Genomic DNA, 42,551 nt, shown 5'->3' with positions numbered 1-42,551 from the left:
ATTAAACTTGAAAAAGTAGACATGATTCAACAACTAGAACTTGACTTGTATGCAGCTTAGAAAATAAAAATAAAAAATCATTCTGGAGTATTTCTAAAAAGTTTCTACCAGAAACGGGACGCCATCCAAATTGTGAAATTTCTTTTACTCAATAATCCTCCTTTATATTTGATTGAATAGTAAGGTGTTAAAATATCGTCTTAAGCAGGAATATAGAGCTGAGAAAGCTCGCGGATCATTCAGGCCCTTTAGCAAACCGTAGAAACCTTCGTGAGCCATGACCACAAAGTGGGCGACATGTCTTGTGTTGACGTCTGGCTTTAAATACCCCGACTTTTTAGCGCGCTTAAGTTGAGATTCCAATTCATCAATCCACAGTTTCAATGCAAGCTGTAGCCTTTCGTGAAATTCTCTATCAACGGGAGACATCTCTTGAACCAAATTGTTTAATGGACATCCAAGCCTCAAATGAACTGGATCGCAATCACCTATTAAGGTCTTCATTTGAGCCAAAATTCCATCCAAAGGATTTTCGTAATTTTCTAAAGGTGTAATCCATCGATCGATGATCATTGGTTTGATGACTTCGTCAACCAAAGCATAACCCATTTCGAGCTTTGTTGGAAACTGATGATAAAACGCACCTTTCGTTAAATTTGTTTTTGCAACGATATCGTCAATACTTACGCCTTGAAATCCCTTGGTAAAGACCTCGACAAACGCCGCATCTAGAATTTCCTTTCTAGAACGTTCAAGGTTACGAGAATTCTTTGCTGAGCGACGTTTTGCCTTCATATATTCAAGCATATCAAAAATGAGATCTGTTGACAACATACTAAATAGTATGTATACTAATATCCACACGAGGAGATGTTTATATGCAAAATCCAGTTTGATGGTTTGAAATTTACGTGTCTGATATGAACCGAGCTAAGGCGTTTTATGAGTCACTTTTTAAAGTTAAACTCTCTCATATGCCATTTCACGAAGGTGAAATGTGGGGCTTTCCATCGAACCCAGATAAGTGGGGCTGCTCAGGCTCTCTTGTAAGAATGAATGGACTCACTCCAAACGGAATCAGCACGATCATTTACTTTGGTAGCGAAGACTGCGCCACAGAGGAAAAAATGATTCCTAAACTAGGCGGCAAAATTCACAAGCCAAAAATGTCTATCGGCCAGTATGGATTTATCACACTTGCTATAGATACTGAAGGTAACATGATCGGTATTCATTCAATGAAATAAAAGTTTCAATTCGTTTATAACCATAGGAGGGAAAATGTTAATTAAAATATTAGTTGTTGCAGTCGTGGCTCTCTGTGGATTTCTAATCTACGTCGCCTTGAAACCTTCTGCATGCACAATTTCACGTGAGATCGTCATCCAAGCAAGCCCTGAGGCTTTGTTCTCATATATCAACAACTCAAAGAAAATGAATGACTGGATGCCTTGGCAAGATTCTGACCCTGGAGTGAAAATGCAATACTCCGGGCCGGAAGAAGGAGTTGGTTCAAAATCAAGCTGGGATAGCAATGGAAAAATGGGTGTTGGCAATGCCGTTGTCATTGAAAGTATTCCTAATAAATCAGTAAAAACGCAACTGACCTATACGAAGCCAATGGAGATGTCACAGCTTGCAGAAGTCACGTTAACTCCCGTTGATGGCGCTACAAAAGTTAAACGGAGCGTCGATGGGCACAATGGATTCTTGTTTCGTCTGATGGGTATCATTATGAACGTTGAAAAAATGGTCGGTGGTGAATTTGAAAAGGGTCTAGCTAAGCTAAAGACTGTCGCTGAAGCTGCGAAGTAGATAGAACAAAATGAGCCAATTTAATCAATCAGTTTTTTTGGAATTTAAGTGGAAGAATATGCAGGCTATGCAATAGTAACTTTAAAAAATGAGGAAGATTAAAATGAGTCAATATGTTGATGGTTATTTAATACCAATCAAAAAGAAGAACGTAAAAGCATATATGAAAATGGCCAACCTTGGATGCAAATTATGGATGGAACACGGAGCCCTTGATTACTACGAATGTATAGGGGACGATTTAAAAGTAAACTGGGGACAGACTTTTCCAAAGTTGTGTAAGCTCAAAAAAGATGAGACTGTTGTTCTTGCCTTCGTCGTCTTTAAGTCTAAAAAGCACAGAGCTTCTGTGAATGCAAAAGTTCATAGTGACACTCGCATGAAAATGGATGGAATTAAAATGCCATTTGATGTGAAACGATTTTCAATGGGCGGATTTAAGGCTCTTGTTTATTCCAAATAATTCTTATTATAACTGAAGTTGCTTCGTTGTAATTCCTGCTTGGGTTCCTCATATTTTTGAGAAACGATCTAAAAAGAGGGCTGGAATTCTTAGCTTTAACGATGTAGCCGGTTTTGAAAAAGAGATGCCCGGAATTGCATGTCGTCGAACTTTTAGAAAGTGCGTGTGATCAAGAATCCAATTTGACAAACCATAATATATCTACTGCGATCATTTCACTAATGATCGCCAAAGGCCGTAGTTGGACATCGCCACACACTTTATTTATTGTATCAGCATCAGCACTTTTTCACGACATTGCCTTGATGCCTTTGAATGAACAGTTAAAAAAATCGACGCCAGAAGCTCTTTCAAAAGAAGATTTTGAAAAGTATCAGATGCATCCAGTTGAAAGTGCTGAACTCCTCGCTCGTTATGGAAAATTTCCCGAAGCTATTCTCAGCATTACTGCTCAGCGCCATGAAAAATCAGAGGGAACTGGCTTTCCTAAACAACTTAGAAAATCTGAAATCCATCCCATTGCAGAGATCATAAATTTAGCTAGTCAATTCTCTCACTTCTATTTAGGAGGCCTGGTTATGGTACTGGAATGTATCCTCGATTTGCGGCCAGTAAAATCCGTGAACGTTTTCATGGAATTTTCTACGAGCCCAACATTAAAATCTTAGAACAAATTTTTGTCTCTGAAACCTAACCGGGTGTGAGCAAAAGGGGTTCTAAGTTAACGTGTCCCTGCCGACACCGGAAGATCCTTCTTTACTGGCTCTTTTCCACTAACTATTTTCTTGCATTCTTCCTCTAGGTAATATTTTATCGCAGGCAAGTGGTTTGCCCCAATAAAATTAATCACTGAGCCTTTGTCAGATTGGCGAACAAGATTTTTTGCGATTAGAGCATCACGTGCTGAACACCCCTCAAAGCGGCTAGCATTCTGAAGCCTTATTTCAAAATAAGTCATAAGATGTTTTCTTTCGGTTTCTGTGATCTCAATAGGAAATGATTTAAGTAGTTCAGCTGCTAGCTCTGCTGGTTTGAATCGAGCTGCTCGTAACATAGGGTTTACGGATAGCAACTTATCCTCGACGGGGTCGCCATTAGCGAAAAATGATATCACTTCACCCTCTCTATCCGGTAACCGAGCGCGTATACTCGAGGTAAAAGCAGCGAAACTTGCGAATTCACTAGGTGTGTTGGCTTTTGGAATTTTTGAACAGAACTGTTTGTTATAGTCATTAATTTCTGGTTGAGTCGGCTCTGCTGTAAAAATCTGGCGCCCTTTAAATAACGAAGGTCGTTGTTGCTTTAGAAGAAATTGTGGAGACAGGGCAAGTAGTTTATAGCGTTGTCTTAAATTGGTTTCAACTTTTAGCATGTCAAAAGCAAATTTTGAATTTTCGATTATTTTAGTGGAGTTTTCGGCATTCCAAATCAGCCTTTCTATTGGAACCTCGATGCCAACTCCGACATAACGGTTTTGCTCAAGATTCGTTTCAAGGTTCTTGTAATCGTCACTGTATTGTTTAATCGCGGCCGCCTCGCTTTTGATCGCCTCCTTGATTTTTTGAGGCCACGATGGATCCTTTGTAAGATTTTTTGCAAGATCCTGTTTCGAAAGAGCCAGGATTGCAGGGAATGCAGATTCGGTATCGAATGCGCCTGATTGACGTTTAGCATGGCGATGGCCAACTACCGAAATCTGGTTGCCACTGGGAAGTACCATGTCAATTTGTCGGTCATTCGTTTTATTGACCTCTACGCTGCAATCGACCGATTTACCTAAAGCGGTACCAGGTAAAATGAAGATCAATCCTAACCATCGAATCACGACACGAGCTCCTGTCCTAAGTCATTTAGGCTACTGACTCATGGTAGCGCAGCCGCTTTGGGAAACAAAGTGATTTAAGATGTGAATAAAAATCTCGACTTAAATTCGTTTCTTTTTACGATCAATCGCGGCTTGTCAGTGGGCCGTTTAGGATCGATTTTATACGATCTGAACACTTTTTTAGAAGTAAAGAGTAGTTACGAATGATTGATTAACTGGCCCTCATTTGAAAAGCAAAAATCTAAGGGCCATATTTATGAAAGTACTATCTAATTGCAATAAATCTGTAACTCGCCCTTTCCATTACGTCCGTAAACGTATTGCAGTCCCGTAAAACCATGAGTAGAAATTGCGCGCGCACTTACGTCCTTTGGCAATCTTTGATACAATGCCGCAACGATTGGTGTGTAATAGGGTATGCCCATGTTCATCGGGGGATTGTTTTGATCTTGGCATGCGGCTTTATTAACCAGACCTGCAGAATTAGATACGTCAGCTATAACAATGCGGATACCATGATTAGTTGGATCTAGAACCACACGAAATTTTCCTGCGATTGCGCAAGTTTCGTCGCCAATGATACCAACCTCATAGTTACTATTGATAGTGTAAGATCTCAATTTTATACTCACAGGTCTAGGATCTTGATCGTTTAGTTTGGAGTAAACAGCACAGTTCACAATGGATTCTGGTTCCGCAGCTCCGAAAAGAAGATTTGCTGATAACATGATAGCGCTAACAATAATTAATTTCATAAGAACTCCTTTTTTTTAGGACACTATACGGGGAATAACAAAGTATCAAGAAGGTAAAAATTACGCGGTAATTTCTTCTAGCAAATCGTTCTAAATGATTAATGATTTCGTGGTCTTTCGCATTTAGGAGGTTTTCAATTAGAACCGTAGAACCGCAAATGGTCATCTCGAATTAAAATGTATTTTTGATATAGCGTCATAAGTACGGGTTCGGTCGAACCGGGTGTTCGTCCCGTATTCAATGCCCATGTAGCTTCGCCCCACCATCAAGAATGTAAGTGGTCTTAGCTTCATATATTTATTTTCAATTGAAATTTTTTCAAATCTTAATCATGTATTCATTTTTTTATTTTTTTTATCTGAACTTCTTTTAAAAAGGAATCGTTTTTTAAAGGATAACAAGGTCGGTGTTTGTTTGGCTGGAGTTATTATTTTTTGCGAAGTAATGACTGAGGTCGGAGTTCAATGTGGCCGGGTGAGCGCTTTTAAGAACCGTCGTATGGGGCAATGATATTATTATTTTTAAAACTATGGCTTCGCTAGGCAAATTTTATAGGTGCCGCTCATGCTCTTCCTTTAAAAGACCCTATCTTAAACAAAGGAGAGTTCCATGAAAGCATTAAAAACCCACGTTGCTGGCATTGATGTCCATAAAGATATTCTGGCTATTACTGTTTTAATTGGTGATGGTAATGAAGATCCAAAGTCAGAACATTTTGAGTGTTCCACAATGACAGATGACTTAAAAGCTATGGGATTAATTCTTCTTCAACGAGGAGTTAAAGATGTGGCAATGGAGTCTACAGGGCAATATTGGAAGCCAATCTATAATGTTTTGGAACCAATGGGATTGAAGGTGATAGTTGGAAATGCAAGCCACATTAAAAATGTACCTGGCAGGAAAACTGACATCAAAGATTCCCAGTGGATAGCCGAACTTCATAGATTTGGTTTAATCAGAGCCTCCTTCGTTCCAGATGGTATTTACCAACGGCTAAGACTATTGAGCCGTCATCGCACTAATTTGGTTGATGATCTTTCACGAGTGAAAAACCGAGTTGAGAAAGTTCTTCAAGATGGCAATATTAAATGGAGCTCGATAGTATCAGACACCTTCGGAGTAGCAGGCAAGAAGATCTTAGATCTGATTGCAGATGGTGTTACTAATGCGCAAACATTAGCAGCAAGTGTGACTACTAAAATAAAAAGAAAGGAGGACGCGGTTAGAGCCTTAACCAATTGTTTTACTAAAGAACATATTTTTGTTTTAAATGAATTACTGAAACAGTATCGAAATATCCAGACCCAAATTCTTGATGTGGAAAATGAGTTAACGGAAAAAACACTTCCCTATGCTCATCTCGTAGAGGAATTAGATAAAATTCCAGGTATTGATAAAATCCTTGCGATGTCTATCATTGCAGAGGCAACTGCAGATATGAGCAGCTTTGCAGATGAAAGAAAGTTTGCGGCGTGGGCGGGTGTAGCTAGTGGAAATAATGAGTCAGCTGGTAAAAAAAAAGAGCAAAATGTAGACATGGAAACCCCCACTTCAAAAAAATCCTAGTACAAGCTGCCAATGGAGCTAAACAGAAAAAAGGGTCTTTTTATAGATCTAAATACCGAAAGCTTCAATCTAGAATTGGCACCAGCAAAGCCAAAGTGGCCATTGCCAATAGACTTGCTAGAGTGATTTATAAAGTTCTTGGCGGAAATACTCAATACAAAGACTTAGGATATATACGTGGTGATCCCGTCGAGAAACAGATAGAAAACTATGTCAGAAAACTAAAAAAATTGGGTGTGGATATTCATCACGAAAATCATCAGATGATTGTAAAAAGAAAACTAACAGTTGATACTACTGGAGTTATTCAGGAGCAAACTGTTAGTTCTGCAAAGTAAAACAACAAAGGTTAAATTAAAATTTAATTATTTTCCCCTTGTTCAGCCTACCGGCTGAAAATGGATTCTTACGTCCTTCGTTCGGAGTAACTTACTAGGCAATGATCTTTGAAATTCCCGCCTACTGCCTTAAACAAGACCGGGGTCCGCTTGAGCTATTCGCTATCTCCTCAAGAGTTCGGACTATTGCCTTCCACTACACCACCAGATTGGGCCACCGATATCTTCCGCTAACTCGTCTTCGTCGACAGTTTAATTTTTGTTTAGGCTGAAATTTCTGGCGTTAACCCACAGTTCCTCGGGGTCTCCTGCTTTTACGCAGTCACAGCTACTTAGCTCCCCCAAATCGCTCTGGCGAAAACCGCTGTGAGCTTTACCGGTGGAGCGAATCCCTTGCCGGACCCATATCCATTGCTGAATGCGACCGCAGGCAGAGACTTCGTCCTGCCTTGCTAGTTACATCTATTCGGTATGGGTAAAGATTCATCGTCCTCGTCTCCGGACGAAAATGGTGCGCGAGAGACCGAAGTAGAAGAACCGCTTTGGGCGGCGAAGCCAGTTTTATTTGAGTTTGACTTCGAGGAAGTCCCCGAACCAAAGGCTTTGGTCCCTCAAGACCTACTAAAATTGATTTTAAAGTATAGATCATCCAAAAAAGTTGCCCTTGCTATTGGAGCCTCTGAGGCATTTGTTCGGCAAAATATTAAAACTTGCAAAATATAGCCAATTGGCTATAATAGAAACTGATGAAAATTGAACTCTATCTCTCAAAAAGAGGCTCATCGCCCATCGAAGACTTTATCACGGATTTACCTAAAGGTGATCAAGCTCGTTTTGCTGATGTCTTTGAAGGTATTGGAAAGTACGGTCTAGATTGCCCGAGGGTTCAGTTTAAGCCACTCAGAGGAAAACTTTGGGAGATAAAGTTTAATGCTCCAAGAGGCGGTTTTAGAATCGCCTATGTAATTATTGAAGGACAAACGATGATTTGGCTTCATGTTTTTAAAAAGACAACACAGAAGACGCCACTTAATGATCTGGATTTAGCTGAAAAAAGAATGAAAGAGGTTTTAGGATTATGAAAAACACAAAATCAGGAAAAGACTTTTTCAAAAAATTACTGAAAGACCCAACTGTTCGTATGCACTACGAAGAAGAGAGCTCAAAAACAGCTATCGCTTTCGCTGTCAGGTCAGCGCGCCTAAAGGCAGACTTAACCCAAGCTCAGTTGGCGAAAAAGGTTGGGACATCACAAAGTGTTATCGCGCGCCTTGAAAGTGGATCAGATAAAAGAACACCGTCTATTCCGTTCCTATCCAAAATCGCGACAGCTTGCGGGGCTCAGTTCGAGTTCGGATTTACTTTTTTAAAGGCAAGCTAGCCCAGGTTGAATAAACAGCTCCTAATAAACAATCTGACCGCACCCGAGTAGATTTCCCTAAATGGTCACTTCGTCTAAATCAAAACAGTCGTAGCGGCTTAGTTTTTTTGCTATACATAGATACTTACTCGAAGACGGTGAAAAATGAAAAAAAGCATATTTGCAGTTATCGCAATTTATACTACTTCCATTTGTTTGGCCAGTGGTAATGAATCGTGCACACAGGACAAGTTTTGGGCTAACGAGGCTATTTCTGGAAACCTCATGGTTGAAGCAATGGGAAATTGGAGAACAAGTCACCCGCTTGCTGAAAAAACGCAAATCGCCATAGTGGATTCTGGAGTTAGAAAAACTTATTTACCTGAACTAAAATCTCAAATTAAATATTATTCACTGGGTGCCGGCTTGGTTTTACCTGACGAGGCAGAGACTACCCACGGCTATTCAGTGGCATCCATTTATGCCGCCTATTTTGGACTTTATCAAGGCGGGCAAATTGGTATCTACAGTGTATCTATACCTGGATCCAAAGGTGGTATAGATGCAAAGATTGCCCGCGACGCTTATATAGATGCCTGCGCTCGAGGCTACAAAATCATTAATGCAAGCCATGGATCAGATCCAAATTTTTACACACCCCAAGACGAGGTCGCATTTAAGGATACAATTAAGATTTTAGAGAGTAAGGGCTGTTTGATAATAAAGTCAGCTGGAAATGAGTCTGCCCGCGATCGCTTTCTAATTAAAAATGCCGATATTGACGATGGATATCTAAGGGTGGCTTCTACACGCTTTACGGGGGGCCTTGCCGAACATTCGAATATTGGAGAAATCTCTGCGCCAGGAGATCAAATATATACCTTATCGTACAATCCAAAAGGTCTTTGCAGTGATAAAAAAGGTCAGCTTTCCAGTGGAACTAGTTTCGCTGGTCCGCTAGTTGGCGCGGTCGCGGCAAACGTTCGAGAAATTCTTTCGGTGAATTCCACTTATGAGAAACTGTCTGGAGAAATACAACTTGCGATTTTAAATAGAGTACTTTCAGCGTCTTCTAAAGACGACGCAGGAATGCTCGATGGTCTCCGAGCTGTTAAGATAGCAATGTCGCTCGAACATTTCAACTACCAACCAATTCCAACGATTGAGGTTTTAAGGGAAATTAGTTTTCCTGAAGGGGTATGTGCTCAACAGGTGCACTCCGGAAAAATAATGGAGAAGCTATCTCTTTGTAACAATCTAAGCACGCAAGATTTAGACCTTGCAGTTACGAACATTATAAAAAGCAAAAAGTATTATTTGTTAGGTCTTTGGCAAAATGCTGTAACTGGATCGAAAGGAAATACATATACCCTTCCTCCAGTGTTTCAGAAAATCGAATTTTGGAGTCTTTTTTTCGGGTCCAAGATTAACTCGAATTTAGTTCCAGAAAAGAAAAATTTAACTGAGCTAGATATTACTGCAATAATAGATATTTATACTAAGCTAAGACCCTATCTTCGCTCGTTTCAAGAACAAATTGATATCTTATTTGTTGATTTAATTTTACGAGAACTTTCCCAGGTTCCACCATATATCGCCCAATTTCCGCTCGCTGAAACAGGGCTCAATGGTTTCTATTCGATGACCAAAGCCGCTAATGAAATCGGACCTTTGTTAATTAAGAAAATTGCTGATGAACGTTTAAACACAGGTCTTGTTACAATTTTTTTAGAAGGAAAAAATAGTGCGTTTTGGTCAATAATAATGTTTGCGCCCTATAAATCGGTGTCGCTGCAACAAAATCTCGAGAGGCTTCTGAAAATTAAAAACGCTGGAAACTTATCGCCAAACGACCTTTTAAGAATTGGGGCACGTGGTGCGGTTGGGAACTCATACAATTGGATGAAATCTGTCATTTTAAGTGATCGAATTTTCGAGGCTAAACATAAATCTGATATTGAGTCGACAATAGCGTTAGCTGAAAAGAATGGAAATGTCAGTATTGCGGAAAAAATGGAACTTTTAAATTTGGTCGGTTTAAGATTGAATTGATTTTATAATTTCAGTGAGTTTCCTATTTACTCTTCGCTTTTGGCGCCGTACAGGTCCAATGAAATTAGCCTTGCTGATTTTAATTCTAATCAAGTGCCTGGCGATTTTCTTATTCACCAGTGGCGGAAGATCGCCAGTCTCTAAAAAAGTGATAAATATTTAATTTCTATGACAGTCTCCATGCCCAGTGTTGGCGCACCTCCGCCACCACTGGGTTTTATACATCTGTTAAATTTAACGAGACGATAATGAGACTGCAATCTGAATATAATTTTTCAAATTTCACCATTTTGAAAAACGCTATTCCAAAACAAAGTTCAGCAGTTAAGCGCCGCCACGTCTCACCACCCCTAAAACGGGTTTTTTCCTGACCACCCCCACCCAACGAGTGGTTGGAGGTGGTCAGGAACCGGGGTGATGAGACGTGGCTCTGATCTTGAAATTATATGAGGTAACAAGGGAGGTGCAGTGATGAAAATAAAAAATTATGAATGCTGAAAAAATATGACTTAGATGATTATGAAGTCGAAGTTGTAAAAGTGAATTTAAAACAAACTGAGTACGAAATGATGATTGTGCGACTGGTAAAGGCGTTGCTTGAAATTGACGAGTTGGGAAATCAGGCCGACGATACAACAGTTACCAAGGAGGCCGCATGAAACGTGTTGGAATTTACATCAGGGTATCGACTGAGGAGCAGGCTCGTATTCAAGATGGATCATTGGTGTCACAGAAAAATCGTTTACTTGAATATATTGAATTTCAAAACAAACGTGAATCTAATTGGGGTACACTCGTTGATATTTATTGTGACGAAGGAAAGTCCGCTAAGAATATGAAAGGCCGTCCTGAGTTTTTACGAATGCTCACAGATGTTAAACTTGGGCGAATCAATTTGATAGTGGCAACGGAGCTTTCTCGTTTGAACAGAAATATTAAAGATTTCTGTGAAGTCTGGGATTTACTAAAAGATCACAAAGCAAGCTTTGTTACGCTTCGTGAGAATTTTGACACAACAACCGCATCCGGCGAGATGATGGTTTTTAATTTGATCAACTATGCTCAGTACGAACGTAAACAAACTTCTGAAAGAATTTCAGCAAACTGGCTATCTCGCAGTAAACGCGGCCTTTGGAATGGCGGCACGATTCCGCTGGGATACGACCGAAATCCAAAAAATAAAGCTGAACTGGCTGTAAATGAGGAGGAAGCTAAAACAGTTAGGGAAATATTTGAAATATTTCTTGAACAGGAAACAGTTCGTAAAACTCAAGCTTCCATTACTGAGCTTGGAATACACAATAAAAAATATACGAATAAACATGGAATTGATCGTGGCGGTAAGGTCTTTTCGGTGGATACGTTACAGTCTTTGCTAACGAACAAAGCTTACATCGGAATAAAAAAACTACGACACAAAGACGGATCTGTTGAGAAAATCAAGTCTGTTTGGCCGGCCATTGTTGACGAAGATGTATTTCGAAAAGTCCAAGAGCGTTTGGCAAAAAATAAAAATAGATACAAGCCTGAGTCTTGGAAAGTATACCCGTTTCCCCTTACTGAGCTTATTCAATGTGGCGAGTGTGGAAAATCCCTCGGAGGAAAGTCAGGAACTGGGCGAAAAGAAAAGCATCATTATTACGGCCACGCGCAGATCAAGAATCCTTTCACTAAGGAAACCGTTCATCAATGCCAAGTCAAAAATATCAGAGCCCCGCGACTTGAGGAGATCGTGACGAAATCACTGCGATTACTTTTGAACGATCCAAATCTCATAGAAAATTGGATCGAGATCTACCGATCAAAAACATCAAGCGAATTGCCTGAAGTTCAAACCCGAACAAAGCAACTGGATCAAGAGATTCAAAACATATCCAAAAAGATAAACAATTTGGTTCAACGGGTATCTGAACTGCCGTCAGATGTCCCGGCACAAGCTTTCTATGAGCAAATAAAACAACTGAACCAAAAACTCACCGAAGCTAAATTAGCGAAAGAAAAACTAAAAACAAAAGAAATGGATTTATACGGCCAAGACATTGACCACGACGGCTTAAAAGCCAAAATCGAGCGAACTCTCAATAATTTAGAAGCTGCGCCAAAAGAAAAACAACGACCTATCTTTACTAACCTAGTGAAGTTCATCGAGATTCACCCGATGAAAATCAAAATCGGCATGTACGCACCAACCAAAGAGCAATACAAAGCCACCGGAACTGATGGAACCTCATCACCCGGAAACGAAAATTTAAATTTTAAGGAAAAAGAAGGAAAACTGATCCCATTCGTACCGACCCGGCGTGTGGGTTCGAGTACTGTTGGAAATGGTGCCCCGGGCCGGACTTGAACCGGCACGCCCGTGTTAACGAAGCTCAGGATTTTAAGTCCTGTGCGTCTACCAATTTCGCCACCGGGGCAGAGTAAAAAAGAAGCACCAAAAAAACATTTTTTTACTGTATTGTCACCACATTTCTTCTTTTTTTTTGATGATTGAATATAAAAAGTTTATGATTGATTTTTTTTTGAGCAAACTGCAACATTGACAACTTAATGAAGATTTTAATCTCTACTTTCAATAAATTATTTCTACTTAAGTATTTGTTTTTCTTACTTCTCTTGTTATTTGTAACTAATTCTTTATGCGAACAGTTTTTAATGCAAAAACTAGAATTTTCTTTAAGGCAAAGCCAAAATACCAACCTAGATTTATTTTTTTATGGAAGCCTTAATCTCCTTAATTCTCTTGTTTTTCCCGCACTCATTTCTCTGTTCACAATTTTTTATTTAAAGAACCCTTCTCCGTGGTTCTTTTTATCGATAAAAAGTTCTGACATAGAATCTTTCATCATTGAAACTCTTCGAAGTTGGGGGAAAACTATTTGGTGGGGCTTCTTGTTTATCCTTCCTGGATTCTATAAATTTTTAAGTTATTCCTATGTTCCTTTTATTGTCCTTATGGAGAAGAAATACGATCAGGGATTGGTAGATGCTTTGAAAGAATCGGAACGGATCTTTCTCTCTCGGAAGTGGGCCAGCCTTTCGACTTTGCTTTTTTTTCAAATAATTTTACCAATAATGCTGAGCTCATTGCTTGATTCTTATCGAAATTTTAGTGAGAATCCCTGGCTCGCCATCTTGAGCTCTGTTCTGCAAGGAACCTTGAGTCTTGTTGGTTTTCTGGTTCTGATGGAAATTTATCTTCAAAATAAAGTTCGCACTGATTTTAAGGAAACCTTGGTAACAACTTTGGATACAACTCACACAACTCATTGCTAAAGGATTTTTGTGGAATTATTTTTTAACTGGAAAGATATTAAAAATAAAGGGCGCGGCTTAACTTTTGATGATGTTTTAATTGTCCCTGCAAAATCAGATGTGAGATCAAGAAAAGATCCCAGTTTGGGGACTCAATTAACAAAAAATAAATGGATGGAGATGCCCATCATCTCTGCAAATATGGATACGGTCACCGAATCTCCAATGGCCATTGCCATGGACCAACTTGGGGGCGTAGGTATTTTACATCGATTTATGACCATCGAGGATCAAGTCAAACATGTAGAAAAAATGAAAGCGCAGGGGCTAACAAATATTTCTGCAAGCATTGGTGTGAATGACGACTACCAGGACCGCGCTCGGTCTTTAATAAAAGCTGGCGTGAATATTCTGACGATCGATATAGCCCACGGTCACTCTATACAAATGTTTGAAACGGTGAAGTGGTGCAAAGATAATTTTTCTTCTATAGATATTATTGCAGGAAATGTAGCCACCCCCGAAGCGACAGAAAATCTGATTCAAGCCGGGGCTGATGCTATTAAAGTCGGCATTGGCCCAGGCTCTATGTGCACGACTCGCATAATTACAGGCGCGGGCGTTCCTCAGTTAACGGCCATTGCCCTGTGTTCTGAAGTAGCAAAGGAACACCGAGTACCTGTCATCGCTGATGGGGGCATCAAAACCTCCGGAGATATTGTCAAAGCCTTTGCTGCTGGGGCGAGCTCTGTGATGTTGGGAGGCATGCTTTCTGGAACGATTGAAACTCCAGGAGAAATTAAAAATGGAAAAAAACAGTACCGAGGCATGGCTTCCAAATCAGCCCAAGTTTCTTGGCGTGGAGGCGTTCCCGAAGGCATGGCTCCAGAGGGAGAATCCACTTTGGTTTCAGTTAAAGGACATGTCAATGATGTGATTCTAGAACTCTCTGGAGGGATTCGCTCTGGAATGAGCTATATCAATGCGGTTCAAGTGAGTGAGATCTGTGATAAAGCTCGCTTTATTGAAATGACTTCCTCTGGAATGTTTGAGTCTAGGGCCCATGGCTTATTTAGATAGTCCCATTGGGGTTTTTGATTCTGGAATTGGAGGGCTTACCGTTTTAAAAGGATTGATTGAGCATCTTCCAAGTGAACGATGGATTTATCTTGGTGATACCGCAAGACTACCCTATGGAAACAAATCCTCAGAGACCATCAGAAACTACACTTTAAAAAATTTGAAATTTTTAACCCAATTTAAATGCAAAGCTTTTGTAATTGCCTGCAATTCAGCATCGACACAGTTTAATGATCCCTTCTTTGAAGAAGTTCCCGTGTTTAATGTCATTGATCCCGGAATTAAAGCCGCACTCTCTCTGGGATTAGATAAAAGAATAGGAATTCTTGGCACAAAGGCAACTATCCAAAGTCAGGTTTACACCAAGAAACTTCAAGCGGCTCATTACACCGGAGAAATTTTTTCGCAGGCTTGTCCGCTTTTTGTTCCCCTCGTCGAAGAAGGATTATTTGAAGATCCTATCACCGACCTGGTTATCAGCAAGTACTTATCAGAAATGAAAAAAGTAAAAATTGAATCTCTCATTTTGGGTTGCACCCACTATCCCCTGCTAAAAAAGAGCATTCTTGATTTTTTTGCAAACAACTTCGCTGCTTCTGATCAGGATCCCTATCAAATAAATCTTATCAATTCTGCATTTTATCTGAGTGACATGATTAAAAAGAAAAATTTAGTGAAAAATCATCATTCACAAAAGACACAAAACCTTCCTATAGAAATTATGACCACAGATGACTATCGAAATGTTAAAGACCTTACTTTGAAAATCCTACAAGGTCATGCAACTTGTTTTGAAACCGTTGATATTGAATCTCATAACTCCAGTTCATAGCTTCAAATGCAGATTTCCTTAGCTCGAGGTTGCAAATTGTAATCGTTCGACATGCTCGCCCCATAAGCCCCACAATCAGAGATCACCATGAAATCATCTTGTTGGACCTCTGTCAGATTTCTATTTTTACCAATAAAATCTGAAGACTCGCAAATGGGTCCAACAACTTCATAGTTAAAAACCTGTTTCGGCGGCAATGAAATTTTATGAGGAAGAATTTCATGGTAAGCTTCATACAATGACGGACGAGCCAAGTGATTCATCCCCGTATCTAAAATAATAAATTCTTTATAAGGTGTTTTTTTGACGTATTGAACCTGAGACACCAGAACTCCCCCGTGGGCTACCAACCATCTCCCGGGTTCGGACTGAATTTCAAAGTTGGGAATGAAATCTTTGAGTTCTTCTAGCTCTGAAAAAAGAGTCTTGGCATATTCTTGAAGGAGTTGATCTTCCTGAACGAGATCTTGTTTTTGATAAAACACTCCCAGTCCTCCACCCACATCAAAGCAATGACACTCTGGAAAATGCTGATTTAGTATCAAAAAATATTTCTTTAATTTGGCTAAGGAGTCTTTTAATGGAGCAAACTCCATCATTTGAGACCCTAAGTGTAACGAAATCCCCTGGACACTTAAATGATGATTATTTTCCAAACAAATCTTTAACAGATCATCAAACGAATCTAAATCAATTCCAAATTTATTATCCCTCAGCCCCGTGGCGATATAGGGATGAGTTTCAATACTGATATTTGGATTTAATCGAAAGGCCACTCTTATTTTTTTATTTTTTAAGTTAATATTTTGTTTCGCAATTCCAAGTATTCTTTCTAACTCCGGAAGGCTTTCAACATTAATTTGATAAATATCCAATTCCAAAGCTTGATGGAGCTCATGTTTAGTTTTTCCAACCCCACTATAAACAATATCCTGAGGTTTAAAACCCACGCGAAGAGCCTGATTAATTTCCCCAAGGCTCACTACATCTGCCCCTAGCCCTTGCTGCAGAAGTAATTTCAAAATCTGTTGATTTGGGTTGGCTTTCATCGCATAAAAAAGTTTCACATTTTTAAGAGCAGACTTCATTTTATCAATTCGATCGCCTATTAAATCTAAATCGTAAATAAACAGCGGACCCGAATACTTCGATAAAAGTTCTTGAAAAGATTTATGGCCTTTTGAGTTTTGAAATACTAACTGTTTCTCGATATAAATTAAAAATTCTTTAGTCTGTTGATAATTCTTATTATTTTGCATTTTCATAGGTTTACTGAATTCATTTCGTTAAGGACTTATACTATGTATTTATCCCTAAATAGTAAACCTATATCTTTTAACTTCTCAAAATGTCTCATTAGGAAAATAAGATGGTTTGGTGACTGAGGAAAAAATCCCAGAAAAGAGAGTGTAGTAATCATCCCAGTCAGTAAAGTCGTTGCACGTTTCCGTTGCATTTTGAGTGTTGTAATCACACCCTGTACCTTCAACGCCTACAACGTCTGGATCCCCTGAAGTGCCTTTGGATGTTCCATAGGTTAAAAATTCCTTATAGGTATTCCACTCCCTCACTGAGACAATGATCTGGTGGATGACTTCTTTATCTTTATCTAAACATTGCCAACGGTAATAAGGACTTCCCGACCTCAGAGCTGTTCCATTCCTGTCATCAATGGGATCAATTTGATAAGGGTAAGTAGAACTCCCTGAACTATAGCCATTATGATTGTGTTTTCCCGAAGTAAAATAATTTGCAATGCCGAAATTGCTTCCTGCGTTTGAGGACTGAATAGGCGCCGTTACTTCATAGACATCGTTTTTCCCCGTACCCACGGTATAAAAAATTTCAGAAGCGGGGTAACCTGACTTTGTGTACAAACTCCAATTTGTTTTTCCCTGTCCCCCCAAGCACCCTTTGATTTCCCCACCCCAATTGGCTTTTCCATAGGAGGTAACAGGAGCCCCTGCCGCCACCGTCGTAACCACGGTTTTTGTATAAGACCCTAAACAGCAATTGGGTCCACTTGCATTCGTGTGATCATACACACAAGTCAACTTATCATTTGTTGCATCATAGCTTGCTTCTGTCCCATTACATGTCGCTACCCCATCAATCACACAGCTCAAGGATAATAAATTCCCACTGACGTCTAAAGATTTAGAAATAGAAACAGCTGATGGGCCATAACCAGGCTCCCAATTATAGTACCAATAAGGGGTGTATGACATATAGCTACACATAGAACTTGGAATATTATACTGAAATTTCACGCCATTAAAATACAAATCTAATTCGTTGATATCGAGAATACATTCAACATTTTGAGAAGACGCACCCAAAGTAATTTCACACTTTTTATCGTAGTTATTTTTTTGACTCATATAATAAGGGTATTTTCCATCGTCATATAGCCTGACATAAAACGATTCTTCCTGCGTGACACCTTTTGTTGGGTTTAAGGTAGACGAATTCGAAGTTTCGATAGGTGTTTTTGCACTGTCAGATCCACAGCTTGAAATTAAAAAAAATAAGAGAGCGCTCCCTATTATTTTGATAACTCTAAAGTGAAAATAAGTATCCATTCTAGCTCCTAAGCATTTTAGAACATCAAGAGCTTTATCGGGCGTCCCTAGGTCAGGTTAAGTCCAGAACTTCACTGGACCAAATGGAGATAAAATGAGTCATTGCCAATTTTTCCTTTTCTGGATATACCAATTCCTATCTTTAAGTATCTTTCTCAATTGATAACAGGACTTCAATGAACACATTTAAATTAAGCACCTTAACCCATACTGAAAAAAACTTACCTATTTTTACCTATACTTTCGGGAATCAAGGGAATCAAATTTTAATTCTCGGAGGCGTTCATGGAGATGAGCCTGAGGGCGTCATTGCCGCCCAAGGCCTGTTACACTGTTTTTTAGAAAAATATGACTTTAATTTGCAAATCACTTTGATACCTGAATTCAATATCGAAGGGATTCTTAACAAACAAAGAACTAATGCAAATGGTGTGGATTTAAATCGAAATCTGCCCACGCTAGACTGGTCTCCTGAATACAAAACGCCTCGATATCATCCAGGAACTAAGGCTCTTAGTGAAAAAGAAAATCAAGCTCTGGTGAGGCTCATTGAGACTCAAAACTTTAAATTAATTTTGAGTCTTCACTCTTGGAATCCCATGATCAACGTCAACGGACCTAGTTGTGAACCCGAGGCTGGCATTTTAAAAAAACATACGGGTTATTCTATTGAGGGCGATATTGGCTATCCAACCCCTGGCAGTCTTGGCACCTATGCGGGTAAGGAAAGAAATATACCCACGATAACCTTTGAAATTCAACGTGACATCGACTTCAAGGAAATCATGAACATTCATGTTCCCGCCTTACTTGAAGCTCTTAAAAGTTCAGAGAAACGCCCCTAAAAGAAGGAGCCATCATGGTATTAGAGAAAGTGATTCATAAAATTCAAGCGGATCTTAAGGAAGGAATGCTCTTTGAAGATCTCTCCAAAGAGGATAGAACTTCCATCTATGAAGTCCTTCAACTTCTAGATCATGGAAAAATCAGAGTGGCAGAAAAAGTAATTTTAACCACAGAAAATTCAACAGCTAAATCAGAACACCCACCTATTGAATCCAGTTGGAAAACCAATGAATGGATTAAACAAGCCATTCTTTATTATTTTCGATTGCAGAAAATGCATCTATATCAGCTTGAAGAATTTCGTTTTTTTGACAAAATCCCTGTAAAAAAATGGACTGGAGAAGAAAATGTACGAGTCGTCCCTCCGGCCATGGCCAGGTATGGATCCTATGTCGCCAGTGGCTGTATTCTGATGCCGTCTTATGTGAACATAGGTGCCTTTGTGGATAGTGGCACTATGGTTGACACCTGGGCGACGGTTGGCTCCTGTGCTCAAGTTGGAAAAAATGTTCACTTGTCTGGTGGGGTTGGTTTAGGGGGCGTCCTCGAGCCTCTTCAGGCACAGCCTGTTATTATTGAAGACAATGCCTTCATCGGCTCTAGATGTATTATTGTCGAAGGTGCCCTCATCCAAGAAGGTGCTGTCCTTGGCGCTGGCGTCACCATCACTTCAAGTACTAAAATTATAGATGTCACGGCATCAACTCCCATCGAATATAAAGGTATTGTTCCAAAAAATTCAGTGGTGATTCCAGGAACTCTCAACAAGAAATTTCCTGCTGGAGAGTTTGCCGTTCCCTGTGCCCTCATTATTGGAAAAAGAAAACCAAGTACAGATTTAAAAACATCCCTCAATGAAACCTTAAGGGAATTTCAAGTTTCCGTTTAACTCAGGTGTTTCAGAGAACGTGTTTGAAAAGTCTTAAATCGAGGCCGCAGGAGGGAGGCGACTGAGGCTTGGCAAAGCCAAGTCGCATGGAGCCCGACCGACGAGAACGAAGAGTTAAGACTTTTCAAACACGCTCTGCTCAATTTTTTTGTCTGAGGGCTTGGGAAGGAGTAATTTGTTCCAGAGCCCTTGTGGGGATGTAGGCTCCTAAAAACGAAATAAGGATACTGATGGCCACAACGGTAGCAACCAAACCAAATTCCACCCGAGCGGGAATGGTTGAATCATAGTAAATATCTGGCAAAATGTTAAGAGGGTATTTTTCAATATAAAGTCCCAAGATCAAACCGAAAAAAGTACCAGCAAAAAGGCCAATGGAAGAGATGACCATTCCCATTTTGATAAAAATTTGGATTGTTTTTTTTTGCGATAAACCTAAAGTTCTGAGCATGGCGATATCTCTGGTCTTTTCTGAAATAAGTAATGCTAAGACTGTAATAATAGAAAAAGAAGAAATAATACCCGCTAAACCTAAAAAAATACCTATCATGATTTTTTCTAGTTTTAGGGAATAGAATAAAGCTGAATTTCGATCCATCCAAGTTTCTACGATCCAATCTTTTTCTGCAGATAAAAACTCTTTAAGTTCTTCTTTAAATCGATCTGTTTTTAATGGATTTTGGAACCAAACTTCAATGCCTACTTGTCGGCTCAAAGACGTTTTTAAAGAATTTAAAGACAAATCACGAAGATAAAATAAATATTGTGAATCAATATCTGCCAGGTTTGTCGAGATGGTCTTTTTCACTCTTACTTTTTCAAATACGGGAACTTCACCAGGGGCCAAAAGCAAACTCTCTGGTGGAGACACCATAATAAAATCCCCCTCAAAAACACCCATGGATCTAGCTAAATCAATTCCCAAATAGACTTCATTCACCCCAGGAGCTTCCACCAAGGACCATTGATCATTTTTATCTAAATTATCAAGATGAGTAGTGTTAACGCTCTTATCAGTTCTTTTTACTTTATGATTTTCTAATTCGACTAGATTCTGATTAAAAGTTTCTAAACTTTTACGAGAAAAGCCTTGAGCTATGGCTCCACGAAACTGACCATCCATGCTCCGAAGAATTACATCTTGAGATTCAAAAATTGAAAAGCTTTTAATATTTTTATCATTCAATTTTTCCAACACTAGATGTTTTTCTAAAAAGCTGATATTTTTATTCGATGTTTTGATCAAGGTTAAATGAGGCTCTAAGGACACGATTCTTTTTTCTATTGTTTGATTCATCCCACTCATGACAAATAAAACGATAAAAAAAGCAAAAGTAGAAACACCAATACCTATCATAGATAACCGTGAAATTCTTCTTACTAAATTTCCGGCCCGATTGGAAAGTATCAATTTCTGAAACAAAAAAACAAGCATTGAGAGCCATTTTATGTTACCTAGGCACTTAATCAATTAAAATTTTTGATTTTTTTGATTTTTCTCTGGCTGGTTTTCTTTCTCCTTGTCCTATTTCCTTATCTTCCTCTTCTTTAACTTCCTGAACTGAAGATCTAATAAAAAAGTTTTTCTGCATGGCTTTCATCAAAACAGTAGCCTCATCCAGAGCCTCCAAGGCCCTTTTGGCGACTGTTGGTATTTCTGGGCCGTAGGACTTTAGCATTCCTGTGACTGTTTTGAAGTCCTGAGTCATTTGCGTAAGGCTTGATGTGAGCTCTGCCAAATTGGAGGCTAACTCTGGATTTTTTCGATTAAGTTCAGGCAAAATTCTATTAAATTCTTTGGTTAAAATGACCGCCTGAACCAGGGTTTTCTTTAAATTCTGATCATAAGTTAAATGCTTACTTAATTTAGTAACTTCTTCACTCATGGTGTTCATATTCCCAAGTAAAGGATCGAGCTGATCAAAAATCCGAACCATCGATTGAGTTCGGGTTTTGTCTAAAAAAGTCTCCATCAAATACTGAACATTTTCCAACATTCCAGAAATTTTTTCTAATGAAGATCCTAATTTTTTTCCACTCATCAAGGTCATTAGATCAAGGGTCTCTTCGGAAGGAATGGTCGACCCTTCAGAGACTAATGTCCCGTCATCGCTACCCACACTGACTTCTAAAACCCTATCGCCAATAACAAAAGGTCTGACAAGTTGAGTTTTGGAATCGGAACGGATTCTGTTTTGAAACTTTCCCATCACATAAAAAACTACTTTAATCTTATTATTTCCTAAAAGTTCAATTTCCTCGACACTGCCTGCTCTTAAACCCGCCATTTGCACTACGGTTCCTGAGTGAATCCCATCAGCAGAATTAAATACCGTTTGGTATTTAAATTTATTTTCAAACCATCCTTGCTTCACCGCCACACTCAGGGCTGTGACGATGGACCCAACGATAGCCAATAAAACAAATAAACCTGCAACTCTTTCGAATTTATTGAACTTTACATGCATCATAAAGTCGCTACCTTTTTGAACTCATTTTCATGACAATACAAAAAACCATTATCTAGATGGATGGTTGTGTGGGGCATCAGACTCATAAACTTTTCATCATAAGAAGTTATAAAAACATGTTTTAAGTTTTTTTGTTTTTTATGAAACTCAATCAAGTCTAAGAATCGCAAACTAATTTCCTGTCCCAATCCTACAGAAGGATCATCTAATAATAACACCTGGGGATCAATGACCATAGCCCTCAACAAACAAGTAATCTTCCTAATTCTTCCGGGAATATGTGCGGGTCTTTCATCTTTAAACTTTTCTAATTCAAACATCTTAATAAGAAGTTTTACCTTTTCTTCTGCTTGATCTAAGCTTATCAATTTGTGATACACCAATGGCAAAATCAAGTTTTCATAAACAGTTCGATTATTTATTAATCCCCCGTAATCAAAAGTATAACCAATGGACAACCGGTAAGGTAAAAATTCCTCAAAAGTCATCTCCAAGACATCCTGATCATTTATTAAGTACTTACCTGATTGAGGTACAATCAATCCTGCTAGTATCTGCAACAGAGTTGATTTCCCAGCCCCTTGTTCCGATTTAATTAACGTGGTTTCCTCTTGAGGAAATTCAAAATCTGCATTTTTTAATATAGGATCTTGGGAATCGTGTTGAAAATAAACACCTTCAAATTTTAAGCGGTTAATTTTTGGAATAATAAATCCATTTTCCATTAAATGACTCCTATTTTTTTCAACTGATTTAAATAAACAAGTGCGGTCACTGACATATTAAAAACAGTGACATAGATAATACTTTTTACCACCGCCTGAGTGGTCACCTGAGGAACTTCATGGGGGCTTTTTTTAACACTCAACCCCTGATAACAAGAAACAACAAAAATAATCATGCCACTAAAACTATTCTTTAAAAGAAAGATAAGAACATCTTCCTTGGCAAAAGCACGCAAAACACTTTCGGAATAGAAACTAAAGGGAATATTATGAATGAATTGGGTGATCACAAACCCACCGACAATAGCAATGAGAATAAAATAAAAAGCCAAACACAATACACTGATTACTCCACCAACCATTCGTGGAAAGACTATAAAACTAAGTGGGTTAATCCCTAGAGATTCCAAAGCTTCGATTTCTCTATTGGCTCTCATATTTCCAACTTCTGTTGAAACGGCTGTTCCACTGCGTGCAATGACAACCAATGCTGTTAACAAAGGCCCTACTTCTCTGACTAAAACCAGTACCAATAAATTTCCAATCATTTCGGTGCCACCTAGAATGGTTAGGTTGCTCATTCCTTGAATGATTAAAATACTTCCCGTCGCTAAGGCTAAAATGGTAATGAGTGGCATCGCTTGCCAACCAGTAAAATAAATCTGTGTCGACAACACTGAAATAATCGTTCTCAACCCTTGAGTGTGATCCAGAATGGCCGCACGAAATGACAAGTAAACCATCATAAATATTTTGAACGTATATTCTAAATTGCTTGTAATCGAACGGCCTAAATCTTCTACGGTATTCCATATAATATTCATGATGGAAGTATCGGATAGTCTGATAAAACAATTACACGACTTTTAGCTAAGTTCTTTAATCTAAGGCCCTTAATACACCCAAAGAGAATAAAATATTGATTTTAGCGTTTCTTGAACTAAATCATCAAATTCATAATTATCTTTTGATAAAAAAAGTGGGTTTATTTTTATTTCTATATTATTTGGATAAATTTTTCTAAAAGTTTGATGGGCCCGGTACATATGAATTTGCGAGGTGATTAAAATCACATCTCGGCACTTCAAAAGTTCGACTAAAGGCAAACTCTGAATGGCATTTCCAAAAGTGGTTTCACTTCTTTTTTCAAGAACCACATCCGCTTCATTGATCTCTGGGTAATAAGCCCACATCGGAAAAATTTGCTTAAACTGCGAATTGGGGTTTACACCTGAAATAATAAGTTTTTTTACTGATTTATTGGCAAGAAGATCAATACCTTCTCTGATCCGACCCGGACCACCGGTCAGGACGACAGCGCAATCGGCATCCAGGCGTGTGACTGCCTTATGTTCTAGCAAGAGCGTGACTTTAGTATATTCAAAATAAAACTGAATCAGAAAAAGAATCAGAAAAAACAAAAAAGAACCTAAAACTATATTCTTTTTTGTTTGCATGAGCTTCCCTACTTCTAGTACTTAAAAGCCACTACTTCAATCTCTACGTTCACACCCTTAGGTAAGCCACTGACTTCGACAGTGGATCTAGCTGGTGGGAATTCTTTAAAAAATCGAGAGTAAACCTCATTGACTAATGGAAAATCCTTCATTGAGGTTAAAAAAATAGTTGTTTTTACCACATTTTTAAAATCACAACCGGCTTCTTTTAATACCGCATCAATATTTCTAATTACCAACTCTGTTTGCGCAGAGATATCTCCACTTAAAACTTGATTTGTTTTTGGATCCAAGGGAATTTGACCACTGCAAAATAAAAAATTCCCAATTTGAATGGCTTGGCTGTAAGGTCCAATAGGCTCTGGCGCTCCAGATGTTTTGATAATTTTTTTCATAAATTCCTTTCAAAAGTAAAAAACAATTCCGGCTCGCAAAGGAGAATCAGCAATGGTTCTAAATCTGACTTCTTTCAAGGAGGCAATCCCCGCACCTCCTTCAAAACTAAATCCCAAGGATTCGAGTCCCGTAAAAAAGAATTCACCACCAAAGAGAGCATTTAACTCAAAACCGTTTTGCTTATCTCCGGCATTTTCAAAGTTAACAATACCCATTTGTCCACCAAAATAAAAATTCATTTGATTCTCTCTAAAAAGAATCTTTCGAACTCCGCCTGTAAAGGCAAACTTTGACTGATTTTTTTGGGTATCGATCCCCATCCCCCCCGTTACGGCAAAATCATTATTAGGAAAAAAAACGACAGCCACTGAAGGAACCTCTTCGGAGGTATTATTTTTAACACCAACTCCCAAGCGACTTCCAAGTTCTTTTCCGAAAAGAGCTTGTGAGCTCAAAGCAATCAAAAATACAAGTCTCATTATTTTCATATTATCTTCCCTGATTCTCTATAATTTTTCAGTTTCAGATGTTTTATTTTCTTTTTTTACAATATCGATCTCTGCAGAAATTTTAAACTTATGAGATTCGGCAAATTTGGCCATTTCAGAAACCCAATCTATCTTGTTAAAGATCTGAGAGATTTCCTTTGACACCCTTTGCGTCAATTCATCCTTTGATTTATTTGCACTTTGAATAAGTATATTTAAAATCTCTTTAGGTAACTTGAGCTCTTGAAGATAGCTTCGAATACTTTCTTCCGTCATAAAAGCAGCCGAGACTCCCGTAGTAAAAACTTTTTTTAAAGTCTCTCCAATTAAGGACTTAGCTTCAAAATCATTTTTAAAGTCATTTTTTTTATTTTCGTTAGAATCACTTTCCATAAAGTTGTTTTATCCTTTTATGGTAACTCGATATCATATTGGGCATACTGATATTAACCAAGGTGTTTGCGATAGGCCCTGGCACAAACATTCCAAAACTCGCCTCCACTTCATAAGTGGCACGGCAATGACTTCCTTCAGGCTCAATTTTCCAAGAACCTTTGAGAGTCTTAAAAACATCTCCGCCAATGAACTCCCAAACTACCAGACTCACTCCATTTTCAACGTAATTTTCTGTCATTTGGAGCTTGTAATTAACTGTTTTTATCATGATAACTTGGTACTCAACGATTTTTTGATTTCCTTCAGATTTGATCACATCACATTTTTTAACTTCAGATAAAAACTCTGGATAACGACTATAATCTGTTACAATTTTATACAGTTCATCGGGGGTACACTTGAAAACTTCGGTTACGGATGCTTTTGCCATACCCGAATGATTTTAGTTTTTCCCCCCATTGTCAACTCTTAGTGATAACAAAACTTTCTTTTGTTACGGACCCTTACTTGTTATTATGAAATGTTTCAATGATTCGGATGGTACCTGACTTGGACCGCATCACCATACTTTGAGTTTTTGTTAATCCTTGAGGATACAACCGAACTCCCTTTAAAAGAGGGCCATCGGTAACCCCGGTGGCACTAAACATGACATTCCCTTTGGCAAGATCCTCTAATTTGTATTTTTTGTTTAAATCTTTTATACCCATTTTTAAGGCTCTTTGTTTTTCCTCTTCATTTCTAAACTTCAAACGACCCTGAAAATCACCACCAAGGCAATGCATGGCTGCCGCAGAAATAACACCTTCTGGGGCGCCTCCAATTCCCAGCAATAAATCAATTCCCGTATCTCCCCAGCCAGCAGCAACGGCGGCAGAGACATCACCATCTCCAATCAAGTGAATGCGCACTTTGGTTTTTCTTACCTCATTGATTAAATCCTGATGACGAGGGCGATCCAATATCACCACTGTCAAATCATGCACGGGTTTATTTAAAGCCTCTGCTAGAATATTTATATTTTCAGTAGCCGACAAATCGAGGTCTATCTTTCCTTTACCTAAAGGACCACAGGCAATCTTATCCATATAAGTATCAGGCGCATGAAGAAAATTTCCTTTCTCCGCCAATGCAATAACAGAAATAGCCCCCACGCCTCCTTTTGCACAAATAGTTGTTCCCTCTAAAGGATCAAGAGCAATGTCAACTCTGGGAGAGTCTTCACCTTTGATCCCCACTTTTTCACCGATATAGAGCATGGGCGCTTCATCACGCTCTCCTTCCCCAATCACGACGGTTCCATCTATTCTGACGGAATCGAAGGCTCTTCTCATCGCATCGACGGCGGCTTGATCCGCTGCCTTTTCATCACCGCGCCCCATCCACTCACTGCAGGCGAGTGCTGCCGCTTCGGTCACTCTCACAAACTCTAAGGCCAGATTTCTTTCCATGCTTCCCCCTCTAGTATCCGTTTCATCTCTTGCGAAATTTTAATTGGCTTTAAATCGGCATTTAATGGAACATGCGTTGTTTGAGCTAAAACCACAACCACTTCTTCCTTTAAAATCTTGTATTGAAATTCGATACGGATCCCTCTCCCACGAGCTTGAACCAAAATCTTTAAATCATCACCAAAAAAAGCAGGCTTTAAATGTTTCACTTGAGTTTCTAAAACAGCAAAATGCGCTGCGCTTTGAGGTTTTTGATAATCAATGAGTCCTCGGTTGTGGGCCCAGGCGACTCGCGCTTCTTCGCAAAATCGCAAATAGTTAGAATGATGAACTATTCCCATTTGATCGGTTTCATAAAACTGAACTTTATGATGAATGTGAAACATTTAAAACCTTTACCCCAATTATACTTTTTATCATAATTATTTTTTCAAATGACAAACTGGAAGCTCTGTCCTAAAGATTTTAAGAGAGGGAGGGGAATGTGTTAATGCCATCTTGGAAAAAAAAATTACCTATTCAGTTAACTCTCAGCCGTGTTTATATTCTCCCTTTTATTATTTTCTTTCTTTATTTAAACTCTTTTTATTATAGTTTTTTAGCCGCCATCCTATTTATCGCCGCTTCGATCACTGATTACTTTGATGGGTACTATGCTCGAAAATGGAACTTGGTTACTAATCTTGGAAAATTTTTGGATCCAGTAACAGATAAAATTTTAGTTATCAGTATTCTGATTTATCTTAACTCTGTTGGTTTCGTTGATCCCTACCTCGTAATTATTCTGACCCTAAGAGATACTTTTATCGGAGGCATTCGTGCGGCTGCCGCTACTGAAAATGTCGTTATTGCTGCCAAAAGCTCTGGAAAATGGAAAACAGGCGTACAGATGGCCTCTATTCCAGCTATTATGCTAGGAAAAAGTTACAAAAATGAGTTTTCAAGTTACTTTAGCCCTGATCATTTTTTGCTGCTTGGAAGGATAGGATATATTTTCTTGTGGTTTTCAACGGTATTAAGTATTATCAGTGCGTTGCAGTACTATCATATCTATAAACAAAATCAGAGCAAAGGATAAAAGCATTATGTTACGATATCTTCAGCCAAGCTCTTGGTTTTTTGTGATGTTAGCTTTAATTTTAGGTTTTTATTTTTCAACAAAAGTGCTCCCCAAAAAACCGGGTTCGCAAATGCTTGTCAGCCCAGCTTCTTTGATTTCTTTTAGTCGATAATCTAAAGTTGCCAGGGCAATCATTATTAACTGAGTTTAATTTTGTGATTTGGCTCAAAAAACTCAGGGTTAAATTTAATTCTTTGGTTTTTATTATTGACCACAAATCGAGGAATATAGCCCAGTGATTTGAAACCCGTAACACTGCTAAATTCAAAAATTTTCTCGATCAAATACTCATTCTCGTTTCTTCCTAAAACTTCAACGATTTCCGAAATCCTTCGACTTCCATCACTATATCTTTCAGTTTGAATAATAATGTTAATTGTCTTGGAAATATCTTCACGTATAGACGAGATAGGAATATCCTGAGACCCTCGCAAAACCATACCTTCAATTCTTCGTAAGGAGTCAAAGGCTGAATTCGAATGCAGCGTGCTCATACTTCCCTCATGGCCCGTATTCATCGCAATTAACATATCAAAAGCTTCACTCCCCCTGACCTCCCCTATAATTAATCGGTCAGGGCGCATTCTTAAGGCATTTCTTAATAAATCTTTTATTTCTAAATGAGCATCGTTCAGAAAAGACCGGCATTCCATTCTGACTAAATTTTTAACGGACATTTGTAACTCTACCGTGTCTTCGATAGTGATAACTCTTTCTTTGGTGGGAATAAATTGGCTTAATAAATTGAGAATCGTTGTCTTACCAGAACCTGTTCCTCCACAAATAAGTATATTTTGTCGAGCCACGACGGCTTGATTTAAAAAATAGAGAATTTTTTCGTCAAAGGCCCCTTGATGCATTAAATTATTGTAATTAATCATCATCGGCGAAAATTTCCTGATGGTTACCATGGGGTTTTCTAAACAAACAGGAGGAATAACAATATTCACCCTCGATCCATCTGGCAATCGAGCATCGAGAAAGGGATTTTTCCTATTTAATTCACGACCCACATTTACCGCTATAGCAAGGACAAACCGAGTTAAATGTTCGGGGTTATCAAATCGACTGTCTGTTTCTTCGATAACACCCTTTCTTTCAACAAAAACTCTGTCAAATCTATTGATCATGATTTCAGTAACAGTGATATCATTAAGAAATTTCCTCAATGGACCAGCTTCACTTTTCCAATCTGGTGGTGGTGCGGATTTCAATGGAACTGTACTCATAGTTCTTATCTCGGATTAAAGAAAATTTTGTTAACAAAAACAAAGTCTAGATTTAACAATTTGCTAGATTTAAGAACCTGCTTGAAAAGTCTTAATTTTGATGAGTTAACAAATTTCCCTGTAAGGAATTGTATATTTTATAACCTCTTGGTGTTTTTTGTACTACCTTTGAATAATACATTCCCGCAGCTGATTTTATTTTATAACGTCTTAATTGGGTAAATTCATACTCCCCAGATCCAGCCACAAACTCTCCACCTCTAATTTTGTTTTTCATCACCACATTCGTATTGTCTGAAGGTTGAGGATTTAAATCCGTGATGCTAGCACTCATAAAACAAGAAGTTAAAAGAAAACTGCTTGCAATTACTAGAAGGAGATTTGCGATAACTATCATTTTCTTCATACAGAACGACTCGGTTGTTTTTTAGAAAAAGTTAAGTGTTTTTTTGATTTTTGTAGTTTTTTTGTTGATCTGTTTTGAATTGAGAATTTATTTGTTTTTATCTGCTTCATTTCGGTAATTTTTGACCGATGCCATTTGATACATTGTCAGCTTGTTTATAGACAGATGTATCAAAATATTTCACCGAACGAATATTTACGACGTCGGTAAGCAAGGCAATTCAAGTCTGTCTGGATCCTAGTAAAATTTTCTGTTTGTCTTCGCCATCTGATCAAGAGCTTTAAGGGGCTTTAATCTTTTGGCGTTTCTTTGGACCGCATAGGCTTCTAGACTGTTTGAGATGTATTGACTTCCTAGGCTATCTGAATAACGGCACAGACCACCTCGAAAGGGCGGAAACCCCGTTCCCATAATCATAGCCAAATCAACTTCATTCGCTGTTTCAACAATTCGATCTTCTTTTAATGCCATGGCACACTCATTGATCATTGAAAAAATTCCGCGCTCCAAACACTCTTTTGAGGAGTATGGATTTTTTGGTGAAGGCAAACCAAGTTCTGCATAAATAGTCTCATCTGGTTCGAGTCGTTTTCCATCAGCAGCATATTTATAAAAACCTTTTCCATTTTTCTTTCCCAGCCGTCCTGCCTTTTCAATTTTTTCCATGACCTCGGGAACCTCGATACGATCTCCAAAAGCTTTTTTAAAAATCTTTACAACTTTAATTCCCACATCAAGTCCCACCTCATCCATCAAGGCCAGTGGCCCCATGGGCATACCAAATTCTTTTACAAAGTAAGTATCTAGGGTTTGAATATCCATTCCTTCTTGAAATAAAAAGGTGGCTTCATTCAAATAAGGTATCAATAGCCGATTGACTAAAAAACCTGGGCCATCTTTTACGACAACCGGCATTTTTCCCATTTTCTTTGATAGTTCAAAAATGGTTACGACGGTTTCGTCACTTGTTTTCATTCCTCGAATCACTTCGACCAAGGGCATTTTATCGACAGGATTAAAAAAATGCATACCTGCAAAAAACTCTGGCTGAGGGTGCCCCTCGGCCATTTCATTCACACTCAAAGAAGAAGTATTTGTCACAATGATCGCATCGGGTCTCATTTGCTTAGCGGTCTCAGCAATGACCTTTTTTTTGATATTCATGTCTTCAACGATGGCCTCAATAACAACATCAAGAGTTTTAAAACCACTGTAATCAACTCCTCCAGAAACAAAATCCATTTTTTGTTTATACTGGTATTTATCAATCACTTTCTTTTTCACTAATTTCGACCAGAGATCGGAGGCATGTTTATAGGCCTTTCCCAGGGCTTCATAATTCAAATCTTTAATACGCATCTGAATTCCTTTATCCGCACCAATGTAGGCAATGCCCCCACCCATGGTTCCAGCCCCCAAAACACCGACGGCCTTGACTTCTTTGGCTTTGGCTGTGGTTTTGGATTCAACTTCTGATGGACTCAACCCGGTTTGTTTTTTCACCATCTCGGTTAAATAAAAAACATGGATCAAATTTTTTGAAATGTCGGTGATACCCATTTCACAAAAATAAGATCTCTCTATATCTAAAGCCTTTTGTCGATCTTCCATCCCATAGGTTTTCTGAATGACCTCTATGGCAGCTATGGGTGCTGGGTAATGGCCAAATGTTTTCTTTAACACTTCACTCTTAGCTTTACTGAACACCATCCCACGCCCTAGACCACTTTCAAGTAAAATATTGACGAGTCCACTCGGGCAGAACTGTTTTTTTCTTTTAGCACCCGACACAGCCAATTCTTTAGCCCAACTCAGAGTGACTTCTTCTAAGATCCCAGGATGCACCAGCTTGTCCAGTAGGCCTGCTTTCTTTGCTTTCTTGCCATTCAGAAGCTTGCCTGCCAAAATAATATCCAAAGCGGCTTGCAACCCAATAACCCTTGGCAACCTCACACAGCCCCCAAACCCAGGGATGATTCCAAGTTGGGTTTCAGGTAAACCAATTTTAGTTGATGAATCTTCACTCGCAATTCGATAATCACATGCTAAAATCAACTCGCACCCTCCACCAGCGCAAGCCCCATGGACGGAGGCAATGGTGATTTGCGGAAGATCTTCAAGGAAATTAAAAATATCTTGGCCCCCCTTAACGGCCTTATCAAAATCATCTTTAGTCGATAGATTTTTAATTTCTTCAATATCCGCGCCGGCAATAAATATTTTAGGCTTTAAAGATTTAATAACTAGCACTTTCGCCTTTGACGTTTTGACTTCGCCTAAGGCCTCCAAAAATCTTTTCATCACCGCTGTTGACAGCTTGTTAACTTTTTCACCAATTAAATCGATCTCAATAAAAGCGATATCTTCCTGAAACTTTACCTTGATACTTTCTTGAATGCTCATATCTTTACTCGTCCTTACTTAGATTTGCCATTTTTTGATTTGTAATAATTTGTAATAATTTGTTATATGTCACTCAAGTTCCAAAATCATGGAACCGCCCTGACCTCCGCCTATGCACAAGGTCGCTAAACCAAACTGAACCTGTCGACGTTTCATTTCTCGCATCAAGGTCACAACCAACCTTGTTCCCGTAGCCCCTACAGGATGACCAAGGGCAATGGCGCCGCCATTCACATTTAAAATCTCGTTACGTATCTCACCCACTTTGCCCGAAAGGCCTAATTTGTTTTTTGCAAACTCATCCGAATCAAAGGCCTTTTGACAGGACAGGACTTGCGCAGCAAAGGCCTCATTCAGCTCAACAAGCCCCATATCCTTCATCGTCAAACCTGCCCGCTTCAATGCAAGGGGGGAAGAGTACACGGGACCAAGACCCATCCGTTCAGGTTCAAGACCCGCAAAGCCATAGGATCGAATTTGAGCCACGGGTTTATACCCTAGGCTTTCCGCTTTAGCTCGAGACATGAGCAAGACCATCGCCGCCCCATCGGTAATGGGACAAGAATTGCCAGCTGTGATCGTCCCCGTTTCTTTATCAAAAAATGGTTTTAATTTCTGAAGCGCTTCAAGTGTTTGGTTGGCTCGCGGGCCAATGTCCTCGACAATAGTTTCTTTAAAATCTGGAGGCAATGACAGCGCCGCTATCTCTTCTTTAAATTTGTCCTTAGCTCCTGCTGCCAATTGATGGGATCTGAGTGCAAACTCGTCTTGGGTTCTTCGTGACAGCCCCCATTCTTTTGCTAAAATTTCGGCCGTCTGTCCCATGTTGATGCCCACAAAAGGATCGGTCAGACCTTGCATGACAGAGATGACGGGGAAATACTCATCTTTCATGTTTCCTGTGAGCAAGGCTTTGATTTGTTTTAAATCCGCTCTCAATAATTTCCACAGCAGGGGCAGAGCTTGTTTGGGCCCCCTCGCCTTAAATAATTCATTAAATATTTTTTGAATCTTACCTGGTAATAAGGTTGGCATTTGTGACATATTTTCAGTCCCACCGGCAACCACGACATCCATCGTGCCCGATCTAATTTTTTCAAAACCATTGGATATGCTTTCTAAAGCGGAAGCGCAATTTCGATGGACAGTATAGGCTGAAGTTTTTTGTGAAATCCCAGCACTGAGAGCCACCACGCGAGCAATATTCACACTATCCACAGGATTTCCTGTGTTTCCAATAATCACCTCATCCACTTCATTTACGTTCAAGTTAGTGCGAGCGATAACCTCCTTAAGGACGACTCGTCCTAAATCAGCAGGGTGAACAGAGGATAATTTATCGCCAGATTTAACAAAAGGAGTTCGCAGCCCCTCAACGATTACAACGTCTCTCGATGACTTTTGAGATGATTTTTGATGAGAATTAGACATATTTCGCTCCTTGAAATATAAAAACTTAACACCTAAGATGATATCCAAAGAGCTTTAAGTAATACAATCTTTTTATTTAGGTATCTTTCAACTCTGGGCCCGTCTAGATTAAGGAAGAGTTAAAATAACGCTCTGTTTTTATTAATGTTTTTTATTTTCTTTTAGATCTTGTTAAATAAGAATCAATACCTGTTGAAATAGAAAATAGAAAATCAAATATTGAAAATCAGAAAACCTAAAAACTACAAGTTTTTTAAAGGAACCCAATGACGAATGAACATGATATCCAAAACTCGAAAGCCCTTCTCCTTGAAAAAGAAGCTCTTGAATATCACTCACAAAACAAACCTGGAAAAATCGAAGTCATTTCTAGCAAACCTTGCACTACCGAAAAAGATCTCTCCTTGGCCTACTCTCCAGGCGTGGCCGCTCCTTGCATAGCTATCGCTAAAAATCCAGATAAAGTTTATGATTACACCGCCAAAGGGAATCTTGTTGCTGTGATCTCCAATGGAACTGCCGTTCTGGGTTTAGGAAATATTGGCCCTTTGGCCTCCAAGCCGGTCATGGAAGGAAAAGGAATTTTGTTTAAACAATTTGCTGGAATCGACGTTTTTGATATCGAAGTCAATGCCACGGATCCAAAGCAATTTATCCAAGCCATTAAAACTTTGGAACCTACCTTTGGTGGGATTAATCTTGAAGATATCAAAGCTCCAGAGTGTTTTGAAATTGAAGAAACTCTAAAAAAAGAAATGAATATCCCCGTTTTCCACGATGATCAACATGGCACCGCCATCGTCAGCGGCGCCGCTCTTCTAAATGCCTGTTTCATTATCGGCAAAGAATTAAAAGAGATTCGTCTTGTCGTTAACGGAGCCGGAGCCAGCGCTGTGGCATGCTCTAATATTTTTATTTCCTTGGGAGTTAAGAAAGAACATATAACGATGTGTGACTCCAATGGTGTTATTTATAAAGGCCGCAAAGAAGGAATGAATAAATTTAAAGAAGCTTTTGCTATTGAGACAGAAAAGCGGAACTTAACCCAAGCCCTCGAAGGTGCTGATGTCTTTGTTGGGCTATCTGCCGCCGGGGCCCTGGCTCCTGAAATGATCATGAAAATGAATAAAGATCCTATTCTTTTTGCCATGGCCAATCCTGACCCTGAAATTGATCCGTTGAAGGCGAAACAAGTGCGTCCTGATGCTATCGTGGCCACCGGCAGATCAGACTTTCCCAACCAAGTTAATAACGTTTTGGGATTCCCCTCAATTTTTAGGGGGGCCTTAGACACACGATCTACACAAATCAATGAAGAAATGAAATTGGCGGCGGTAAAAGCACTGGCAGGACTCGCTCGTGAGCCTGTTCCTGATAATGTTTCCACCACCTATGGCGGAAAAAGTTTTAAATTTGGTCGAGATTATTTAATTCCAAAACCCTTCGACACTCGAGTCCTCCTTAGAGTCGCTCCTGCTGTGGCTAAGGCAGCGATGGATTCTGGAGTCGCTAGAATTAAAATTACCGATTGGGAAAAATATCACAATAAATTGGAATCCTTCCAAGGGCCATCTAAATCTTTTATTCGAAGCTCCATCAATCGGGTCCATCAAAATACGGAGGCTCATGGTGGCAAACTCTGTCGCATTGTTTTTCCCGAAGGCACTTCAGAGCGCGTTCTCAAAGCTCTTAGAGCCCTCGTCGAAGAACGAATTTGCGAGCCTATCTTATTAGGATACCCGGATCGAGTTAAAGAAAAAATCAGAGACTTGGAGTTAACCGCCTTAGAAAATATTCCTATCATCCAACCTTCCCAGCACCCAAAATTTAAAACCTATGTGGAGGAACTCTATAAACTAAGACAAAGAAAAGGCGTTAACTTAAAAGAAGCAGAGCGCCTCATGGTTGATCCAAATTATTTTGCATCTATGATGGTCTTGCTCAACGATGCCGACGGGATGGTCACAGGATCAACCCAAAACTATGCCGATGCGGTTCGTCCGATCCTGCAAATCATCAGTGCAGGCCATGAAGAAATAGCTGCAGGCTGCAACCTCATTTTAACTGAGAAAAATTTTATTCTGCTTGCTGATACCACTGTCAATCATAATCCCTCTAGCGAGTCCCTGGCTAAAATTGCTACGCAATGTAGTCGGATCGTAGAATATTTTGGGAAAAAACCAAAAATTGCCATGTTATCCTATTCCAACTTCACTGCCGCTCCTGGCACTCCAGAAAAAATGAAGAAGGCCGCCGATATCGTCAGAATTAAACGACCTGATCTTGAAGTCGACGGGGATATTCAAGCCGATGCCGCCGTCAACCCTCTTATCGTCGATAAAATATTTCCTTTTTGCAACATCAAAGGTGGCGCTAATATTTTAATTTTTCCAAATTTAGAAAGTTCAAATATCGCCTACAAGCTGATTCAGCAAATTGGCAAGGTAGAAGTGCTAGGACCCTTTATTATGGGAATAAGAAAGTCAGCCAACGTTCTCCAAAGAACAACAACAGTAGATGGAATTTTTAATTCAGTTGTGATGACGACACTCGAAGCTCAATACATTAAAACAATTAAAGAAAAGAAAGCACAGTTATCAAAAGCCCCCTAGGACCTTTGCCCTTTTGGAACAAAAGTCCCTTAAGTAAACCTAGCCTAGGGACGTAAACTGATAAATCGATAGAGGTTGCCAACAATAGCCTCTATTTCCTTTCTGAAAGTTACCTCTTCAGGTGGCACAGGTTGGGCTTCAAAAATTTGATTCACCACATCGGCTAATCTTAAACCCGAAACTAAGACTCGGTTGTCCAAATATTGAAGTAGTTTCCCTTGATAAGCTGCTTGTTGATTTAAATAACTTTGATCATAAACGGCAGAATCTCTCAAACTTAAGGACTCGTAAACCCAGTTGTCAAAATCACTACGTACAAACCGAATCTGTCTACCGCTTACCTTTGTTAAAAACTGAGCATAAACAAGACAGGATTGTTCAAAAGACATACCTGCATTTATAATATTTTTGTGACCTGTTAAGATCATTCCAGAATCCCACACTCGGTGAAGATTTGATGGTTCCCCGAACCAATTCAATTTGATATCATTACCCCCACGATCCCCCGGCCTTCCCGTGTGGAGTGGCTGATGAATATCAGCGACAAAATGCGAAAGAAATTTAAGAGCGTCTGCTTTATCTTGCAAACTAGCACTAGGACTTCTCAGCGTGTCTCTGGCAACAAGCATTGCTAGAACGGTGCCCCCTTTATCTCTTTCATCTGCTTTTGTATTTTGTAGGTACTCCAAGTAATTCATCCCTACAGGAACACCTTCATAATGATACCGCAATGTTTGTTGATAGGAACTGCCCGACTTGATGACATCAGCCCAATTTGCCACATCCGCCAAGCCTTGATTCTTAAGCAAATAACTAACCGAAGCTTTGGCCTTTGGAGTTAAATTGGCGTCAGCAATTAATCCTGCTGTTCTATGGCCAATGGGCCCCCAACCGAAACAATGATGACTTAGGATAAATATTAAAATACCAAATATATTTTTTTTCATAAATAAACAATTCCTTAAAGTCTCGATAATTGGCAAGTGTTAAAATAAATTAATTATTTCTAGCCAGTAATGTTATTTTTATTTTTTTATTTCATTATCGCGCACTGTTTCCAATTTCAAATTCATTGTGAATTTGAACTAAGAAAAGCAATAGACTGGCTTTTTATTTTTTCTAGTTTATACGGCTGATTCTCTGACAAACTTAAAAGGTAGCCAAAAAAATATGCAGCCAAACCAAAAACAGAAATCAAAGTCCATTTTTTAAAAGCCTTCACAAATAGAGGTGCAGAGTGATCATTTTCCATCATTCGAAGATAGTTTTGCATTGACTTGAAAATGATTCAATATTAATTTCTCTCGAATAATCGATTTGCGGGAGTAGCTCAGTTGATAGAGCGATGCCTTGCCAAGGCATAGGTCGCGGGTTTGAGTCCCGTCTCCCGCTCCAAATTTCATTTGGAGTTTTGGTCCGCAAGAGAAAAAACCCAGATCGGTGGATAAGCCGAGTCAAACTCGATATTTTCAAAATTTGATTTTCTAAAAAATTGTTCCCATGCCGTGGATAACGGTGGGAGGCCCTGTCATGCCTAAAATTCGACAAATTACCTCGTGTGATGAGTGGACTTACGGGCGGTGTGCTCATCGTCAGGACCGCGCGGACAAATATATTTCATGAGGTTTTGATCGAACCTCTAGTGGGTGTACTAAGTTGTTAAAGCGTTCGTGGGTTGTTGATTACGACAAATTCAATCAATCGGCAGACTAAGAAATTTATCTGCAATGGATTGGTGTATTCAAAATCCTGAAAAACACCCTCCATATATCAAAAGCACGTCGCAAATTTCAAAATTAAGCGAAATTCATTGCCAAAGACCCGTTCCAATCACAAAATTTTAACAACAACTAATGAAAACTAAATGCTGGGATGGAACAATTCGGGCTTTGAAGTTCCTATCCTCTAGCCAGAATATCTTTATGGACATCAATGCCAGCAACGTGGGTTTTTAATGCTTTAATGGAACTCTACTTTGTTTAAAATAGGGTCTTTTAAACCTTGTTATCATTTAAAAAACGATTCCTTTTTAAAAGAAGTTCAGATAAAGAAAATAAATATATGATGCTAAGACCAATTACACTCTTGATGGTTGGGCGAAGCTCCATGGGCATTGACTAACACCAGAATATTGAAATCATAGATAAGATTAGTCATTTACAAATAGAAAGTTTTTCATCTGGCCGGAGTTGATCAAACTTTTCTATTTTTTTAAAGGTTTTGTTTGCTATTTGAGACTGAAACACCTCATTTGGGGCAAAGATTTTTTTAAAACGGCCATATCCAAAAAAATTAGTTGGCTTAACCTCATTTAAGATTTCTTCTTTTGTTAGCCTTGGCAAAATTGAGCTTTTATTCATTAACATAGTAATACCCTCGTCGATATCAATACCTTGTTGTGCACCCGCTCCAAAAATAGCTCCAGCACTTGCATAGGACAGGTCGGCTCGCACAATGTTTGTTGCCGGAGAAAAAGGTCTGTGTGAGAAAAATGCCCCAGCACCCCAACGGTTAGTTAAATTTCCAACTACATGATAAATTTTGCTAGAAGAAAACGCGGCTGCAGCTGCTATCTCCGGAGCTTGTCCACTTTGAACTTCTACTCTAGCTAAGTATGCAGCCATCCAAAAGTGGTATGACTTTGATGTATTACATTTAACTTCAACATTATTTGGGAAACTGTAAATTTTTCCTCCATTTTTTGATGAATAAAAATCTAATAAAGGAATAAGTGCGGAAATAGTCGAAAGAGCCGTCACGGTTGGCCACCGATTTCCTTGAAATTCAATTTTATTCAATCTTATATTGAGCGCTGCACCAGCAGTTCCTATCATTCCGAGTGTTTTAAATGCCATATCTTCAGCATCACTGGGGTTACTACCTGACTGAATAAATGATTCTTTTAAATCTGTGAAGATGTCGGACTGGATCTGATTTGGATTTTTAATTTTTGCAATCAATTTGTTAGCTGCTACTTTCAAACCACTATCAAATTTTCCAGAGTTTACTATACTATCAAGAAGCTTAGGCATGGAGGTGAGCGGCGGTGAACCTCTTTGCTTCAGGCTATCAACTACATTATTAAATGACCTTCCGCAAGACGTTGATTTAAGTATAGACACAAGCTCTGCGCATAAAACAGTTGGTCCCATCTTTTCTGCAGCAGAGATAATAAAATTATCATCATAAGGCTTCACACCTGATTTATCGACGAAAAGTTTTAAATTTGCACCATCATGTTTAGGATGAATGCAGGGATCTGAATTTATTGTAATTTGAGCTTCATCAATAATCTGATTTAGCGTTTTTTTATTTGAGTCAAAATTCGAAAAAACTCCATTATTATTTACAAGAAGTATTCCACCTTTTACAACTTCTTCAGCGTACTTCTGAATCGGCAAGGACATGAAGCCTCCACCGCCACCGTCTTTATTTGCCAGCTCGTTGGCTTTTTGAATTACTTGTGCGTCCGACATATTTGCAATTTCATCTTTATTTTTTGTATTGGCTTCCAAAAATCTTCTGAGCATTCCATTATCACAAAACTTTTTTGGATCCGTTTTAAAAGTTAAAGACTCATAGGATTTAATAATATCTTCCATCGAATTTGAAAAATAGTGAACGGGCGAGCGGGCATCACAACTATTGCCGTCAATCGCTTCAGCATAACTAGAAAAAAATATAATTAAGGCTATTAAAATCACATTGTGATTATCGGATTTTCGCTACAAATATTTACACAACACCAAGACTTAAGTATTGAGATTCAAAGATTAAACACTTAATCTCGTAAACAAGATGTCATTTTTTTCGTGTTATTCATCGTCATCCGCAGAATAGGTATCCAGTTTATGACTGGGATAGATATCAAGGTTTTGTTCCTTTTTATCAATAATTCTCTTTAATAAAATAGATCGCGGTATTGAATTTTCGATACACAAATATTTTAACCGATATCGAAACCAACCACGATGATCTCGATAAAACGGCCATGACCGGTCACCCATTTCATCTTCTTTCGGAGTCGTTGCATTTGAATGAACCCACTGAACAGCAGCGTCTAGCTCATCTATAAATTTATCGACAAATTTAATATCATACTCATTTGAATTATAAATATGATCTTCAATGTGGAGTCGATCATCTTCAAATTGCTGGGTCTTAACAATCTTCATTTTTTAAATCTTTTCAAACGATCTTTATCGCCAATTTTATATTCGATGATTTCACCTCTTAAAGCTTGGTTGGCAGAGAGCAAGCTTTTTTGTAGCGAAGAAATCTCATTCAATAACCCTTCGTAGTATTCCTCAGACATTAAAACGCAGGCATTACCTTCACGCTTTTGAATACGTATGGGCTTTTCATCAGCCATATCCATATATTCTTTTAAGTTAGCCCTAAATGTTCTTGGAGACGTTGATTCCATAAAAACCTCCTTAATAACCAATATAACATGAGTACTTCAACGTGTACACATATTTCCTAATAGCTTATAAAAGGCCACCAACCATAGTTTAAAGCATGCTTCCAGTAAGTTTTGAATAATGATCCTTGGCGAAATTTTTGTGTGTGACCGGTACCCGACATCATCCCGCTTCGTAGTGCAAGCTCACAGACGGGAGCTCAGCAAATCAAAGAACAAAACAGTGGCGGAGGGGCGGAGGAGTTACAAAGTCTCGTACTTAGCTAGCAACTTAGGGCCCAGAACGGGATCGTCGTAGAGTTCACGGGTGAGGGCCTTAATGGATTCAATTAATTCTTGATTGCGATAATAAAATTGAGAGCGATTCATGGGAGGATTGTCCCAAGCTTCTTTTAACGACTGCCAGGCCTGGGTCTCTAGACCCTTCAAGTAGCTCAGTGATAACTTAAAATCTATAGCTAAATAGAAAACATTTTCAGAATAAGCAAAAAATTCTTTCACATTTTCGGCGTATTTGGGACTCAGGGCTTTATCAAAGGCAATGAATCGTGACAATTTTCTGAGAAATAGCACACTTTCAAAATTAACTTCTTTGCTTAAATCCTCTTTGAACAAACTCTCTACGTTTCTTGTTTTTCCGGCTATGTAATCAAATATATCAGTCATTAATTCTTGGGGCTTATCTAATGCCTCTAGTTTCATGTAATCTTGAAATTTTATTCTGAAATCCGAATTGTTTTTAATCATATTAGTTTCCATAAAGTAGAATTTAAATTCTATTGCGTTTCGATCTCTCCAAATTACGAATATTATTCCATGCTATTTTTAGTCCGTCCTCGACTTTTCCATATTAGTCTATTTCAAATTCAATTAAACCACATCAAATTTATTCCAGACCCTTGCGCCGATGGAAAGATTATACCCTGAAATCCTTTCGAGCGCGCCACATCGCCAATCACTTGGGTCTGCAAATAAGAGTCTTCGATCAGATCACCCGCGTTTATATTTAGTTTTCGTAACACTTCAGAATCCGTTAAATCTAGAACTCGTTCCAAAGGAATCACCCGAGTCTCTAAATGTAGTTCATTCAACGAGCCCACCTTAGTCTCGCTTTTAATTAAGTCTAAAGTTTTAGAATCCTTTCCTATGGTGGCATACAAAGCAGAGTTCCCCTCTGGCCCACCAATGGAGTACCGATGATCTGCTGTTTTTTGTGAGGGATGAATAGAGAAAACATCCTCAGACTTTGTGTTAATTTTCTTACCGCCACCCAAATCTATTTGTTTGCGAATTCCTCGAGTCACTTGATCTTCAAATTTTTTGGGAACTACGGAATCGATTCTTTGAGAAATATCCAAATGCTTACTTACAGCTGTGTTGAGCAACTCTGGCGTGGGCGTATGCTTGGGCGCACCCACTAGCTTTTCAATGTATTTAGCTTGTTGAGTATGGCCGCCCTTAGAATATTTCACATAGGCTTTGGCATACTCTTTACCTAAATTCCCATCGGATTTAGAAATGGCATTTAATCCCGATTTGAAACCGGGGGACGACTGCCTAATAATAGAAACAATGGGTTTTAAAGATTCCCCAAGCTGAGCCTGCGCGCTTTTGGGAACCAATCTACTGAGTCGCCCCACATCGGAAATGACATCGGCGACTTTTGTTCCCTTGGCTGTGAGTGTGACTGTAGCTCCGCCCCCAAATGTACCAACCGTAGTCAAAACATCGAATGCATATTTTCCTAAGACTTCCCCTTGATGGCGTCCCGTTTCTGGTAGAAACTTTTTAGAAATACTCCAGAATGATTTTTTATTTTTATTTTCTAAGCTGCATACAAGTCAAGTTCTAGTTGTTGAATCATGTCTACTTTTTCAAGTTTAA

44 protein-coding genes, 2 tRNA genes and 1 pseudogene are annotated in these 42,551 nt (G+C 39.0%); 20 read left to right on the top strand and 27 right to left on the bottom strand.

Features of this window, described 5'->3' with window-relative positions; translation table 11 throughout:
* Window positions 1–162 precede the first annotated feature (162 nt).
* On the bottom strand, window positions 163–795 hold the full coding sequence (locus J0M15_15985) for a TetR/AcrR family transcriptional regulator (protein MBN8538549.1): 633 nt from the start codon (window positions 793–795) through the stop codon (window positions 163–165).
* 83 nt (window positions 796–878) lie between these two features.
* Here J0M15_15985 and J0M15_15980 point away from each other — a divergent pair.
* From J0M15_15980 to J0M15_15965, 4 genes and pseudogenes are all read left to right on the top strand, one after another.
* Window positions 879–1,247: pseudogene (locus J0M15_15980) on the top strand (VOC family protein).
* A gap of 34 nt (window positions 1,248–1,281) precedes the next feature.
* The gene (locus J0M15_15975) at window positions 1,282–1,815 is read left to right on the top strand and encodes an SRPBCC family protein (GenBank protein ID MBN8538548.1); all 534 of its coding nucleotides are present in this window, start codon (window positions 1,282–1,284) and stop codon (window positions 1,813–1,815) included.
* A 103-nt stretch (window positions 1,816–1,918) separates the two neighbouring features.
* Entirely contained in the window at window positions 1,919–2,278 is a 360-nt protein-coding gene (locus J0M15_15970) for a DUF1428 domain-containing protein (GenBank protein MBN8538547.1), read from the top strand.
* A 113-nt stretch (window positions 2,279–2,391) separates the two neighbouring features.
* Window positions 2,392–2,946 (top strand): HD domain-containing protein, encoded by a 555-nt coding sequence (locus J0M15_15965; GenBank protein ID MBN8538546.1) that lies wholly within the window; start codon window positions 2,392–2,394, stop codon window positions 2,944–2,946.
* 53 nt (window positions 2,947–2,999) lie between these two features.
* Here the strand turns inward: J0M15_15965 and J0M15_15960 are convergent, their stop codons facing one another.
* Both J0M15_15960 and J0M15_15955 read right to left on the bottom strand, forming a co-directional pair.
* The gene (locus J0M15_15960; protein MBN8538545.1) at window positions 3,000–4,103 is read right to left on the bottom strand and encodes a hypothetical protein; all 1,104 of its coding nucleotides are present in this window, start codon (window positions 4,101–4,103) and stop codon (window positions 3,000–3,002) included.
* A 269-nt stretch (window positions 4,104–4,372) separates the two neighbouring features.
* The gene (locus tag J0M15_15955; GenBank protein ID MBN8538544.1) at window positions 4,373–4,831 is read right to left on the bottom strand and encodes a hypothetical protein; all 459 of its coding nucleotides are present in this window, start codon (window positions 4,829–4,831) and stop codon (window positions 4,373–4,375) included.
* A gap of 637 nt (window positions 4,832–5,468) precedes the next feature.
* On the opposite strand from J0M15_15955, the gene J0M15_15950 reads away from it, so the two are divergent.
* The 8 genes from J0M15_15950 to J0M15_15915 all read left to right on the top strand — a co-directional run bounded on the left by J0M15_15950 (window position 5,469) and on the right by J0M15_15915 (window position 12,522).
* Complete coding sequence (locus tag J0M15_15950; protein ID MBN8538543.1) at window positions 5,469–6,425, top strand: IS110 family transposase; 957 nt, start codon at window positions 5,469–5,471, stop codon at window positions 6,423–6,425.
* A gap of 95 nt (window positions 6,426–6,520) precedes the next feature.
* Complete coding sequence (locus J0M15_15945; protein ID MBN8538542.1) at window positions 6,521–6,763, top strand: hypothetical protein; 243 nt, start codon at window positions 6,521–6,523, stop codon at window positions 6,761–6,763.
* Window positions 6,764–7,234: 471 nt separating this feature from the next.
* Complete coding sequence (locus J0M15_15940; protein ID MBN8538541.1) at window positions 7,235–7,486, top strand: hypothetical protein; 252 nt, start codon at window positions 7,235–7,237, stop codon at window positions 7,484–7,486.
* Between the two features lie 23 nt (window positions 7,487–7,509).
* Window positions 7,510–7,845, top strand: a complete 336-nt coding sequence (locus J0M15_15935) for a type II toxin-antitoxin system RelE/ParE family toxin (GenBank protein MBN8538540.1) — start codon at window positions 7,510–7,512, stop codon at window positions 7,843–7,845.
* Window positions 7,842–8,144: a helix-turn-helix transcriptional regulator gene (locus J0M15_15930; protein MBN8538539.1), complete on the top strand. Its 303-nt coding sequence runs from the start codon at window positions 7,842–7,844 to the stop codon at window positions 8,142–8,144. Before J0M15_15935 ends, J0M15_15930 begins: the two co-directional genes overlap by 4 nt.
* Window positions 8,145–8,288: 144 nt before the next feature.
* Window positions 8,289–10,175 (top strand): S8 family serine peptidase, encoded by a 1,887-nt coding sequence (locus tag J0M15_15925; GenBank protein ID MBN8538538.1) that lies wholly within the window; start codon window positions 8,289–8,291, stop codon window positions 10,173–10,175.
* A gap of 491 nt (window positions 10,176–10,666) precedes the next feature.
* Window positions 10,667–10,834: a hypothetical protein gene (locus J0M15_15920; protein MBN8538537.1), complete on the top strand. Its 168-nt coding sequence runs from the start codon at window positions 10,667–10,669 to the stop codon at window positions 10,832–10,834.
* On the top strand, window positions 10,831–12,522 hold the full coding sequence (locus tag J0M15_15915) for a recombinase family protein (protein ID MBN8538536.1): 1,692 nt from the start codon (window positions 10,831–10,833) through the stop codon (window positions 12,520–12,522). Before J0M15_15920 ends, J0M15_15915 begins: the two co-directional genes overlap by 4 nt.
* Here J0M15_15915 and J0M15_15910 read toward each other — a convergent pair.
* A tRNA-Leu gene (locus J0M15_15910) sits at window positions 12,501–12,592 on the bottom strand. The two genes, J0M15_15915 and J0M15_15910, sit on opposite strands and share 22 nt — an antisense overlap.
* A gap of 133 nt (window positions 12,593–12,725) precedes the next feature.
* Between J0M15_15910 and J0M15_15905 the strand changes: the two genes are divergently transcribed.
* Genes J0M15_15905 through murI form a run of 3 tightly spaced genes read left to right on the top strand, consistent with a single transcriptional unit; the run spans window position 12,726 to window position 15,342 of the window.
* Window positions 12,726–13,451 (top strand): hypothetical protein, encoded by a 726-nt coding sequence (locus J0M15_15905; GenBank protein MBN8538535.1) that lies wholly within the window; start codon window positions 12,726–12,728, stop codon window positions 13,449–13,451.
* 9 nt (window positions 13,452–13,460) lie between these two features.
* The gene (locus J0M15_15900; protein ID MBN8538534.1) at window positions 13,461–14,510 is read left to right on the top strand and encodes a guanosine monophosphate reductase; all 1,050 of its coding nucleotides are present in this window, start codon (window positions 13,461–13,463) and stop codon (window positions 14,508–14,510) included.
* Complete coding sequence (gene murI, locus J0M15_15895; GenBank protein MBN8538533.1) at window positions 14,494–15,342, top strand: glutamate racemase; 849 nt, start codon at window positions 14,494–14,496, stop codon at window positions 15,340–15,342. The genes J0M15_15900 and murI overlap by 17 nt, the downstream gene beginning before the upstream one ends.
* A 2-nt stretch (window positions 15,343–15,344) precedes the next feature.
* On the opposite strand, the gene lysA is transcribed toward murI, so the two are convergent.
* Complete coding sequence (lysA, locus tag J0M15_15890) at window positions 15,345–16,601, bottom strand: diaminopimelate decarboxylase (protein MBN8538532.1); 1,257 nt, start codon at window positions 16,599–16,601, stop codon at window positions 15,345–15,347.
* A gap of 84 nt (window positions 16,602–16,685) precedes the next feature.
* A complete protein-coding gene (locus tag J0M15_15885) occupies window positions 16,686–17,924 on the bottom strand; it encodes a hypothetical protein (protein ID MBN8538531.1) in 1,239 nt (412 codons plus the stop codon).
* 176 nt (window positions 17,925–18,100) lie between these two features.
* Between J0M15_15885 and J0M15_15880 the strand changes: the two genes are divergently transcribed.
* Both J0M15_15880 and J0M15_15875 read left to right on the top strand, forming a co-directional pair.
* Window positions 18,101–18,769, top strand: coding sequence for a succinylglutamate desuccinylase/aspartoacylase family protein (locus J0M15_15880; protein ID MBN8538530.1), 669 nt, complete (start codon window positions 18,101–18,103; stop codon window positions 18,767–18,769).
* A gap of 14 nt (window positions 18,770–18,783) precedes the next feature.
* Window positions 18,784–19,659, top strand: coding sequence for a 2,3,4,5-tetrahydropyridine-2,6-dicarboxylate N-succinyltransferase (locus tag J0M15_15875; GenBank protein ID MBN8538529.1), 876 nt, complete (start codon window positions 18,784–18,786; stop codon window positions 19,657–19,659).
* A gap of 139 nt (window positions 19,660–19,798) precedes the next feature.
* Here J0M15_15875 and J0M15_15870 read toward each other — a convergent pair whose 3' ends face one another.
* The 11 genes from J0M15_15870 to J0M15_15820 all read right to left on the bottom strand — a co-directional run bounded on the left by J0M15_15870 (window position 19,799) and on the right by J0M15_15820 (window position 27,429).
* Window positions 19,799–21,016 carry an ABC transporter permease gene (locus J0M15_15870; GenBank protein MBN8538528.1) on the bottom strand — a complete coding sequence of 406 codons (1,218 nt, stop codon included), beginning with the start codon at window positions 21,014–21,016 and terminating at the stop codon, window positions 19,799–19,801.
* 106 nt (window positions 21,017–21,122) lie between these two features.
* Complete coding sequence (locus J0M15_15865) at window positions 21,123–22,127, bottom strand: MCE family protein (protein MBN8538527.1); 1,005 nt, start codon at window positions 22,125–22,127, stop codon at window positions 21,123–21,125.
* A complete protein-coding gene (locus J0M15_15860) occupies window positions 22,127–22,855 on the bottom strand; it encodes an ATP-binding cassette domain-containing protein (GenBank protein ID MBN8538526.1) in 729 nt (242 codons plus the stop codon). Before J0M15_15860 ends, J0M15_15865 begins: the two co-directional genes overlap by 1 nt.
* Complete coding sequence (locus J0M15_15855; protein ID MBN8538525.1) at window positions 22,855–23,598, bottom strand: ABC transporter permease; 744 nt, start codon at window positions 23,596–23,598, stop codon at window positions 22,855–22,857. Before J0M15_15855 ends, J0M15_15860 begins: the two co-directional genes overlap by 1 nt.
* Window positions 23,599–23,748: 150 nt before the next feature.
* Window positions 23,749–24,312: a YdcF family protein gene (locus J0M15_15850; protein MBN8538524.1), complete on the bottom strand. Its 564-nt coding sequence runs from the start codon at window positions 24,310–24,312 to the stop codon at window positions 23,749–23,751.
* Between the two features lie 14 nt (window positions 24,313–24,326).
* On the bottom strand, window positions 24,327–24,707 hold the full coding sequence (locus J0M15_15845; protein ID MBN8538523.1) for a RidA family protein: 381 nt from the start codon (window positions 24,705–24,707) through the stop codon (window positions 24,327–24,329).
* A gap of 9 nt (window positions 24,708–24,716) precedes the next feature.
* Complete coding sequence (locus tag J0M15_15840) at window positions 24,717–25,196, bottom strand: organic solvent tolerance protein (protein MBN8538522.1); 480 nt, start codon at window positions 25,194–25,196, stop codon at window positions 24,717–24,719.
* Window positions 25,197–25,214: 18 nt separating this feature from the next.
* The gene (locus tag J0M15_15835) at window positions 25,215–25,589 is read right to left on the bottom strand and encodes a hypothetical protein (GenBank protein ID MBN8538521.1); all 375 of its coding nucleotides are present in this window, start codon (window positions 25,587–25,589) and stop codon (window positions 25,215–25,217) included.
* A complete protein-coding gene (locus J0M15_15830; GenBank protein MBN8538520.1) occupies window positions 25,579–26,022 on the bottom strand; it encodes an SRPBCC family protein in 444 nt (147 codons plus the stop codon). Before J0M15_15830 ends, J0M15_15835 begins: the two co-directional genes overlap by 11 nt.
* Before the next feature lie 73 nt (window positions 26,023–26,095).
* Window positions 26,096–27,043 carry a class II fructose-bisphosphatase gene (gene glpX, locus J0M15_15825; GenBank protein MBN8538519.1) on the bottom strand — a complete coding sequence of 316 codons (948 nt, stop codon included), beginning with the start codon at window positions 27,041–27,043 and terminating at the stop codon, window positions 26,096–26,098.
* A complete protein-coding gene (locus tag J0M15_15820; GenBank protein MBN8538518.1) occupies window positions 27,022–27,429 on the bottom strand; it encodes an acyl-CoA thioesterase in 408 nt (135 codons plus the stop codon). Before J0M15_15820 ends, glpX begins: the two co-directional genes overlap by 22 nt.
* A 104-nt stretch (window positions 27,430–27,533) precedes the next feature.
* Here J0M15_15820 and pgsA point away from each other — a divergent pair, with 104 nt between their 5' ends.
* Window positions 27,534–28,121, top strand: a complete 588-nt coding sequence (gene pgsA / locus J0M15_15815) for a CDP-diacylglycerol--glycerol-3-phosphate 3-phosphatidyltransferase (protein ID MBN8538517.1) — start codon at window positions 27,534–27,536, stop codon at window positions 28,119–28,121.
* Between the two features lie 179 nt (window positions 28,122–28,300).
* Here pgsA and J0M15_15810 read toward each other — a convergent pair whose 3' ends face one another.
* From J0M15_15810 to J0M15_15795, 4 genes are all read right to left on the bottom strand, one after another.
* Complete coding sequence (locus tag J0M15_15810) at window positions 28,301–29,392, bottom strand: CpaF family protein (GenBank protein ID MBN8538516.1); 1,092 nt, start codon at window positions 29,390–29,392, stop codon at window positions 28,301–28,303.
* A gap of 91 nt (window positions 29,393–29,483) precedes the next feature.
* The gene (locus J0M15_15805; protein MBN8538515.1) at window positions 29,484–29,798 is read right to left on the bottom strand and encodes a hypothetical protein; all 315 of its coding nucleotides are present in this window, start codon (window positions 29,796–29,798) and stop codon (window positions 29,484–29,486) included.
* A gap of 237 nt (window positions 29,799–30,035) precedes the next feature.
* The gene (locus J0M15_15800; GenBank protein MBN8538514.1) at window positions 30,036–32,201 is read right to left on the bottom strand and encodes an enoyl-CoA hydratase/isomerase family protein; all 2,166 of its coding nucleotides are present in this window, start codon (window positions 32,199–32,201) and stop codon (window positions 30,036–30,038) included.
* A gap of 69 nt (window positions 32,202–32,270) precedes the next feature.
* Window positions 32,271–33,632 carry a thiolase family protein gene (locus J0M15_15795; protein ID MBN8538513.1) on the bottom strand — a complete coding sequence of 454 codons (1,362 nt, stop codon included), beginning with the start codon at window positions 33,630–33,632 and terminating at the stop codon, window positions 32,271–32,273.
* A 266-nt stretch (window positions 33,633–33,898) separates the two neighbouring features.
* On the opposite strand from J0M15_15795, the gene J0M15_15790 reads away from it, so the two are divergent.
* Window positions 33,899–36,244, top strand: a complete 2,346-nt coding sequence (locus tag J0M15_15790; GenBank protein ID MBN8538512.1) for an NADP-dependent malic enzyme — start codon at window positions 33,899–33,901, stop codon at window positions 36,242–36,244.
* 44 nt (window positions 36,245–36,288) lie between these two features.
* On the opposite strand, the gene J0M15_15785 is transcribed toward J0M15_15790, so the two are convergent.
* On the bottom strand, window positions 36,289–37,191 hold the full coding sequence (locus J0M15_15785; protein MBN8538511.1) for a S1/P1 nuclease: 903 nt from the start codon (window positions 37,189–37,191) through the stop codon (window positions 36,289–36,291).
* 372 nt (window positions 37,192–37,563) lie between these two features.
* Here J0M15_15785 and J0M15_15780 point away from each other — a divergent pair.
* Window positions 37,564–37,639: transfer RNA gene (locus J0M15_15780), tRNA-Gly, on the top strand.
* Between the two features lie 758 nt (window positions 37,640–38,397).
* On the opposite strand, the gene J0M15_15775 is transcribed toward J0M15_15780, so the two are convergent.
* The 5 genes from J0M15_15775 to J0M15_15755 all read right to left on the bottom strand — a co-directional run bounded on the left by J0M15_15775 (window position 38,398) and on the right by J0M15_15755 (window position 42,391).
* On the bottom strand, window positions 38,398–39,948 hold the full coding sequence (locus tag J0M15_15775; GenBank protein MBN8538510.1) for a hypothetical protein: 1,551 nt from the start codon (window positions 39,946–39,948) through the stop codon (window positions 38,398–38,400).
* A gap of 111 nt (window positions 39,949–40,059) precedes the next feature.
* On the bottom strand, window positions 40,060–40,419 hold the full coding sequence (locus tag J0M15_15770; protein ID MBN8538509.1) for a hypothetical protein: 360 nt from the start codon (window positions 40,417–40,419) through the stop codon (window positions 40,060–40,062).
* Complete coding sequence (locus tag J0M15_15765) at window positions 40,416–40,670, bottom strand: type II toxin-antitoxin system Phd/YefM family antitoxin (protein ID MBN8538508.1); 255 nt, start codon at window positions 40,668–40,670, stop codon at window positions 40,416–40,418. The genes J0M15_15770 and J0M15_15765 overlap by 4 nt, the downstream gene beginning before the upstream one ends.
* Before the next feature lie 240 nt (window positions 40,671–40,910).
* Entirely contained in the window at window positions 40,911–41,414 is a 504-nt protein-coding gene (locus J0M15_15760; protein MBN8538507.1) for a hypothetical protein, read from the bottom strand.
* A 119-nt stretch (window positions 41,415–41,533) separates the two neighbouring features.
* Window positions 41,534–42,391, bottom strand: coding sequence for an RES family NAD+ phosphorylase (locus tag J0M15_15755; GenBank protein ID MBN8538506.1), 858 nt, complete (start codon window positions 42,389–42,391; stop codon window positions 41,534–41,536).
* Window positions 42,392–42,551 lie beyond the last annotated feature (160 nt).

Source organism: Deltaproteobacteria bacterium (genome assembly GCA_017302835.1).
Lineage (GTDB): Bacteria > Bdellovibrionota > Bdellovibrionia > Bdellovibrionales > Bdellovibrionaceae > UBA2316.
Note: the sequence above shows the minus strand (reverse complement) of the source record. Positions and strands in the feature narration are given on the sequence as shown.

What these genes read in the sequence shown, in the direction of transcription:
- J0M15_15925 (MBN8538538.1), top strand. Translation starts at nt 8,289, where the DNA reads ATGAAAAAAAGCATATTTGCAGTTATCGCAATTTATACTACTTCCATT.
- J0M15_15795 (MBN8538513.1), bottom strand. Translation starts at nt 33,632, where the DNA reads ATGTCTAATTCTCATCAAAAATCATCTCAAAAGTCATCGAGAGACGTT.
- J0M15_15940 (MBN8538541.1), top strand. Translation starts at nt 7,235, where the DNA reads ATGGGTAAAGATTCATCGTCCTCGTCTCCGGACGAAAATGGTGCGCGA.
- J0M15_15855 (MBN8538525.1), bottom strand. Translation starts at nt 23,598, where the DNA reads ATGGTTTACTTGTCATTTCGTGCGGCCATTCTGGATCACACTCAAGGG.
- J0M15_15955 (MBN8538544.1), bottom strand. Translation starts at nt 4,831, where the DNA reads ATGTTATCAGCAAATCTTCTTTTCGGAGCTGCGGAACCAGAATCCATT.
- J0M15_15880 (MBN8538530.1), top strand. Translation starts at nt 18,101, where the DNA reads ATGAACACATTTAAATTAAGCACCTTAACCCATACTGAAAAAAACTTA.
- J0M15_15790 (MBN8538512.1), top strand. Translation starts at nt 33,899, where the DNA reads ATGACGAATGAACATGATATCCAAAACTCGAAAGCCCTTCTCCTTGAA.
- J0M15_15785 (MBN8538511.1), bottom strand. Translation starts at nt 37,191, where the DNA reads ATGAAAAAAAATATATTTGGTATTTTAATATTTATCCTAAGTCATCAT.
- J0M15_15805 (MBN8538515.1), bottom strand. Translation starts at nt 29,798, where the DNA reads ATGAAGAAAATGATAGTTATCGCAAATCTCCTTCTAGTAATTGCAAGC.
- J0M15_15810 (MBN8538516.1), bottom strand. Translation starts at nt 29,392, where the DNA reads ATGAGTACAGTTCCATTGAAATCCGCACCACCACCAGATTGGAAAAGT.
- J0M15_15950 (MBN8538543.1), top strand. Translation starts at nt 5,469, where the DNA reads ATGAAAGCATTAAAAACCCACGTTGCTGGCATTGATGTCCATAAAGAT.
- glpX (MBN8538519.1), bottom strand. Translation starts at nt 27,043, where the DNA reads ATGGAAAGAAATCTGGCCTTAGAGTTTGTGAGAGTGACCGAAGCGGCA.
- J0M15_15865 (MBN8538527.1), bottom strand. Translation starts at nt 22,127, where the DNA reads ATGCATGTAAAGTTCAATAAATTCGAAAGAGTTGCAGGTTTATTTGTT.
- J0M15_15760 (MBN8538507.1), bottom strand. Translation starts at nt 41,414, where the DNA reads ATGATTAAAAACAATTCGGATTTCAGAATAAAATTTCAAGATTACATG.
- J0M15_15920 (MBN8538537.1), top strand. Translation starts at nt 10,667, where the DNA reads ATGCTGAAAAAATATGACTTAGATGATTATGAAGTCGAAGTTGTAAAA.
- J0M15_15975 (MBN8538548.1), top strand. Translation starts at nt 1,282, where the DNA reads ATGTTAATTAAAATATTAGTTGTTGCAGTCGTGGCTCTCTGTGGATTT.
- J0M15_15905 (MBN8538535.1), top strand. Translation starts at nt 12,726, where the DNA reads ATGAAGATTTTAATCTCTACTTTCAATAAATTATTTCTACTTAAGTAT.
- J0M15_15845 (MBN8538523.1), bottom strand. Translation starts at nt 24,707, where the DNA reads ATGAAAAAAATTATCAAAACATCTGGAGCGCCAGAGCCTATTGGACCT.
- J0M15_15770 (MBN8538509.1), bottom strand. Translation starts at nt 40,419, where the DNA reads ATGAAGATTGTTAAGACCCAGCAATTTGAAGATGATCGACTCCACATT.
- J0M15_15935 (MBN8538540.1), top strand. Translation starts at nt 7,510, where the DNA reads ATGAAAATTGAACTCTATCTCTCAAAAAGAGGCTCATCGCCCATCGAA.
- J0M15_15885 (MBN8538531.1), bottom strand. Translation starts at nt 17,924, where the DNA reads ATGGATACTTATTTTCACTTTAGAGTTATCAAAATAATAGGGAGCGCT.
- J0M15_15820 (MBN8538518.1), bottom strand. Translation starts at nt 27,429, where the DNA reads ATGTTTCACATTCATCATAAAGTTCAGTTTTATGAAACCGATCAAATG.
- J0M15_15850 (MBN8538524.1), bottom strand. Translation starts at nt 24,312, where the DNA reads ATGCAAACAAAAAAGAATATAGTTTTAGGTTCTTTTTTGTTTTTTCTG.
- J0M15_15875 (MBN8538529.1), top strand. Translation starts at nt 18,784, where the DNA reads ATGGTATTAGAGAAAGTGATTCATAAAATTCAAGCGGATCTTAAGGAA.
- pgsA (MBN8538517.1), top strand. Translation starts at nt 27,534, where the DNA reads ATGCCATCTTGGAAAAAAAAATTACCTATTCAGTTAACTCTCAGCCGT.
- J0M15_15970 (MBN8538547.1), top strand. Translation starts at nt 1,919, where the DNA reads ATGAGTCAATATGTTGATGGTTATTTAATACCAATCAAAAAGAAGAAC.
- J0M15_15915 (MBN8538536.1), top strand. Translation starts at nt 10,831, where the DNA reads ATGAAACGTGTTGGAATTTACATCAGGGTATCGACTGAGGAGCAGGCT.
- J0M15_15840 (MBN8538522.1), bottom strand. Translation starts at nt 25,196, where the DNA reads ATGAAAATAATGAGACTTGTATTTTTGATTGCTTTGAGCTCACAAGCT.
- lysA (MBN8538532.1), bottom strand. Translation starts at nt 16,601, where the DNA reads ATGCAAAATAATAAGAATTATCAACAGACTAAAGAATTTTTAATTTAT.
- J0M15_15870 (MBN8538528.1), bottom strand. Translation starts at nt 21,016, where the DNA reads ATGATAGGTATTGGTGTTTCTACTTTTGCTTTTTTTATCGTTTTATTT.
- murI (MBN8538533.1), top strand. Translation starts at nt 14,494, where the DNA reads ATGGCTTATTTAGATAGTCCCATTGGGGTTTTTGATTCTGGAATTGGA.
- J0M15_15800 (MBN8538514.1), bottom strand. Translation starts at nt 32,201, where the DNA reads ATGAGCATTCAAGAAAGTATCAAGGTAAAGTTTCAGGAAGATATCGCT.
- J0M15_15830 (MBN8538520.1), bottom strand. Translation starts at nt 26,022, where the DNA reads ATGGCAAAAGCATCCGTAACCGAAGTTTTCAAGTGTACCCCCGATGAA.
- J0M15_15930 (MBN8538539.1), top strand. Translation starts at nt 7,842, where the DNA reads ATGAAAAACACAAAATCAGGAAAAGACTTTTTCAAAAAATTACTGAAA.
- J0M15_15985 (MBN8538549.1), bottom strand. Translation starts at nt 795, where the DNA reads ATGAAGGCAAAACGTCGCTCAGCAAAGAATTCTCGTAACCTTGAACGT.
- J0M15_15765 (MBN8538508.1), bottom strand. Translation starts at nt 40,670, where the DNA reads ATGGAATCAACGTCTCCAAGAACATTTAGGGCTAACTTAAAAGAATAT.
- J0M15_15860 (MBN8538526.1), bottom strand. Translation starts at nt 22,855, where the DNA reads ATGGAAAATGGATTTATTATTCCAAAAATTAACCGCTTAAAATTTGAA.
- J0M15_15835 (MBN8538521.1), bottom strand. Translation starts at nt 25,589, where the DNA reads ATGGAAAGTGATTCTAACGAAAATAAAAAAAATGACTTTAAAAATGAT.